This window comes from Phocaeicola sp. RTP21198st1_B8_RTP21198_201120, assembly GCF_040929485.1.
Taxonomy (GTDB): Bacteria; Bacteroidota; Bacteroidia; order Bacteroidales; family Bacteroidaceae; genus Phocaeicola; species Phocaeicola dorei.
In genome coordinates this window covers 1-44,551 of the sequence record NZ_JBCOCI010000040.1, presented here as the reverse complement: position 1 = coordinate 44,551, position 44,551 = coordinate 1, and the positions used below count along the sequence as shown (strand labels likewise).

The window sequence follows — 44,551 nt, the reverse complement described above, 5'->3', positions numbered from 1 at the left end:
GAGTAACGGATATAAAATTCTTTCTTTTCAGACTTACAAAGCTGTATGCTTAATCCCCCAGGTTTATCGGGTGAGCCGTAGTTTTATATAAAGATGCTGAGAAGGCTGGAAAGATTCGCGGATGGATCTATTCTGTACATGTTGGTAGTTGGGGCGGTATGCTTACTCGTTTACTGACGTTTATAGCAGCTTTGATAGGAGCCACCTTGCCATTAACAGGATACTATTTATGGATAAAACGTATTTGGAGAAAGAAATCAAGAGTAAATTGAATCTCTTTGTCATAAGATTAGGGGGCGAAAAGAGTTTTATCAGTTTTATCATATGACCTGTTGTCGTGAATGACAGGTCATATGATATTGTTACAGGATTTTTTAGAACCACTTTATCTTCCTGAAAATAACAAAGGCCAACGCAGACAATGTGATGGACGCCAAAATAATAAAACTAAAAGCATGTGGTAATGCATCTACATGTACATCTACGTTCATTCCATAGAAACTAGCTATTAATGTGGGTACCATCAGAATGATGGAAATACTGGTCATGCGTTTCATGATGGTGTTCACATTATTGGATATGATGGAAGCAAATGCGTCCATGGTTCCGGTTAAGATATCACTGTAGATATTTACCGTGTTATATGCTTGTTTTAATTCAATGACTACATCTTCTACCAAATCGCGGTTTTGATAATCTTTTTCCTGGAAGATACTTTGCAATTTACCTACCATCACCTCATTTCCACGAATGGACGTATTGAAATAAACCAATGTTTTTTGTAGTTTCATCAATCTTAGCAGGTCCTCATTACGTATGCTCCTTTCCAATTCTTTTTCTGCGGCAGCTACATCATTGTTTATTTGTTTCAGATATTTCAAGAACCATACGGCAGATGAGTAAATTAACCGTAAAATCAGTTCAAATTTATTAGGCACAATGATTCCTTTACGTCGGGTGTGGTCAATGAAATCAGGAATCATTTCAGTGGAGTGATAACACACGGTAACAATGATTTCATTATTTGTAATGATACCGATAGGGATAGTGATATAAGGGATGCTTCCCTGTTGTTGCAGGGGGATTCGGATAATGGTCAGTAGCCAGTTGTCTTCCGTATCCGTTCGTGGACGTTCATCCATATCGGCGATGTCCTCTAAAAAAGCTTCGGGGACTTTTAATTCTTTAGTCAGAAACTCAAAATCACTTTGGTCGGGGCATTCTACATTCACCCAGCAGTTTGGCATCCATTGTGGCTTTTCTACAAAGCCATTTTCACAATAAAGATATTTTCTCATCTTATTGCCTCCTTTCGTTCATTTATATCCGTTCAGAGGCATTCAGAGTAGTGATTGCCCTGTCGGATCAGTTAATACTATTGCACGTTCGTGGTATTGAATCGTCCATTTTTATTGATTGTTTTTTGTTTAAAGCGGTACAAAAGTACATAAAACCTTTAAAGGACAGACAGAAGACAGGAGGCTTTTATATTTTTTTTAAGAATGTCATCGGAAAGCAATATCCAAAAAAAATAGCGCCTTTTCTCAAAGACGCTATCCGATTACATAAATGTACAAAAGATCCAATTATTTGATTCGTTTGTAACCATATACGGCCAAATTACCCAGTTCCTCTTCAATACGGAGTAACTGGTTGTATTTTGCCATGCGGTCGCTCCGGCTCAATGAGCCTGTTTTGATTTGTCCACTATTGGTAGCTAAGGCAATGTCTGCAATGGTTGCGTCTTCCGTTTCTCCTGAGCGGTGGGAAGTAACAGTGGTATATCCATGACGATGAGCCATTTCAATAGCATCCAGTGTTTCACTTAAAGAACCTATTTGATTGACTTTGATCAGGATAGAGTTGGCGCATCCTTGTGCAATACCTTTTGAAAGGAATTCTACATTGGTTACGAACAAGTCATCACCTACCAGTTGGCAACGGTTGCCTATACGTTCGGTCAGCTTCTTCCACCCTTCCCAGTCATTTTCACTCATACCGTCCTCAATAGAATCGATAGGATACTTATTAATCAATTCTTCCAGATAATTAATTTGCTCGTCAGTCGTACGTTTTTTGCCTGTTTCTCCTTCAAAAATCGTATAGTCATAAACGCCATTCTTATAGAATTCAGAAGAAGCACAGTCCATACCAATCATGACATCTTTACCCGGTTCATAACCTGCATTCTTGATGGCTGCCAGAATAGACTCAATGGCATCCTCGGTTCCGTTCAAGGCAGGAGCAAAACCACCTTCATCGCCTACGGCAGTGCTCAGACCGCGGTCATGCAATACTTTTTTCAGCGCATGGAATACTTCGGCTCCCATGCGTAAACCTTCGTGGAAAGATGGAGCACCTACAGGACGAATCATAAATTCTTGAAAAGCAATGGGAGCATCACTATGTGAACCGCCATTGATGATATTCATCATTGGAATCGGCATTACGTATGTATTCGTCCCACCTATGTATCTATATAAAGGTATATCCAGATAGTTTGCGGCTGCTTTTGCTACTGCTAGCGATACGCCTAAAATGGCATTGGCCCCGAGTTTGGATTTAGTGGGAGTACCATCTAATGCTAACATTTTTTTATCAATGGCACGTTGTTCCAGTGCTGAGCAACCAATTAGCGCCGGGGCAATGATTGTGTTTACATTGGCTACAGCTTTTAAGGTTCCTTTTCCATTATAGCGAGTTTTGTCACCATCGCGTAGTTCTAATGCTTCGTGTTCTCCGGTTGATGCTCCTGACGGAACCGATGCACGACCTGTGATTCCTGATTCTAATGTAACATCGACTTCTACTGTGGGATTACCACGTGAGTCTAATATCTCGCGGGCTATAATTTTTTCTATTTTCATACTACATGTACTTTTAAATAATTATTCTAATATAAACTATTGTTGTTAAAATATTTAGCATCCTTTTAACTCCATGCAAAATTCGATTAAAAAAATCGTTTATCCAATACCTATTTATGGTGAATCTTGTTCTATACAATCCTAATAATTAGGTATTGTGGAAGGTGCTGAAGTCGGTTATCTTTGCAAATGTAATAATTACAATTTAAAAATCAGTTTTAATTTAAAAATAAAAAGAGTATGGAACCAATTATTAATTCACAAGTTCCTGAATTTAAAGTTCAGGCATTCCATAATGGAGAGTTTAAAACCGTAACTAATAAAGATATTGAAGGTAAATGGGCTATTTTCTTCTTCTATCCTGCTGACTTTACGTTTGTATGCCCTACCGAACTTGTAGATATTGCTGAAAAGTATAATCAGTTCAAAGCAATGGGAGTGGAAGTATATTCTGTAAGCACCGATTCACATTTCGTTCATAAAGCATGGCATGATGCGTCTGAAAGCATCCGCAAAATCACTTATCCGATGTTGGCAGATCCTACAGGTGCTTTGTCGCGTGCATTTGGTGTGATGATTGAAGAAGACGGTATGGCTTATCGTGGTACTTTTGTAGTGAATCCCGAAGGCAAGATCAAATTAGCTGAAATTCAGGACAACAGTATCGGGCGTAATGCTGATGAACTTCTTCGTAAGGTAGAAGCTGCCCAGTTTGTAGCCACTCATGATGGTGAGGTTTGTCCTGCTAAATGGAAGAAAGGTGCTGAGACCTTGAAACCGAGTATTGATTTGGTAGGTAAAATTTAAAGTATAGAACTCATGTTAGATAGTGCGATAAAAGATCAGTTAAAAGGTCTTTTTGCCCAATTGGAAGCGCACTATACTTTTGACATCTTTGTCCACCCTCAGCACGAAAGTCGTGCCGAGTTGGTGGACTTGTTGGAAGAAGTGGCTTCCTGTTCGGATAAACTTTCCTGTCGGTTGCAGGATAGTGAAGGGCTGAAGTTTATCCTTTTAAAAGAAGGAAAGGATACGGGAATCACATTTCGTGCCGTACCTGGTGGTCATGAATTTACTTCTTTGTTGATGGCTGTTCTGAATGCTGACGGCAAAGGAAAGAATTTTCCGGACGAGTTTATTACCAGACGTATCAAGGCATTGCGGGGGCCCATTAATCTGACCACCTATTTGTCTCTGACCTGTACCAATTGTCCCGATGTGGTCCAGACTCTGAATGTGATGGTGGTTCTGAATCATCAGATACGTCATGAGGCAGTGGATGGGGCTATCAATGAGGATGAAGTGAACCGTATGAAGGTGCAGGCCGTTCCTACTGTGTTTGCTGATGGTGAACAAATTCATGTAGGCCGTGGCAGCATCGGCGATTTATTGGAGAAGCTGGAAGCCCGTTACGGCTCTGTGGAATTGGAAGCTGCTGAGACAAAAGAATATGATGTTCTGGTGGCCGGTGGTGGTCCTTCCGGAACAACAGCTGCCATCTATTCGGCCCGAAAAGGATTGAAAGTAGCGGTGATAGCCGAACGTATCGGTGGACAGGTAAATGAGACCATGGGAATCGAGAACTTGATATCTATTCCTCAAACCACCGGTAAACAGCTGGCTCAAGACTTGAAAAAACATTTGGCGGAATATAATATTGATATTTTGGAAAACCGCCGGATAGAAAAGGTGGAAGTGGCCGAAGGGATGAAAGTACTTTCGGTAAAAGGTGGAGAAACCTATAAGGCTCCCGTACTGATTATTGCTACAGGGGCGAACTGGAGAAAATTGAATGTTCCCGGTGAAGAAAAATACATTGGTCATGGAGTGGCTTTCTGTCCTCATTGTGACGGGCCGTTCTATAAAGGCAAGGAAGTGGCAGTCATCGGTGGTGGGAACTCCGGAGTGGAAGCCGCTATTGATTTGGCGGGTATCTGTTCCAAAGTAACCGTCTTTGAGTTCATGGATGCCTTGAAAGCCGATACTGTTTTACAAGAGAAGGCCAGGAGCCTGCCTAATGTGGATATCTTCACTAATACCCAGACGGTAGAGGTATTAGGAGATGGTGACAAAGTGGTGGGACTCATAAAGAAAGATCGTTCATTGGAAAAAGAAGAGATTTTTGCTTTGGATGGTATTTTTGTCCAGATTGGTCTGACTGCCAATAGTGCTTTGTTCAAAGAACTGGTGGAAACGAACCGCATGGGTGAAATCCTGACCGACAAGAACGGACGAACCTCTGTGAAAGGTATCTATGCTGCTGGCGATGTGACCGATGTTTCCTATAAGCAGATCGTCATAGCCATGGGTGAGGGTGCCAAAGCTGCTTTAGCTGCATTCGAAGACCGGATGCGGGAAGCGATTTATTAGTGATAAGTGGCTAGTGGTGAATAAGCTGCGCAGTGTCGCTTGGCAGGTGATTCATCACTAACCACTAAAAAAAGCCGATCTTTGTATGGATATTGACGGGAATGTGCTTTCTTTGTAAAGTAAATCAATTACCGTTATAGTATTTATATGGCAGAATCGAGACGTACTTCATTGAAAGATTTGGCGCAGATATTAGGTGTATCTATTCCTACAGTGTCTCGTGCCTTGAAAAACAGTCCCGAAATCAGTCGGGAACTTTGTGCTAAAGTCCAGAAATTAGCGAAAGAGATGAATTATCATCCCAATCCCTTTGCCATGAGTCTTCGGAAAAATACCCCTCGTACCATTGGAGTGATTGTGCCCGATATTGTCACTCACTTCTTTGCATCTATCTTGAGTGGCATAGAAGATACAGCCATAGCAAACGGTTATTTTGTCATTATCACGACCTCCCATGAGTCATACGAGCACGAGAAAAGAAATATTGAGAATCTGGTCAATATGCATGTAGAAGGTGTGATAGGGTGTTTGTCTCAGGAAACAACGGATTATGACCATTGGCTGAGTTTGGATGATATGAATATGCCACTCGTGCTGTTTGACCGTGTCTGTATGCCGGAACGTTTCTCTACGGTGGTGGCAGATGGAGTACATTCTGCCCAAATGGCTACACAGCACTTGCTGGATCATGGAAGCAAGCGAATTGCTTTTATCGGTGGCGCCAACCACCTGGATATAGTGAAAAACAGAAAACACGGTTACCTTGAAGCGTTGAGGGAAAATAAAATATCTATTGAGAAGGACTTGGTAGTATGCCGGAAGATAGATTTCGAGGAAGGGAAAATAGCTACAGAGACTTTATTGTCACTTCCTGAGCCTCCTGATGCCATTCTCGCCATGAATGATACCTTGGCGTTTGCCGCTATGGAAGTAATCAGAAATCATGGACTTCGTATTCCCCAGGATATAGCACTGATCGGATATACGGACGAACAACATGCCAATTATGTAGTTCCCCGGCTTTCGGCTGTCTCGCATCAGACTTACAAGATGGGGGAAGCTGCATGTCAGATGCTGATTGATAAGATTAAAGGGGATAAAAAAATCAAGCAAATCATTATTCCTACTTGTTTGCAGGTGAGGGAAAGTAGTATGAAAAGATAGATTAAGAACCGGAATGTATTTTAAAGAGAAAATGAAGGTGTGTGTTGACACACCTTCTTTGGGCTTTAGACAGAAGCCATTTGATTTTTAAATATTAACAATAGCCTTATATTCAGGTATAACATCCACACTTCTGACCAAGCAATCGGCATCCTTTTGTGAGAAATCTGGAATAGCTTCCACAGGAAGATCACCAATGAAAGGGGCGTCTTTACGTAAAGGACGGAAATAGAAGCTCAAGTATTCATTCTTCAATTCATTTTTGAATCGTCTCAAACCGATTGTCCATGGTATCCCATAGTAATAATGATCAAGCACCAAATAACCACCAATGAAAGCCATTGCCACATCTGCTACATAGTTCACACGTAGGAAGTAATCGTTTACCTGTGGCACATCGGGCTGATCTATCTTTACGGTCATTCGGCGGGTACCCACTTTCTTCCAATCAGCTTTCACATCTACCGGTTGTACCTCTATGGTTTCCTCTTTCCATCCTTTATTAGCAGTATAAAGGGCATAGCTGATTTGGGTCTTCCCTAAACTTAGCAAAGTACATTGTTCTTTCTCAGGCAATACTGTGGCTTCAGTAATAAGGATATGATTATTCACTTTGGTAGTGTTCAATGCCTGTTGACGTGTTAAGGTTGTAATCTTCAACGTCTTTCCATTTTTAACTGTAATGGAGAAAGTACTTTTCAAACCAGGTTTCGGTGTATAGAACTCCTTACCCGAGCTCAACGTTGATTTGTCAAAACTATATTCTGTACGTAGTCCTTCCGGAGCAAAAAAGAAGTAGTGTACGGCATTCTTTTCCTCTACTTTAGCCAAGAGTTGAGTAGTAGAATACTTTAAGAGTGCCCCTTCCATAGAGAGATTAAAGGGTAAAATCACACTTTGGTCTTTTTTCAAAGTAAACGTTTTACTAGAAGGAATGATCAATGTCTGTTTTTTTAGCTTTAGTTTTAACTGCAAATCTGTCTGGTCAAAGCGTGCTGTATCATGATCCTGAAAGTTGGTCATGAAGATGAAACCGGCATCTTCTTTCATACGGGCAGCATAACGCAACGTTTCCCGATTATCCGGTGTTATTTTCTCATATCCTTCGGGCAGTACCGTTTCCATGGGTGCCAATATAGAACCGAAATCTTTTAAGAATGTATGAAGAATGCGCAAATTCTGATACGAATCACGTACCAAACCAAATTCACCAATCGGAGCCTGATAGTCGTAGGAAATCTTAGGCATACCCATACCGTCATCGCTAAAAAATCCTACGCCATTGTTTTGTTTCGGGGTAGAGCCACCGTGGTACATGTAGTAACCTATACCGTTTGCACCACTGCCCAATGTACGTACCATCAACGCTTCGGCTGCTTCAGCCTTCACAATAGGGCGACTGCGATACACCATCTGAATACCTACACCCATCTCCGCACAGAACGACGGATACTTGTCGGTATCATAGCGCACCGGCGAATAATCTGGTACCCGCTGAATGTCTTTAAACAGACAGAAAGGAGACATAGAGGGCTTTGCCCAAAACGGATAGGTGTAAGCAGCAGTTACAGGTAGTGCCTCATTACCTATCACAGCAGCCATTCCCCAACCGGTAGCGGTATACAAAGGAGTAATGATACCCGCTTTCTCTGCCATCTGTTTTAGTGTACGCATGTGTAGATCGCCCAATTCAGACATCGTAATATTCTGATGCTGTTCACTTACTCCAATCATTGTAATGGACGAATCGTAGGTGGCAGCCGTCATATCCCTTTGTTCACCGGGATATTGAATGGCCCATGGCGCAGCCGAATGTTGGTGTTCATTCTCTATCTGCACACCAATGATGGGACCTCCATCCTTATAATACAATTTCTTCAACTGAACTGCAATCTCATTATAGAGACGTTCTACATACTTCAAATAGTTTACATCATTGGAGCGTACCTCTACTGGACGCGCAAAAAGCCAATCCGGTAAACCTCCATTACGTATTTCTCCGTGACAGAAAGGACCAATACGTACAATCACGTCCATGTCATGTTTTTTACATAGCTCCACAAAGCGACGCAAATCTCTATTACCGTTCCAATCGAACACGCCCTCCTTTTCCTCGTGGATATTCCAGAACACATAAGTAGGAATGATGGTCAGTCCACCAGCCTTCATCTTCAAGATAGCCTGTTCCCACTGTTCTGCAGGATAGCGGCTGTAGTGGAACTCACCTGTAACGGGCAGCATGGGCTTTCCGTTCCGTAACATATAAAAACTATTCACTTCTATGCTTCCACCATCAGGAGCCGTTCCACCCAGTTTCAGATGTTTGGTATAAATTATCTTCTCCACCTTTGGTGCTGTCAGTTCATACACATTCTGCGCTTCCACAGGAAGTGCAACCATACCTAATCCGAGAAGTATGCCTAATCCAATATTTTTGTTCATATTACTTATCTATCAAATCATTAATTGTTTCAATTTTCACGATATGTCTCGGAGAGAAATCGCTGCTCTGCATATAGTTTAACAAGCTGGAAAGTAGTTGGCGAGCAGCAGGACGCATTTGCATGTCGCGGTGAAAATCAATGCCGGACACCAACAATTTACCTTTGCCTATCTTCACTTCAAACAACAATGCCAACGGATGATTGGAGAACCAGTCATCAATCACTCTCACAATGGGCTGGGCTTCTTTGGACACCTTATTTATACGTATGGGTGCAGAATGGGTCATCGCATCCCACCATTGGTAATTGCTGTGATACTCTGTTGGGAAAGCAGCCAATGCCGGATGTTTCGGATTACATAGAATACCTAATGTATGAGGTGCTTGTCCATTAGTCCACGATGTATTCCAAAAGATACTGGAAAAACCAATGGCTAGATTTCCACCGTACTCATCTTTCAACGTACCTTTCTTTAATGACAATAATACCTTACCACCGTTATTTAAACGTTTAATGGCAGTCTTGTCCAAATAATCAGTCAGTAAGATATCATTACTATTTACAATCTCCTTTTCTGTAGGATATACCCAAAAATTCCAATTGTTTGCATAATTGTCTATCAATACTTCCAAGGTCAACTGAGCGGGCTTTTCTATATCTTTCAAGTTGAATTCTATGGAGCCTAACGACTGTCTGTTGCCGATGGCAATTTGGCTTATAGAGAATTTTCCCTGTCTCACTATCTTATTGGTACCATCTCTCACTATCCAACAGACTTTTGGGTTTTGCATCTCTTCATTATAATTTGCAGCCTCTATCTGAGCAACAAACTTTTCATCATTCTCAAATACTAATCTGGGAATACGCGCTAACGGCACCACGCTGTTGCAGAATCGCCGATACTCCTCGGGAGTAACATATCCTTTCTCCTCCCAAAAAGCATCCAATGTACCTACCAATGCTGTACCTTGTCCGGTAAAGTCGCTCAATCCCAAAAGTTGGAATCCGCCGAAATTAGACGTACGCAAAGCAGCTTCGATATCTGCTTTATAGCAAATTGTCTGCAATTTACCTGAAGCCAACAGAAAGCTATCTGCCAACGCTTCCATTCCGCTTTCCCGCAAACTCTCTTGAAATATCTCAAAGTTTTTTGCCTTATATACACCTGTGTATTTTGCTATTTCCTTGAAATTGGGGTATACGCACCATTGCCCTATCTCATGGCTGATGAAAGGTTGATTGAATTTATCTGTATAATCGCTCCAATCGTATGCTGTAGAAGGTTCTTTAGAATTAATGATACTGCCCAATCCTTCCTCCCAATGTTGAATACGAGGTTGGGAATCACTCAGGAAATCACTTTCCTGAATATTAGGCCAACCTGCCGCTGTGGTGTACAACCGTCGGTTGTCACGTGCTTTCCAGTAGGAAACAAAGTTGGTGAGATACTGCTTATGATTTCCTCCGGGCTCATTGCCAAGAGCCAACATGCAGAACGAAGGATGATTACCGTATACTTTCACAATATACTCTGCTTCTGTCTGTAGGAAAGCGTCTATGGGTTTGCCATCCCCGATGCTACTCGACTGATTGGGCCAAGAAGAGCATTCCACCTGACAATATATGCCTAACTCATCTGCTGCCTCGAAAGCAGCTTCAGGCGGACACCAAGAGTGAAAACGAATATGATTGAGACCATGCTCCTTACAAATACGAAACTCACGCAACCATTCTTCCTTGTCAGTAGAGGGGTAACCGGTCAATGGGAAGGAAGCGCAATGCAGCGTACCTCGCATGAAGGCGGGATGCCCGTTCAAATAGAGCACCCCTTCTCTGACTTCCCATTCCCTACAACCAAAAGTGAGTTGACGGTCATCTGTAATAGTTCCGAATCCCTGTAGCCCACAATGCAGCGTATAGAGATTAGGATGGAATTCATCCCAATAAGTCATATTTCTCGACAAGGGGATTTTAAACTCCAACTTGTTATCACCCGGCTTCATCACCTGTTTATATTCTATTCTTTTCTTTTCTAACATGAAGAAAAAGTTCACTTCCTGCTGTTTGCCCGTAACATTGCGCACATTGGTTTTAACGGTTAACTCGCTTTTGCTCAAAGTGGGGAAAAGAGTAATATCCTCGTAATAGACGGGCGACTTAGCTTCGATAAACATTTCTCCTGTTACACCGTTCCAGTTTCCTTGCGTATGGTCAGAAATACTATGCGAATTTTCCCCCGGATCAATTTCTCGTATCATATTATCTACACGAACAGTAATCACATGTTTTCCGGGAGTAAGCAAACCTGTCAGATCGTATTCCTGAGGAGCACTCAATGTGTTTCTCATCCCCACTTCCACACTATCTATCCATACACGACTTTCCCAATGGCACCTTTCGAAAAACAGACGAATGGCTTTCTCTTGCCACCCGGCAGGGATGTCGATATCACGCTGATACCATGCCACCCCCGTATAATATTTTTCCGGCTGTAACCAGAAAGGTACCTTAAAGTTGTCCGATTGGCGATAACGATTAAACTTCTTTTCAGTAAAAAAGGATTTGTCGAACAGGCTTCCTGTCCAAGGAGTTCCCAAGTTGACAGCATCTCCCTTTCCATTACTCAGCATAGATCCTGGTAGTTGTACGTAGTCTGGCAATTTCTGCAAATACCATTGTTCCGATATCCCTACCTCCTGCCGGTCTATCGCAAATCGCCACGTACCTTCCAAATTAATTCGTTCATTGGATTGGTGAATGCTGCACCGGCAAAAGAGCATGATACAGAGCAGAAGCAAAAAATCTGTAGACGGATATTTTCTTGCTTGCCTTTTATTCTTCCTTACACTCATATTATTTTGTATCATTATTGACATTTTTATTTATTTCTTAAACAATAAAGGTAAGAACTCCTTCAAACAACGACGCCAGGTGAGCCACTCGTGGGCTGTACCCGGAGATTCGTAAAAGGTGTTTTTAATGCCAAGAGCGGTTAATGTATCACTCATCTTCTGTGCGCCGAAGTTTTCTTCGCTGCCAATGCCGATGAATAGTGTGCGGACCTTTTTGTTGAATGCCTTGCTGTCGGCAAACACACCGTTATAGGCTGTTTTATAATCCCCATCACGCAAAAATATGGCACCACTGAACGAGCCGATATAAGCAAACTTGTCGAGGTTGTACAATGTAGTCATAAAGGTCTGATGCCCACCCCATGAAAGACCAGCCATAGCCCGGTTCTCTCTATCAGTCAGCGTACGGAACTGCTTTTCTATATTCGGAATAATATCTTGCAACAGGATGGATGGAAAAATGGAGCCGAATGCATCTCTTGCCTTGTTTATATCTTCTCCTTTCTTGGGCTTGAAAGGAATGCTGCAATTGCCCTTATCCATTACGACCAGCATTGGTTCGCACTCTCCAGCAGCAATCAGGTTATCAAGAATAAAGTTCACCTTACCTTGCATCGGCCAGCTTGTCTCGTCTTCGCACATACCATGTTGCAGGTAAAGCACCGGATAACGTTTCTTTTTCGAAGTCTCGTATTCTGCTGGTGTATAGACATGACACCGACGATATTGTTTCTCCACGGTAGAATAATAGACCACCGAACGAATTTGTCCATGCGCCATCTCCTGTGGACGGTAGTAGTCCCCTTCCGTCCCTTCGGGTATTTCGATGGCACTGGAGCGTCCATAGCTGCCACCATACGTATAAGTCTCTATGTCTGTCACCGTCATGCCATCTACCATATAGTGATAAAAATGAAGCCCAACGACCAAAGGAGAAGTGGTGACATACCACCATCCGTCGTTATCCTTTGTCATGTCATATCGTTTTCCGCATACCAGGTATACCTCCTGCGCCTTGGGAGCATAGAGGCGGAAGTAACCTCGCTTCTGTTTGTCAACACGAGGATATTCTCTCTTAAAAAGGGCCGTTTCCGAAACCATTGTATTTTCAGGTATCGGCCTTTGTGCATACATGCTGGAAGCAATCAACAAAGTTGTCAAAAGCGTCCATAAAAATTTTATCTTCATATTATTTATAGGATTATTAATTATCAGCAAATGCCTTCAAAAACTCAGGATAAATACTTATATACTCAGTTGTCCTTCCATTCTTGTCAAACAGCTCGCCCCACATCGGTGAAGTAGCTTCCCAAATGAAAGTTCCTAAACCCAATCCGTGAGGGATACGTGAGACTATTTCATTCACTTCTTTTCGAAATTCCTGATATTCTACCACTACAATAGGTTTTCTGTAGCGGATGGCCAAATCGTTCAAGTTGCTTTCCAACTCTTTCAACGTACCATGATGCTTTGGATAGTAAGACTGCCCGATGATGTCAAACTTAACATCACGACTGATGATTTTATCGAAGAACTTCACCGATTTTTCATTTTGTCCGCCACAAGCAATGTGAATCATAATCTTAATATCAGGATTAGCGGCGCGTACACCGGCCGTAGCACATCGCAACAGAACGGCAAAGGGTTCATACGTCTCCGTTATCTTACCCTGTGGCCACATCATGCCATTATTTATTTCATTACCCACTTGCACCATGTCAGGACAGACGCCTTCGGCCATGAAACGTTTGATGACTTCGTTTGAATAGCTATAAACCTTTCCTTCCAGTGCAGAGCCATGGATGTTACTCCATGATGCGGGTGTTGCCTGTTGGCCAGGATCGGCCCATGTATCGCTGTAGTGGAAATCGAGCAGGAATTTCATGCCAACAGCCTTTATACGCTTGGCCATGGATAGAGTGGATTCCAACCCACAAAAACCATCTTTGGAATATCCCTTTTCTGTCGTAGGGTCCACAAAAAGACGCAGACGAATCCAGTTGAACCCGTTCTCTTTCAGGATTTTCAATGCATCCTTCTGCACACCGTTGTGAGAGAAGACAATGCCACGTTGTTCCTGATTGGGAAGCCAAGAGATATCCGCACCGATAATGGGTTTCTGAATGGTATCCGTATTTACATAAGGAGGTTCATAAACGGGTTGGACATCACTCTTTATGTATTGTTTGTACAAGGCATCATATATGCCGAACAGATCCTTATCAGCATTCCCTTCCTTATCGAACAAGACCCTCGTCGGTTCCCATGCCATAGTTCCATAACCCAATCCGTTGGGCAGGGAGCGTACAATATCATTGATCATCTTAATGTTTTTCTTATTGGCACCATACTCGCAAACACATATCGGCTTCCGATACCGTTCGGTCAGATCATAGAGATTGGACTTTAAATCATTGTAAGTCTCGTGCCATTGTTCGTAATAGGAGAGTCCGATAATATCAAATTCGGCTTCCATCTGAATCATACGATCCAGGAACTCACGGCAAAGCCGGTTCTGCCCGCCCAAGGCGAGATGTACTTGCAGTTTTGATTCCGGTAATACCTCACGAACCGCACGCTGGCCTGCTTTGTAAAGTTCCATCAACGACCGCCAGTTTTCTTCTGTAGCATTGTCATCCAACTTGCCCTCTGGCCATACCATGCCGTGATTTATCTCATTACCTATCTGCACTATCTCCGGAGCTACCTCTGCCTGCTTTAAAGCAATCATCACATCTTTGGTATAGGAGTAGAGTTTTTCTTCTAACTCCGCACCAGTTGTTCCTTCCCAAGCGGAAGGCTTGAACTGCTTGTCTGGATCGGCCCATGTATCGCTATAGTGTAGGTCGAGAGCAAACTTCATGCCTGCTTTCTTGATACGACGGGCCATGGCAAGAGTATGCTTCAAATCACAATATCCTTTTTCGGGAGCGTATCCTTCTTTGGCCTCCGGATTGACAAAGACGCGCAAACGAATGGTGTTGAAGTGATGGGCGGCCATGATCTGGCAAATATCCGTTTCTTTCCCATCTACATTTTTATATACAACTCCCCCCTTTTCACTTTGGGGAACGAACGAAATGTCTGCCCCGATGCAATAAGGCTGCTGTTTACTTGTGCAACCAGTCAGCAGAAGAATAGTATAGCAGAGCATACTAACCAAATAATGCGTAATTTTCTTCATGGTTCTATAATTTAAAAGATTAATAAATGCAAGGACATGTTTTCTAACTGACAAAATTAGATAGAACATACTCTTTTGTTCAGACCAGATAGAACATTCTATAACACAAAAAGGACAATGCTGAAGTTTACCCGTCGGACATTTTTCTCATCCGGGAAAAATGTGTTAATTTGCTCTTAGTAAACAAATAACCTTATGAAGATTTTAACTTTAATACTACTTACCTGCTCCATTACCTGCCATCTGTGGGCAGACAATCTGTCCAATTTGAATGGAGGTTTCAATAATCTGGGTTCAAAAACCAAGACACTATCAGTAAGATGTTTTACGCAAGACTCCACAGGCATGGTCTGGTTCGGTACTTCACGCGGGTTGTATAGTTACGATGGCTATGACATACGTCATTATGTTTCAGATACACTTCCCTCACATCAACTCGTCAAATGCAATTTTATCCATCACAAAGTTATGCTTTTAGGCGGAGAAAATGGCATTACTTTATTTAATTTACAAAACGGACAGTTCAGCAAGCCTAATATTCGGTTAAACGAGTCGATAAGTTCTTTCTGCGAATATAAGGGTGAAATCTGGATTGGAGCAGAATCGGGGCTCTATATTTATAATGTAGAACAAGATGAACTGCGGCCCGCCCTCATCCGCGGAAAGGATTTTCCACGCAACATCCAATCGCTTGCCACCGACCAAAAGAATCTGTACATCGGCATGAAGGACGAAGTGGGGTGTTACTCATTTGCCACCAGCGATTACCAAGTTATCTCCCACCCTGAGTTTTTCTACATTTCTACCTTGATGTTGGATAGCTCTGAAAGCACATTGTGGATAGGTAATGCCCATCATTTGCATCGCATGAACCTAAATACCAAGGAAATCGAACGCGTCAGAGATTTTTATGTTGTGAAGAGTATTGCTAAAGATGATAATAATCTGCTTATAGGAACAGACAACGGACTCTACGTATGCGACAGACAGGGCACTTGGCATCTGATTTCACACGATGCACGAAACAGTCAATCCCTGTCCAGCAACGTAGTCAATATGTTCTTCAAGGATGCTAATGGTAATATTTGGATAGGAACCGACAATGGCATCTCCTTAGCCGCACACAATCCTTCTATCCGATCCCGTTCGTTGTTCGACATCACTGGTTCCGATGAAGGTTGCCAGATATCCAGCATACAGCGCACGGTCGACAGTACTCTTTGGCTGGGTGGAAGCCGAGGGCTGATAAAATTAAAAACAGACATGCAGGGCAACAATATCCGTCGGTGGTACCAAATGAGTTCCAAAGAATCTTCCCTTCCGCACAACCGTATACGTGCACTCTATGAAGACAGCCGCCAATACCTATGGGTAGCCTCAGACGGAGGATTACTACGCTATAATCCGATGAACGAACAGTTCATCTCTTACTTCTTCGATGACCTCAAAAATTGGGTGTACGATATATTAGAAACGCCCAATGGTGACTTGTGGTTGGCTACTTTTTGCGGTGTTTATGGCATCTCTAGCGAACAATCCCCTGAAGGGGGCATTCTGAAGGTCAAATACCACTTTACCCATGATCAAGGGCTTTACAGCAACGATATCTACCAATTAGCATTGGACAGAGAAAACAATCTGTGGGTATTATCCAATAATCATCATATCGACCGCATCAACTTGACAACCGGTACTATACTCCCCATAGAGAAGATAACTGACATTCCCCACATTGACTCCTACGCTGTCATCAGCGATTCGGAAGGAAATATCTGGATAAGCACTTCAGACAATCTGCTGAAACTATCGGTAAACAAAGGAAACATCAGCACACAAAGTATCCCATTGAGCCGTGTGCTGTCTACCGAAGTATTCGCCATGGATGAGGGGGAGAATGAGATATGGCTCACTACCTCCGAAGGACTCTTTATAGTGGAGAAGGAAAGTTTGAAAGTACACCGTATCCGCATTTCGGAAAAATACATTGACATCTTCTACGACCGAATTGATCACAAGGTATGGTTGGGAACGAGCAATAAGATAACTCAGATAGATCCCATACTGCTGAGGCAAGAGATACAACAATCCCAGAAAGTAAAGATTACCGATATTGAAATTAATAGCAATGAGGAACTAAGCTATACCGACCGGCAAAGCAAGCACATCCGGCTTACTGCGAAACAGAACAACCTGAGAATTTCTTTCTCCGACTATCAGTATAAAGGTGAAAGTTTGACAAACTATGCTTTCAAACTCGATGGATATCATTCACAATGGATAGAACTGAATAGGAACGAAAACTCCATTACACTCCCTAATCTTTCACCTGGAGACTATACCTTATACATAGGTTCCTTGGAAAACATCTCAGATAATAAGCAGACAGAAGCTATTCTGTACATCACCATCACACCACCTTGGTATCTTTCTTGGTATGCCTATCTCTTTTACCTCTTGGTAGTTATTGGCCTTGTTTGGTGGATATTGCGTTTCATCATTATCAGACAGCAACTGCGCAAAGAACGGGAATTGAAAAATTATTTCATGGAACAAGCCAAGTCAAAAATAGATTTTTTCACGAACATTGCCCATGAATTCAAGTCTCCCCTAAGTCTCATCATTGCTCCTTCCAGCAAACTGCTGAGTGAAGAGACCGAACAAGAAAAGAAAGCATTGTTGGAATTAATATACGAAAATGCCAAAAAGCTGGGTTCGCTTATCCATTTCACTATTGAAGCTTATCAAGACAGAGAAAAGATAAAGCAAACCTTCATTCCGACCGAAATAGAGTTCGTAGAATTCGCGCGCTGCATTTTCAATTCTTATCGAGAGAATATAAAGAGCAAGCAGCTGGATTTTGTTTTCGATACTAATCGAGAGAACATTTATACTCGTATGGATATCTTTAAAATGGAATCCATCCTGAACAACCTGCTGGCCAATGCATGCAAGTTTACCCCAAAGCATGGCAGCATCATGTTCTCTCTGGAGTATAATGAACAGGCCAAACATCTCTATGTTAAGGTGGCAGATACGGGAGTGGGCATCCCAGAAGAGGAGATTCCCCTCGTGTTCCAACGTTACTACCAATCCTCGCGCACTATCAAAAATGACAAAGAGGGCACCGGCATAGGGCTTGCCATCGTAAAGGAATATGTAGAGATGCATAACGGCACCGTGCTTCTCACATCCGATTCCAACGGAACCACTGTCCAATTAACATTTCCCATCAACATAGACATTCAGGAGCAAGAGGAAATCATTGAAAAGCCTACCACAACAGAAAACAAAGAAGATACACGTCCGCTGATTGCCATCGTAGAGGACAACACCTCTATTTCCGGTTTTATAAGCAATCTGCTAAGTACGGATTATCGATGCGTTACAGCTCAAAATGGGAAAAATGGTCTGAAACTTTGCATTAATCTCTTGCCCGATCTTATTATTGCTGATGTGATGATGCCTGTAATGGATGGTATAGAAATGTGCCGCAACATCCGCAGACACATGCCGCTTGCCACTGTTCCCATCATTCTTCTGACAGCCAAGAATGACTCTGGTATTGAATATCAAAGTGCCCAATTAGGCATAGATGCTTTTATTGCAAAGCCATTCGATAGCTCGCTTCTTGTGGCACGCATCAAGCAATTGCTTGGAAACAAAAAAAAATTGGAGCAACAGATGCGCATTGAACATATCAAACAACCCGAACTAAAGGGCGAAATATCCATTGATGAAAGGCTGTTATTCCGAATTACCACAATCATCGAAGAGCATATAGACAATTCCGACCTCTCGGTAGAGATGCTAAGCCGACTCATGGGCATATCCCAGAAACAGCTTTACAGGAAGTTAAAGTCTCTCACCGGCATGTCTACAGTGGAATATATTCGTTCCATTCGTCTGAAAAAAGCCGCCTTACTGTTCCAAAATGGAAACTTTTCCGTGGCGGAAGTTATGTATATGGTAGGTTTTTCCAATGCTTCTTACTTCACCCGTTGCTTCGTGGCAGAATTTGGCAAGACACCGATGGAGTACTTAGGGATGAAACAAGAATAGGACTTTATTCCTATATTCATACCTGGAACATCATTAGTTGCTTGGCGTGTTTAGCGTACATGTTGAGATTGCCAGGTTTACATTGTCTTAGCATGTCTCGGGCTACACATAGTAATGTTTCAGCTTATGCATTAGTACGTGTTGGCTTACACTATCGTAGGCATTGAACTATACCAAAGCACGTGTGTGGCCCTGCCTGTGAAGCAGTATACATCTTACACGTGAAGCTGTATACTGCTTACAAAACACCCTCTATCTGTTAGAACCCACGCTCTCCTATCATCCTTTCATTTTATTTCAGACCCTTGGATTTAAAGTCACATTCCGGGAAATTTTTCTTGCGCCAGCCGGCATCAAGAAAGAATCTGGATGCTTCTTTCTTACCTTTCAGCTGCCAATCGAGCCACATCAATGCTACTTTGCCCAATACACCACCTTCGGGTTGTTTGTAGGTTCCGGCATGCCCCACAGGGAAGTTCACCGAAACCACTGGTACATGATTGATGGATTCGAAATCGATATTGGCATTGCTGTAAGCTATATCCTTAGGCCCTCCGATGAGGTAAATCACCGGCTTATGATACTGCTTCAGGCTATTGGCATTAGCATGTGCCATTTCAATATTGCCCATACCGGCATTAAGTACCATCGTAGTGGAAACACGCGGATCGTAAGAAACGGAAATGGCCTGTGCGCCCCCACAAGAGTGTCCGCCCACAGCAATCTTGAAACGGTCAATCATCTGATAGAAATCACTGCCGGAAGTGGAAGACTGCCTGCAAACCCAATCGACAGCATCCAGCAGGTTATCATCCATATCGCTGACTGTGATATCTCCGTCTACCGCACCTACCGAGATAACCACATAGCCGTTCTTCACCATCTCGACAAACATCGGTTGATAATCGCCTGAATAGTGCGTACAGGCACCATTGCCATGAATGTATACCGGCAACCGTCCCTGCTTGGCCACCATCTCCTTCAGATTGGTAGGATAGAAAACACTGAATCCAGGAAGAGTGCTGGCATCAATCATAATGCCGGGATACTTCTCACTCTCTTTCTTGTCTTTAAACAATTTCTTATAAGTTTCGGCCAGACAATAACGGGCATGCATCCAAGTGTGTGCTCCCTCACGGTCGTCTATCTCATAATGAATACCCTTTTCATTGAAATACTTCGTATTGCTGATAACTTCCTTGTAGAGAATATCATCTTTGCCTACACAAAACCACAGCATGTTCAGGCTATTGGCCTTTTCTTTTAGGTTGGGAAAATATTTTTCCATCACCTGTGGAGTGAGGTAAGCGCTATATGATCCCATCCAACCAATCCGGTCGGAATGCTTCAAAGCAGTAAACATGGATTGTCCGCCACCACGTGAAAAGCCGGCAATGGCACGATGGTCGCGGTCGTTTATCGTACGGAAGTTCTGTTCCACATAAGGTATGACGCACTCCGTCAATTCGCGGGCAAAGGTGTTGTACATCTCACCGGCCTCCATGGTGTGAGGACGGGGTGTACCGCCGTTCATATAACCATAAGGCATTACCACAATCATAGGCTCAGCTTGTCCGCGAGCAATGAGGTTGTCCAAAATCGTGTTGGCGCGTCCCGTCTTGTACCATGACTCTTCCGAATCGGTCGTTCCGCTCACTAAATAGAATACCGGATATTTTTTGCCGGCAGAAAGGTCATATTCGGCAGGAGTATAAATTACTACCGTGCGATACTGCTGCAACACGTGCGAACGATAAGTACAATAGTGCACTTTGCCGTGAGGCACCGGATTGATAGTATACAAAGCATCGGGATCGGGCATTTCCAGCAAGCTGGATTTGAAAGCATCGGTGGGCGAAAGCAGTTTATTACCCGGGTCGTTCAGACGCGTTCCGTCCACAATAAAGTTATAAGGATAAATATCCGCCTTTTCGGGTTTCACTGTCACACTCCATACACCTTTGTCATCCTTTATCAAGGGAATATCTCCCACCATAAACTGTCCGTTCACCAATACACTTTTGGCATAAGGAGCATAGTAGCGAAATGTTACAGAGTCGTCATTGCCCACAATGGGCGAAGTAAGCGTGCCATACTGGGCACTCAAAGTAGCGCAGCAGCACAAAATGCACAACCACATAATCAGTTTTTTCTTATTCATAGTAAATCAGTTTTGAAATTATCAATAAACTTGGAGACAAATGTAACAGTTCTCTAATCATAAGCGATGAAGATTTTGGACAGACGATGACACTAAACAGACTTCTGTTTATAATCCGTTGTTTTTGCTTGATTTTGTGTTATCTATATTGTATTTTCGCACCATAAAAGAACAGTTATTATGATGAAACGAATACTTCTTGGATTATTGTGCGCTTCAATGAGCCTATGTGCTGTTGCACAAAACAGAGTGACAAAAGTCTTGATACCCGGTGCGAGAGGTCTGCTTGCTGCAGAAGTTCAAATGCCCGAAAATAAGGGAACAGGAAAATGCCCTATAACCATTCTTGCCCACGGGTTCGGAGGAGACAAAAACTGGCAATTAATGAAATTGGTATCAGACTCTCTTCAGATGCACGGCATTGCCTCCATCCGGTTCGACTTTAACGGGCATGGGGAGAGTGAAGGCGACTTTAAGGATATGACAGTTCCCAACGAGATAGAAGATCTTAAACGTGTCGTACGTTATGCTCTGCAATTAGATGGGTGCAACGGCAAGATAGGACTGCTCGGCCATTCGCAAGGAGGCGTAGTCGTAAGTATGACAGCAGGTGAAATGAACGACACCATTTCGGCGGTCACTCTTTTGGCACCTGCAGCTGTGTTGCGTGAAGATGCCATACGAGGAAATACATTCGGGGTGTTATACAACCCCATTAATCCGCCCGAATATGTCGAGCTTCCCGGAGGCCGCAAATTAGGTAGGGAGTATATTCTGACAGCTTTCCGTCTGCCCATTTATGAAACAGCCATTCGCTACCAAGGAGCAGCCTTTCTAATTCACGGCACAGGAGACCGTGTGGCTCCCTATTCTTATAGTGAGCGTTACAAAAACATCTGGAAGAACAGCGAGTTGCATCTCATGGAAGAATACGACCATGGATTCTCCCGACATATCGAAGAAATTGCCGATTTAGCCTCGAATTTTCTTATAAAGCATTTGCTATGAAAGAGATATTGACACTGATCATTTTTATAAGTAATATCTTTCAGGTCGAGAATGATTCTGTTCTTGTCAATATGGTCAGTTTCTCTGGTTATGCAGAAGGTGAATATTTTAAAGGAAACATCCTGCCGGGAACTGTGGATACGCAGACTGTCCTGCCCGATGGAAGTACCCATCTCTCTGCACGCTACATGCTGAAAGGTATTGATCAAAATGAAGACAGCTGCCGCATTTATATAAACAATGAAGTGACAAGCGATACTCCCAAAGGATACACCAGACCTACCATTGTTACAGACAGTAGACTGTTATCTTCATTGATTACCGGCAAACTTGTCGGCAAGATAGATACAACAGGAGGCAGTTTTAAGATTCGGATTTTTGTATCAGAAAAATAGCCGTACATGTCCGGTATAGAACTATAAAAGGGGTTGTCCATTTGCCGGACAGCCCCTTTCCCATAAAACAATCTTTACCACTGACCTGTCGGACTTTATCCTGCTTTATCTTTGAGGCCCGTCGTAATCGGGTCTCGTGAAGTATTGCGTTAAAGTATATCCCATATCAGTAGCCTGATCTACTGCGTAGTTGGGAATAGGGAAGTACTGTGATGTCGGTGTGCAGCCAATCGCATCCATGATAGTATAGTACTTGTTGAATCGGATGAGGTCTATACGGCGATGGCCTTCGTAGTAGAACTCATGACCTCTTTCCTCCAACAGGGCATCTAAGAAATCATTGACTGATGCAGTTTTCTCTGCCGGAAGGTCTGCCAACCCTGCACGGTGGCGTACCTGATTGACACAATCGATAGCAGAAGTGGAAACCGTTTTATTCAGACGGACATCGGCCTCGGCATACATCAGCAACACGTCCGCCCAACGGGCCAACGGATAATCGGTACCCTGGAAAGCTGTTTCCGTTTCAATGGGATACTTGTTCAAAATGTAACCGTCCCATTTCACACCGATATCTTCCTTTGTCACCCAGCCATACCAAGCACTGTAATAAGAAGTAAGGATACCCTCTTTACGCATGTCGTTTTCTTCGAATGTTTCATAAAACTGAGGATCTACATTGTAATATTGTCCCCAGCCTCCACCTTGATTGACAAACGGGGTGGGATTCCCTTTATCGTCATACTTGGATACATCGTAGGGAAGCAAGTACCAAGATAAGGGGTTAAAGTTTCCTCGCTTACCGCTGCCGTCGGCATCCGAACCGCAAGACACGGCCATAATGGTTTCACAGTTAAACTCATTGGCTATCTTGAACTGGTCCAAGTAAGGATTCTTACCTGAGGTGAAAAGCGAGTAAGAGCCGGTAAACTGATGGTAAATGTTGTAGGCTTTCTGATAATATCCATCCATGTGTGCACCTTCGCACAGGTAATGGCGCATCAGACAGAAACGAGCATAATCGGCCGTGTAGCGTCCCACTTCCGATTGTGTCTCTACCATGTGCTCAGCAGCATACTCCAAATCGGCTGTGATATATTTGGTCATCTCGTCCAACGTAGGGCGTACCATATTCTTCTCTGCTTCAAGATTGCCTACCAGCGTTGGATCAAGGATAACCGGCACAGGACCGTAGAAGTGAAGCAGATAAAACATCGTCATGCCACGCAGAAGACGAGATTCAGCCATCAATTCCTGTTTTTTCTTATCAGAAAGAAGGGTACTTTCTTCCAAGGTGCCTATAATCTTTGTCATACGGGTAATATCACGTACCTTGTCAAAGTGAGAAGGCAAAATATTACTATAAGTACTGGCATACTTCATGTCCTCAAACTGTCCTTGTGCCATATAGATGCAAGGACCACCCCATGAACCGCCCAAGGTCCAAGGTGCACATATATCGGAGGGCGTGTCAAGCATACGGTTAATGCCGCCTTCGGCCACGTAGAAGTTGTGCTGGTTGCTGCTACCCCAATTATAAGCCCAAGTCAAGGTGAAAGGGATGTAGCAATCCATCATGTAGCTTTCATAGTCTGCTTCGGACTGAGGAAAATTTGTTGTAGAAAGTGAACCATATATCTTGGCATCAAAATCATTTTCACACCCGAACACTGTGAGTATGCAGGTAAGGATCGAGAGATAAATATATTTCTTCATAATAGTATGTTATTAAAGTTAGAATGATAATTTGGCACCCAAAGAGAATGTACGTGTCTGCGGATATTCAGCTTTACCGCCCTTGTAATTGCCACCCGTATTCACTTCGGGATCGAGACCAGTGTAGCCGGTGAAAGTAAACGGATTTTGAACATCTACATAAACTCTAATGCCGCTGAGAAGCTTACTCAATGCGCCCAATTGGTTCGGTTTAAAGTTATATCCCAGTGTGATGTTGCGCACACGAACAAATGAGGAATTTTCGTAACCGATATCTGTTCCGGCACCACCGGGCAAAGATACAGAAGCCATCTCATACGCAATACCCGGAATGGTACCGTTCGGATTCAGCTCAGAGTGCCATACATCCTTGATGTAGACGGACATGTTGTTCGTCTGATTGCCCAATCCTCTACCGCTTGTCCAGGAATAGACATCGTTGTACTTGTCAACACCCAGTTGCGAGTAAATGAAAACATCCAGATCCCAGTTTTTGTAAGTGAACGTGTTGCCGAATCCCCAGTAGAGAGAAGGAATCACGTTTTTCATATCCACGTCTTCCACGGTAATCAGTCCATCACCGTTCAAATCTACGATAATAGGACAACCTGGCTTCTGGTATGCTTCCGGTTGATAAGAAGGCATGTTGCTCTTGTCTAAGTTCACAAGACCGTTCGTACGATAGTAGTATCTGGCGTTTACAGGCTCGTCCTTACGTATTTGGTATTCGTTGTAGGTATGATTAGGCATACGTTCCTTCCAGATAGCGTTGGTATGGGACAAGGTTAGTACGGAAGTCCACTTGAAGTCCTTTGTTGTGACATTGACCGTATTCAAAGTGGCATCCCAACCATAGCGGCGGATGTGTGCACCGTTGATGGGATAAGAACCAAACATGGAAAGGCCGTTTGAATTGGCATACCCCAGCATATCCGTAATGTCGTTCCAGAAGTAGTCAAAGCTACCGTTTACCCTATCGTTCAGCAGAGAAAAGTCCAATCCGATGTTCTTCATTACTGTCTTTTCCCAAGTTACGTCAGGGTAATCCTGACTTTTCAGGTAATAGGGAATGTATTTTACAGAGTTTTCGTTAAACATAACATGAGTGCCAAAGGCATCGTACGAACCATGGAGCGAGGACCCCAGATTGTCATTACCTGTCACTCCATAAGAGGCTCTCAATTTTAGCAAGTTCACCCATTCTACCCTTTTCATGAACTCTTCGTTGAAAATCTTCCACGCTACAGATACAGAAGGGAACCAGCAATATTTCTTGCCTTTGAAAAATTTGTCAGTGCCGTCGCGACGCAGAGTTCCTGCTATCACATACCTGTCGAACAGGTCGAAGCTGGCGCGTGCAAATTGCGAACGTTTTTCGTCCTCTCTATGATAAGAGGTGGGCGTAAATGTTCCAGCTGCTGCACCAATGTTGTCATTAGCCAAAATGTCGTTATTGTCCGTATAGCTTACGGCCATACCTGTATATTTATTCAAGTAGCGGCCCATACCCACAACGGCATCCATACGGAAATTTTCGCCAAATGCCTTGTTAAAGCTGATGGTACCCTCTATGGTAGTGTTGTAACGTTCGTTACGGTTTACGGCACCTCTCGACTTATACATCTGGTCAAAGTATATATCCGAAGGAATGTAGACGTTGCGCTCTGAATTTTCGTTATTATAGCCGAACAGGAACTTGGCGGCCAACATATTTTTAATAATATTTATATCAACAGTGAAGTTCACGTTATATCCATTGTTCTTGGACTCGTTCTGTATATCTTCCATAGCCACGGGGTTAGGAATAACCTTGAAAAGCGTATAGTTGCCATTTTCATCACGTACCGGCATGTTGGGCAGGTAGGACATGGCAGCAGCCAAAGCACCGGAAGCCTGTTCGCCACGACTGTTGGAAGCGCCACCCACCGTACCGTTTTGATAGATGTTACGGTTAATATTGAAAGCCGTAGTCAACTTCAAGAAGCTGGTAAGTTGTGCGGAAACATTGGAGCGCAAAGTGAAACGTTCCATTTCAGAATTAGAGACAGACCCAATCTGCTGAATGTAGTTGCCGGAGAGGTAGTAGTTCAATGTTTTTGTTCCTCCTTGTACTGTGATATTGTGTCTGGATATACTGCCGTCTTTCAGTACAAGGTCACGCCAATTCGTGGTTTTCGCTGAAGCAATATTGCTGTCTGAGAAAACATCAGGAAAACCGTTGTCATAGGCAGCAGAGCCGTAAGCTCCCATGTTATGGTCGTGCATATACTGTTCACGACCGAAAGCGTTCACATATTTCATATAGGAAGGAGCATCGAGCATATCCAGGTATGGATAGTTCTTTACCAACGATATGTTACCGTCGTAAGTCACTTTCACTTTACCTTCTTTACCCTTTTTCGTTGTAATTAATACCACACCATTGGCCGCGCCGATACCATAGATAGAGGCAGAAGCATCTTTCAAAACTTCAATGGATTCAATGTCTTCGGGGTTCAGACCAGCCAAACCAGAACGGTTTACACTGGAGGGCATTACAGTGGTACTTCCGCCGCTGTCACCTTCCAACGCAGATCCTGGCATAACCATACCGTCTACCACGTAGATAGGCGCACCCGCACCACGAATGGAAATATTGATACCACCACCCGGCTGAGCACTGGCCACCGTTGCCTGCAAACCGGCTGCACGTCCCAACAACATTTGCGACATGTTGCTGGTAGCGGCCTTATTCACCTCATCGGCCTTTACTTTAGCAATAGAAGTCGTCAGATTTTTCTTAGATACGGCACCATAACCGGTTACAATCACTTCGTCGAGCAATTTCGCATCTTCTTTTAATATGATCGCATAAGCCTTGCTCTCTGTAACTTGTATCCGCTTGGGTGCATAGCCCACATAAGAGACCTCAATGGTGGCTCCCTTAGGCGTATCCAATACGAAGTTGCCATCATAATCGCTGATAGTCCCGATTGTGCTATCCACTACCTTGATAGCAGCTCCGATAATGGCTTCCTCTGCTTCATCGGTTACTCTACCGGTTACTTTTACATTCTGTGCGAATGCATTGATCACACAGAACAGGCAAAGGGCCATTAATGAATAGGTCCTTCTTAAAGAAGATTGTTTTGCATCATGCAAAAGCCGAAAATATTGAATTCTTCTTTTGCCAAGCATTCTTTGTTTGTTCATAGCTTAAATTAATTTGGTTAATAATTAATATTTGATGAATGCAAATGTAATTATCCAGAGAGTATTGCAAATGGAGATTTAGGACAGATGCTAACACAAAAAAGACAGCATTAAAGAAATCTAAAAGCCGAAAAAAGATGGAAATTATGTGCTATAAATTGTCTATTGGATATGATCCCAATGTAGAAAAAACAAGTATGTTTGTGAACGTATCAAAAACTTATCTGTTATGAAAAAAATATCTGTTTTAGTATTATTTGCATGGAGTCTACTTATTGTACTTCAAGCGCAAGAGTTGGTCTTTCAAGATAAAGACGGCATAGTTCGCTGGAAAAAAAATAATCAGGAAGTGGCATTGTTCGGTGCCAATTACTGTCTGCCCTCATCATGCGACTACCGTGCGGCAGGCTATGTAAACGCCGACCGCAAAGCGATGGTTCGCGAAGACATGGATCATTTTAAACGCATGGGATGGGATGCCTTGCGCATCTGCTTTTGGGGAGACTTTCAGAATTCTGATCCTGACGGGCATCTGATAGACAACGACCACTTGAATATGATGGATTATCTAATTGCCGAAGCCAGCAGACGAGGTATCTACATGCTTTTCTCGCCTATTGTGACGTACGATTCACAGTTTCCCGAAATGAATGACAACTCCAATACCGGCTATGCTAAACTTTTTGCCAAAAACACATTGATACACGATGAAAAGGCAATTAAGTGTCAGATAAACTATATGACGGACATCTTAAACCATGTCAACCGTTATACAGGACGCTGTATTAAGGACGAACCCAATATCATCTATGTAGAAATTATTAACGAACCCACACAGTTTCCTAATGATATTCCAGGCATGGTGAAATACATCAATTGCATGTGTAAAGCTATCAAAAGCACTGGATGTAAAAAGCTGATATACTACAATCTGAGTCAGAATTTCGATGTAGCGCCAGCCATTCAGAAATCTATGGTAGACGGAGCTACCTACGCCTGGTATCCACAAGCACTGAATAACGGACATCGTTTCATAGACAACGGATTGCACTTTGTAGACAGATATGAGCCTCTGGTAAAAGATGGGCTGAAAGGCAAGAGCCGCCTTGTGTACGAATTTGATGCAACGGACACGGAAAACGGCTACTTATTGCCTGCCATGACACGAGAGTATAGGCGCGGAGGCATACAGTTTGCAACCATGTTCTCCTACGATGAACATCAAACAGCTTCACGCAATTTAAGCTGGCAAACACATTTTCTAAATATGGTATATACCCCATCCAAAGCTATCGGCGGTATGATTTCGGCTCAAGTGATGAAACGCATACCCAGAGGGAAGCATTATGGATACTATCCACAAAATAACAATTTCGGAGACTTTAAGGTAGACTTTTACCAAGATTTGGGACAGCTGAATGCCGAGGACATGTTCTACTATTCTAACAATACCACCGACCAACCCAAAAATGTGAAAGCCCTGAAACATATTGCTGGTGTGGGGTCATCTCCCGTTGTACAATATGAAGGTACCGGAATCTATTTCATTGACAAGGTAGCCGATAACGAATGGAAATTAGAGGTTTATCCCGACATTATGAACGTTGACGATCCTTTCAAGGCAGGAAGCGTGAACCGGGTTGCCCGTCAGGCCGTTTGTCTCAATCGTAACATCCACATTCAATTGCCTGGTTTACAAACAGCACTTTGCATATATCCCGGTAAATATACATTCAAGAACAACCTGTTAGTAAACTACGAAGCACTTCCCAATCAGGAATACTATAATAAGGAAGCCATGAAAGATTGGAAAGTAAACAACTCCACGTTGACAGAAATGCCGCAAAGTCGCCCAGGCGTTTTCGCATGTGAGGTGTATGGTCCCACACTGCCCAAACAAGTCAATCTTTACATTCTGTCAGGTTGGAGAGGTGGAAAGCGCATCCCCATGGCGCACAAGAGTGGTTTCCGTTATGAGACAGAAGTAGACCTAAGCAAGTATCCATTAGGTGAAATTGGCTATCACTTCGGCATAGAATATACTGATGGCAAATTACTATTTCCCGCCAAGATCATCGGCGCAGCCGACGAGTTTGGCTACTATGAACAGGAGCAATACAATCTGCGCATCGTGAATAATAATACTACCCTCACCCTTTTGGACAAGAATGACAATATAAGAAAACTGAGGCGAAGCAGACCACACAATAGCCCCGACAACCAAGTTTCACAGGTCTATGTAGGCGATGAGATGGTCAAAGCCTTCCGGATCACCACTCCCGACCTAGAGCGTAAGGATACTTACAAATTACCTTGCGATGTCACCCTATCCAAATACATATCTCCCCTTATCGACAGTCGCGATTGGAAGACATCTACACCCAAGTACATCCGAATCGAAGCACAAGGACTGACTAATACAGACAAAGCTATCATCAATTTTATTGATACGGAAGGCCGTGGCTATGGAAATACCTTCTCTATCAAGCCCGACATGCAGCAGATTCTTATTCCCGTTTCAGCTCTAAGGCCAACCAAGGGAGTTATTCTACCTCAAGAATATCCTGGAGGTATTACTCCATATTATTATCCCGCATCTACCCGAGACAATGACAATGTGCCGCTGAAGTGGGAAAATATAGATTTTGTACAAATATCCTTGCGTGATGAAATCTATCCTGTGGAACAGCTGAAAGACAAAGGAATAATTATAAAGAAAATTCAATTGGTATTTTGATACTATTTAGAAACTCAGTTCTAATCTTATATAAGAACATGGGAAAGCATCCTATCGGGGAACTCTCCCATGCTTTTTTAATTTTTCCCGTTTTTATTCCAGATATACGTTATGTTTGACCGGAGTCAGGATGAAGGGGAACTCATAATCACCGCAAGGCAACATGTACTGTTCGAGTGGCGGTCTGTCCCAGCTGTTCACATACCTCAAGCCCATCTGTGCCTTATCTATGATTGGTGAGATCGGCCTTCTTTACTTTGGGTGAGTGGCTTTATCCTTTGACCTCTCGTCTAGTGAATAGATGATGTGTGCAGGGGGGAAGCTGAGAACGGAGCAACGGCTATCACTTCCAGCCTTTGCTTGTGGCATTCAACTGCTTCCATTAGCGGATATAGGTCTTGGTCTCTGTTTCCTGCGGACGGATGTAGGAATAGAACAGCTCGTCTACGCTCTGACAATAGATGACCAAATCGGTACTGTGGTTACGGCCGTTGTAATTCTCTATCAGACCGTAAGTATAATATTCGATAGTCTCGAATGTCTGAGTCATTTGCATACCGAAGTGGGACATGAGCGATAACAGTACAGTCTATTTCCGTCAGTGTTTTAAAGATGAATTTGGTATGGCTCCTTCTGATTATCTGAAAAAGATAAAACCGGAATAGGGCGGTTATGTAAGCCGTTTCTTCCATATAGTTAAGCCCTTTCTTACGGCTACCTACTACAGACTCCGCCAGTGGACTGTAAGGTCCGCTTGGGTGGACCATACAGTCTCCCTCAATGGACTCTATAGTCCATTGAGGGAGACTGTAGTAGGTAACCGTAAGAAAGGGCTTAATTGTAGGCAAGAAAAGCCTTAGCTAATAGGAAGATTGACTCTTTGAAGGAAAGTTGCTGTTTCTCAATTTGTATGTCTATAAATGATTGTAGAATGCTTTTACCGCTTCCCATTGATAGTAAGGGGCGATAGGGCTGTCAATAGGTAGCTTTACCTCATTCTCATTATGTAGCAATTTTACAATAACTTCTCCTTGTCCGTTCTTGAAAAAGATCAATTGAAGGTTGGCTCCCATGGGTGAGATGCGGAAATCCTGCCAGGCCAGGTAATACCGGTCGGGGTCTGTCTCTTGATTGGAGCATCCTTCTACTTGCATGAGTGCCAACAGACGAATCAGGTTGGTGTCGTGCCCGAAACGGAGGGTGGCGCACGGAGTTCCTTTGCGAATGGCGTGGTTGGCACTTTCTATAATGTTCTTCAATAAAGATTTTGCACTTTCGGGAGCTACACCTCCATTGAGCGGAGCATTGGCGTTACAGATATACATCCGGTAATTGATGGACTGCCAAATGTTGAACAGCTCTTCTTTTTCAAACAAATCGTAGAAGGAAAGCGGTAACTCTACATCTTGCATATCCGATGCAATCCAGTAGAGTCCCATCATAAGTCCGCGAGGGTCTTTCACTTCTTGGGGATTCGTAAAGAGCGTGGCGGTCAATCGTTCCGGACGAATATGGCTTTCTTCGTAGCATCGGAAGCCGGTCCTCCATGCAGCACTGTCCGAACTGAACTCTTCAAGTTCCGGTGAAGTGTAGGCTATGTAGTCCATGTATCTCCGGTTGGCTTCACGGGTAATCCGGAGGGAGGGGTTGAGCTCTTTCAGCTGTTCCGAGAATGCGGACATACTCATGATGCAACGCACGGAGGTGCTGGAACGTGCCGATATGCAGGCACTGTCCCGGAATATTTGGGGGTATTGTTGATACAGTCGTCTGGCTATGGCTTTATGTTGTCGTTCTCCTAATGAAGTTAAGTCTCCGCCACGTCCGCGGGCGTTTTCCCATACTTTCTGAAGTCTGAGCCGGACATCCTCACCTAAAGCGGTAAGTCCTGATTTCTCGTGAAACGTATCAAAGACACGAATGACTTCCAGATAGCGTTCGTCCGAAGTCATCCAGCGGGAACCGTGGCGTCCGTAATGGCTGACGTAGAAAGGGCTGTAACCTTCGGGTGCCGGAGTCCGTATGCCGTCTGGCGTGGGATAAGCATAATAGATACTGCCCATCTTTTCCGGGCTTTGCATGATCTCTTCTTTCAGATGGTGTGCAGGGAGAGTTACGGGGACTGCCTTCCAATTGATGCCGAGCGGATTGTTTTGTATCTCCCATATCAGAGGGAAATCCGGATTGTCCATAATCCACATTTCGCATCCGTCTACTGAGTCGTTTACATGCAGCAGGGGGTACCCCATGGCTTGTGACTTCGTATCAGCCAGCCGGTATTCTGTTTGATTATAGTGAAATTCCTTTTGACTTTTCAGTTCTTGATAGGCGGTTGCTGAAAGCAGGGCGAAGGTCTCTTGAGCGGGGAGACAGATATGCCGTCCGTCTTCCGGTTGTAAGAAGCTTAGTCCGGCAGCCGTTTTTAAAGCTTCTTGGGGCATGGCGTAACTGCCTGATTGCCATCGGGTGTTTCTTTCAATTCCCCAATGCAGATAAAGGGTGTCATTGGACTGGCTGAAAGTAAACTGGTACTTTCGGGTTTGTCCATGCAGTTTGAATACGAATAACAGAGGGTGGGTAATGATACCTTGTGCCATTACGCTTCCCATCAGGCTGCCGATAAGCAGAAAGCATATAAAAAGTTTTTTCTTCATCATACGTTACTCTTTAGATTCGGGAAATAGCTTGCTCCCCCCAGTTGCCGGGACGGGGACCCATTTTTAAAACCAACTTGCCTCCTCTGATGATATCATGATGGCGGATGGTGGAATATGGATAATTCTTTCCATTCAATAGCACCGACTGGATATACCTGTTCTTTTCGGAAAGCCCTTCGGCTTTGATCGTGAATGTTTTGCCTTCCTGTAAATGGAAACGACTCTCTGTCAGTAGAGGGGTATGGATTAAATAATAGTCTTGTCCGGCATTGGGGTACAACCCCATCATGTGGAATACCAACCACGATGACATGGCTCCGGAGTCATCATTTCCGGGAAGACCGGCAGAACCGTCATTATAGTTCTTCTGGATAATTTCATGGATGCGGTCGCCGCTTTTATCCGGACGCCCTACCCAGTGGTATAGGCAGGGAGTGAGGAAGGAGGGTTCATTATTCACATTGAAGAAACCCTTGTCAAAGAAAATATCCAGCCGTTCGTCAAACTTCTCTTTTCCGCCACATTGTTCAATGAGTCCGGGTACGTCATGCGGAATGCTGAGTGAATATTCCCAGGAGGAGGCTTCATAAAAGAACATGTTCCACCAAGGAGTATACCAAGGACCTTCAAAGGTAACGGGAGTATATGTGAAGGTGGGTTTCTGGATATGGGAGTTTCCGAAAGGTATTTTGTCTAACCAGTTTCCTTCTTTATCCCGGGGAAGTATGAATCCTTTGACTCCTGCATGTTCATAATCGGCCCGCCACAAGTTCTTCCAGTTGGAAGATTGTTTCAAGTATTGCTGGTACAAGTCTGTCTTGCCTAGTCCTTTTGCTACTAAGGCTATGGTATAATCACAATAGGAGTATTCTATTGTGCGGTTTCCGGCTCGGGGAATACCGTATGGAATATATCCCAATTCCAGATAAGGAATCAGTCCGCCTCTTCCCTCCGCTTCTTCGTTACCTCCGGGCGGTATGGTCGCATCTTTCAGCATAGCTTCCAAAGCCAGATGGTAATCTATGTTTGGTAGTCCTTTTACAAATGCATCGGCTATAACAATTTCGGCGTTGGAGCCGCCTTGTGTCCGTCCGTTACAATTTCCGCTTCGTGCATCAGGCATGTAGCCGTCCCGTTTATAGATATTGATCAGTGAACGTACAATGTCTGTTTCTCTTTGAGGGTCAATCAGTGTGATAAGTGGAGTTGAGGTGCGGTAGGTGTCCCAGATAGCATAAAAATCATCATAATAAGGTTCCGGATCACTCCATAATGGATTTTCACCGGTACGGTCTACAGGCATTAACATGGTATGATAGATACCGGTATAAAACATACGCTTATATTTTTCGGGTGTATTTGAGGCTATATCAATGCGTTGCAATAAGTTTTCCCATTGTGCCAATAAGGCTTGCCGGGTGTCCTCAAATGACCAATGAGGTATTTCGTTCCATACATTCTCTCTGGCTTTGAGAGAACTGATAAATGAAATTCCGACTTTCAGTTGAATGGTATTTGCAGAAGAAGGGAAACGCAACAAAGCTCCGGTTTTTTGTTGGGAGTCTGGCTGGTATCGTTCATTGCTGATCTGGCTTCCTTTCCATGTGGCCGTTTGTACAAAGGGATGGTCGGTTACTGCATAAAAATAAACGGTGTAGGCACGTCCGTTATTCCAACCTCCGCGAATACGGGTATATCCCATTACTTCGTGATCGGATATGATTTGAATTTCCGAACCTACAAATTGTTGTGCTTCGCGGGCATCGGGGGTCGGTTGTTCACCCAGGAAGAAGCCGGCGTCAACCAACAGGGATTTTAAGGAATCTTCGGGATAGGTGAATCGGTAGAATGAGGCGCGTGGAGCAGTTGTTATTTCAGTATATATGCCTGTTCTCTGGAATTCGGTAGCATAATAGCCCAAGCGGATTGTTTCATCTTTGCGATAGTCTATATGATTGAGCTGATCCATACCTTTGCCAAAAGGCATGACAAGTATGTTGCCATATTTAGGACCTCCTCCTGTCCCGCTGACGTGTACTTGGGAGAACCCGTTAACTTGTTCGGGCATAGGCAGCCAACCACTATTGGGATGGACAGTGCAATCGGGCGATGGTTTCACCATACCATAAGGGCAGGAGGGGCCGATAAATACCCGTCCCAGTCCTTCCGAACCGATTCTGGGATCTACGTAATCAGAAAGTCTGGCTTCCTGTGCCGCGACCGTCACGGGCAGCAGCAGGAAGACCAGTCTAAACAAAGAAACTTTGAATGGAATGTGGGTCATAATTATTTCTTGTTTATTTTTACACGTATTGTATTCTTCTTTTTGATTTCTCCTCCGGCTTGTGTCAATTGAGGGAAGGCCCAATAAATGTTATAGCCGGTAATCCGGATATCCGAAGCGGTGTCCAGATAGAAAGCATAAGTCTTGTCATATACAAAACCATCTCCGTTACAAGGACGTTTGTCATACACACCGCCTTCATAATCGGTACGTTTTAACAACTTGACATCTATTTCATCAAAGTAGATATGGTGCACCTTCTCCGGAGTGTCTCCCCCTACGAAAATGCCGTTTTCACTAGTGCATTTAATCTGATTGAAGAAAATGTTGCTGACTTCTCCCGAGTGTCCTTTCGTTGCACCTTTGGGGAAACGCCAGCCTGCATCTTTATGATTGCCTACGGCACGAGGGTATGAGGTGACATAGATAGGTTCCGCTTTACCCCACCATACATCAGAATAGAACATACAGTCTACTAATATATTGGAGAAAATGATATTGCTCACAGTACCTTCATCCCGGTTTTGTATGCCGATGCCCCGGTTGCTGTTTTTGATAATGCAATTATTGAATAATACATTCTCAATTTTATCCATATTTTCCGAGCCAATCTTGATGGCGCATGAGCGTGAAGTCATGACACAATTAGTCACTACAATATCTTCGCAAGAGCCATATTCTTCAAATTCCCGACGATTCTTCAGGCAAATGCAGTCATCGCCCGATTCAATGAAGCAGTTCGCTATACGTACTTTTTTGGAGTGATCCACATCAATACCGTCACCGTTGCGTATTTTTAGATTATTCAATAAAGAGATGCCGTCAATCAAGGCATCGTAACAGCCTATCAGGTGTATTGTCCAATAGGCGCTGTTCCGGATCGTGATGTCACGGATAACGGTCTTCTCTACATTGATAAGGGTAAGCACATGTGGGCGTGGGTCAAAATCAGTGACGGGCTTCAGCTCGTAGGAATCATCCAGCTCTTTGCCCATGAAGGCGATTCCGTTTCCGTCTATTTCTCCTGTACCGGTAATGGATATTTGTTTTAAGTCTTTTCCACTGATCCACATCATTCCTTCGCCACGGTTTTCGCGGAATGCGCTTTCTGTATAGATGCTTTCATCGGGGTTGGCCAGCAATCGGGAGTTGGGTTCCAGATGAAGGTTCACATAGGATTTCAAATATAGCGGGCCGCATAGAAAGGTGTGTCCGGCAGGAATGATTACGGTTCCGCCACCGGCAGCGGAACAGGCATTGATGGCGCGTTGTATAGCGGCGGCATCATCTGTTTGTCCGTCTCCTTTGGCTCCATAGGTCATGATGTCGTACGTGTTCCCTTGATGGGAAATACTGCATCCTGTCACAAACAACAGGAGGCAGCATAAGAGGCTGATGATAGTTTGATTCTTCATATGGATTGTTTTTTATTTTTTGTACTTATTTCATATTGTCGGGAGGCAGGCTGAGGGCGGGTGCTCCCCAGTTTGTATTAGGGTTCGGGCCCATCTGGAACTCTAATGTTCCTCCCTGTATTATATCTTGGTGTGTAAAGTAATTCTTGTCATATTCTTTTCCGTTTAGTTTTGCTGACTGGATATATATATTTTTTTTGTTGGCGTTGTGGGCTAATATGGTGAATGTCTTTCCGTTTTCCAAGCGGATACTCATCCGGGGAAAAGAAGGACTTCCTATTATATAATAAGGTGTACCGGGACATACCGGATAGAATCCCATAGCAGAAAATACATACCAGGCAGACATTTGCCCTGCATCATCATTACCTGACAGTCCACCGGGAGCATTCAGATATTCTGTTTCCATAATATGACGCACCTCGCGTTGGGTTTTCCAAGGCTGTCCGGCATAGTTGAAGAGGTAGGCTATCTGGTGGCAAGGTTCGTTGCCGTGCCAGTAGCGGTGTTCGCTGAACATGGAATCCAGTTTGGCGATGTATTTTTCTTTTCCACCCATACATTCCATCAGTCCGTATACATCATGGGGAGCATACCAAGTATAGTGGCAGGGAGCTCCTTCGGTGATGAAGCGAGTGAAGGAAAAAACGTTACCGGTATCGCTGAGGAAACTGCCGTCAGCGTATCTGCCTTGGGCATATCCGGTGCCAGGGTTTATTACGTTACGGTAATATCGTGCACGTATCATTAGTGTATCATAAAGTTCTGTTTTTTGTGGATCAGGAAAGTTATCATCTGATGTTTCCAACTTTTGCAGAACTTGGGCCAATACGAAATCATCGTATGCATATTCTAAAGTACGTGATACTTGTTCGCAGGTGTGAAAGGCTTCCGGTACGCTGTCTTCCAAAGGAATGTATCCATATTTCAGATAAGAATTCAAGGCGCGTCGTCCCATTCCGTTTTTGTATTCTTCATAGGTGGAGGGGGTCTTGAATGCGTTCTGGAGCATTCCTTCGCAAGCTTTGTTGATATCAAAATTACGGATTCCTTTGATATAGGCATCTCCCAGTGCGGAGATGCAATGATCGCCTATCATGGCTGCGGTATAACTGTTCCAACAAGGAAATATAGGCAGCCAGCCGCCTTGTTCATATTTGTCCACCAATGATTGCATCATGTCTCCGGCTTTCTTTGGGGTCAGGATATTGATTAACGGATGGAGAGCACGGTAAGTATCCCACATACTGTAATCTTCATAGTAATTTCTACCGTTGGCTGATTGTCTGAACGGGTGTCCTGTGGAGAAAGAAGGGTAGCGCCCGTCTACATCATTGAATGTACGTGGCAGGAATGAGGCACGGTAGAGTGCTCCGTAAAATTTCTCTTTATCGTTTCGGTTGTTTGTCTGTACTGTAACTTGTGAAAGCCTTTGTTCCCAGATGGAGTTCAGTTCCTGCCGGGTGCGGTCAAAATCCCAATGAGGTATCTCGGTGTCCAGATTCTTTTGAGCGCCTTCCATGTCAGTAAAAGAGGAAGCGGCTTTGATTAATACGGGTTCTTCTGGGTGTATTTTGAACCGGAGATATGCACCTATACCTGTTCCATCGGCTATCTGTCGTTGTCCGGCGAAGAGACTGTCATACCGGAATGTACCATATTCCTCTATTTCATTTTGATATTCAATGACAAAGTACCCGTTGTATCCGGCGGGGGCTCCCCAGCCTTGATAGATACGGTGTACGGGATTGTATCCGCGTATCTGTTTTTTTATAGTATCGATTTCAATATATCCTTCTCCTTCATCGCTGTTAGGATTGACTATGAGATAAGCATCTTCCGGTTGGTTATAAGTGAATCGGAAAATGGCTGAACGGGAACGTCCGGTCATTTCTGCAAAAATGGAATAATCTTTGAGAAGGACGGAGTAATAGGCAGGCGTTGCTGTTTCTTCTTGGTGAGAGAACAGGCTTCCTCGGTCTTGGGGGAGATATTTCAGTGTACCCGATACAGGCATCAAGGTCATGGAACCGTAATCTTGTGTACACCCTCCGACAATCCAATGTGAATTGCGGAACCCCTGTATCTTCTTATCTTTGTAATAATAGGGAGCCTTGCATTTTATTTCTGTATCTTGTGTCTGGGGAGTCCAAAAGTTCATTCCGTTGGGCTCTAGGACGGCAGGCAGCGTCTGTCCGTACTCTTCGGTATTTTTGCCGAAAAGTCCTGCGGTATGGGTTATGCTCGGTGCAGTTCCCGTACGGGTATCTACATAGGACAATAGGGATTCTTCCTGATGTCCGGTGCAAGACATGAACAGGCTACATAGAATCAGCAGATAAGATAGGGTACTTTTCATGGCTCTTCTTGGAAAAGGGTTATTTTTTAATCTCCTGACGGAGCATTTTTACAAAGAGTTCCGGCCGGTCCAGATTGACTAAATCGGGATGGGCTTCAATCGCTTTTTTATATTCTTTTTCACTCGCATTCTGAATAGCAGCCATTATCTTGATATGATTGCTTTTGCAGAATTCTTTGAATTGAGGGGTGATATTGAGGATATCTGTTTCTACATAGGCCGGGGTGCATATTTTCATCCATTTCTTCAGAGCTGCTATATTGGAGGCATTTACTTTAATCTTCATTTCCGGAGCGATTCTGATAAATTCTTTCAGCATTTCAGAGTCTGCAAACCAGAAGAAGCTTTTATTTTCATATCCTTTTTGGCGTACTAATATAACCAAATCTTTTATCGGAGTTCCTCGTTTTACATCAAAAAAAATGTGTGCCTTTCCTTGTAGGGTGTCTAGCATTTCGGCTATACGGGGTACGTGAATGCCGGTAAATTGAGAACTGAACCAACTGCCGGCGTCTAATTTTTCAATATCTTTGGATAGCATATCTTGAATGGGACCTTTACCGTTGGTAGTACGGTCCAAAGTTTCATCGTGCAGATTATAAAGTATATTGTCTTTACTTTTGCGCACATCCACTTCTATCCAGCCGGCTCCATGTTCCAATGCAGCTAGAGCTGATGGAATGGTGTTTTCCGGCGCTATATGGTTCGCTCCTCTGTGTACTACGATTTCGATAGAGTCCTGGTACATCATTTTTTGGGCATATATAGGAGATGGGAATAATGCCAAGATAGATGTCGCAATATGAAGCAATAAGATTTGATGAAGTTTCATGAATTATTTTTTGCTTTAAAGTTTTTTATAAGAGCTTGCTGTAACAAGCCCTTATAAAAACTTATTTAATTTATTAATAACCGTAATTTTGCTTCCAGTTGGTGTTTGAATTCATCAAGCCGACAGATACAGGAAAGATCCTACGCCATTTTTCGGTTTGAGCTTCCGGATGATATTGATTTTTATATCCCCAGTCGTCTTCGAACTTTCCAAAACGGATTAGATCATTACGTCGCCATGTCTCTGCATAAAATTCACGGCCACGCTCTTCAAGTAACTCGTTTAATGAAGGAGTATGCTCTAATAATGGAGCGTTACAATAGCTGCGTATTTGGTTGAATAGGGATTGTGGCGTGTCGCCGTTAGTGGCTGTTGCCCCTCGTAGAATAGCTTCTGCTTTCATCAGCAGAATATCTGCATAACGGAAGATAGGTACATCATTGCTTTGATTGCGGTTATAGAGGTTATAATCGTCTGCTTGAATAGCCCATTTGATGCATCGGTATCCCTGGCACCATGCGTTCAAGTCATTTCCAAGATCCATTTGGTCATTCAAGATGGTGATGTTCTTGGTGAGGACAACTTGTTGTCCGTTGTATATATAAGGTTCTGTTCCCATTGTATGTGTGCTGATGTCATAATAGTTGATCGCACCTTTCATGATGATCTCATTGCGTTCATCTCCTTCCAGGCAAAAACGGTCTGCCGCCTCGGGAGTAACGATGAAAATGCCTCCGGCATTTTGGGATAGTGTTATGCCGAACAGTCCTTTACCGTCCGCACCATCATTGTTGAATTTAGGCCAGAATTGGAAACGGGCGTAAGTATTGGCTCTGGTTGATGTTTCATTATTTTGGTATGGCATTGCATAGATGAAATCCTTAATCTGATAGCCGTTGTCTGGCATGAATTTCTTGCGATAACCATCACTGAGATCGAAATGACCGGAGGCGATGATATCATCGCAATATTTTATGACATCATTCAATTTGGAATTAGTCATGCTTGGATCATAAGTAGCTACATCATCACAGGTATAAACAGCCCAGTTTATATAGAGTTTGGCAAGGAGAGCCTCAGCCATCCATTTGGTTGGTTTGCCATAAGTGGAAGCATCAACATCTTCTTTTAAACCGCCAGAAGCCAAAGCACGGAGCAGGTCGCTTTCGATAAATTTTGTAATTTCGGAACGGGGAGAACGGTCGATAGCTTCAGAATCGCCGATCAAGTGGTCTAATTTGGGAGTTGCTCCGAATGTATCCATAAAAATAAAATGATAGAAAGCACGCATGGCAAGTGCCGGAGCAATCAAGGCTTCCTGTTCGGCATTGTTTTCATCTTCTCCACCCAAGTCAAAAATTGCTTGGTTGCATTTTGTGATTGCAGCCGGAATATCACCAGCCCAGTCCACGTGTGCGTCGCCTGGAAGGCTGGCGTGAAGAGAGGAATGGATATAGTTGCCGCCATCATACCAGTTACCACCAAATGTTACTGCCATGAACTCATCGGAAGACAGCAGGGCAGCTTCCATATAACGACGTCCTAATGCTCCGCCGAATCCATAATACAAACCTGCCATTTTAGCTTCCTTGGCAATTTCGGAATCCGGGTATTCGGTATAAGTGGACTTAAGATCCACATTTAGATCTGTGCAGGCGGAGAAGGTAAGCAGACTACCTACCAGCCAGGTTGTTAATTTTATGTTATTTTTCATATCAGTTTTCAATTATATGGTTAGAAGTTCACGTTTAGACCGATCATAAATGAACGGGTACGCGGATAGTAATTGGTACGTCTGTCCATGCCCGGTTCCAAGCCTCCAAGGTTGATTTCCGGATCACGGCCGGAGTAACCGGTAATGGTGAATACATTATTACAAGTGGCGTATAGCTTGAGCGAGTTTATCCAGTTACCAATTTTGCCGAAAGTATATCCCAATGAGACTGAGGACAGACGGAAATAACTACCGTTCTCTATCCAGCGATTGGATGGTGCTTGAGATTGTGTGTCAGTAGCACGGTGTTCGGTAGCTACGCTTTTTAATACATTGCGGCCTTCTTTCACAAAAGAAACATTAGAGTATTGTTCTGCAGTGGCGTTGTAGATATCTTGTCCAAAAACACCAGTAAAGAATAAGTCGAGATTCCAGTTCTTGTATTGGAAGTTATTGCTCCAGCCTAAATTTAAATCAGGTTGTGCGCAGCCGGTAATAGTACGGTCTCTATCAGTTTCAGGATCTGTGGTCGTTTCGCCTGTACGTTCACCCGTTTCAGGATCGTGTACATAAAAGATGGATACTCCTTGGTTATTGTAGCCGGCCCATTCGTAGGTGTAGAAGGTGCCGATAGGATGTCCTTCCATGATGCGCTGTACGTCTGCATTTGAAGAATAACCTGCGATTTCAGGATCGGCTGCACGGATATAATCTACGGAATATTCACTGTTGGATATACTTTCTACGTTATTTTTATTATGAGATAAGTTCAAACTGGTTTGCCAAGAGAAATTTTTTGTTTGTATAGGAGTGGCATTTATGGTAAATTCAATACCTTTATTGCTGATATCTCCCACATTGGCCGGCATGGTTCCGAAAGGATAGCGGTTTGTGGAAACCTCGTAAGTGTATATCAGGTCGCTGGTACGCTTGTCATAGTATTCGATGGTTCCTCCTAATCTGCCCCCAAAGAAGCTGAAGTCCAGCCCGATGTTCAACATGGCTGTACGTTCCCATTTTAGGTCTGGATTGGCATTTGAGGCGGCTGCTAGGGTATGGTAACTGTTCTGTGTGCCATTGGCGTTTGTATAGTTGAACCAACCTGAAGTACTGTAAGTCTGAATAGCCGAATAAGCTCCGAATCCGAGTGAGTTACCACTAACACCATAACCAACACGGAACTTCAAGTCATCGAAAACATTTAAATCTTTGATGAACTTTTCTTCGCTCATGCGCCATGCCAACGATGCGGATGGGAAAGTTCCCCAACGGTTGTTCTTTCCAAAGGCAGAGGAGCCGTCACGGCGAATTGTTGCTTGAAGCAGGTATTTGCTGTTGAAGGAGTAGTTGATACGTCCATAAAATGAGATCATACGTAAAGTTTCCAAATGACCGTTATTATTGCTGGTGATACCGCCATTCTGCCAATCCATTTTATTGGCAAGGTTCAGATTATAAAAAGTGGTGTTATCATTGTAAAAGTCGTAGACATCCAGACCGAAACTGTCATTGTCATCATTCTGTTCCCATGAATAACCGGCCATCAGGCCCAGTTTGTGGATATTGGCGAATGTATGATCATAGTTTATGTATGTTTCAAGAATTTTTTTCTTGTTTTCTGTTGCAATACGTTTAGCTTCGCCATTTCGGGTGTTATATTGGGATTTGCTGGTATGGTATTCGTTCCATATATATTGTTCGTCTTGATAGGAAAGACTTAAGTTCCATTTTAAGTCCTTAGTGATATCTAAAGTACCTTTGGCTGTTCCTTGAAGGAGTTTCTTGTTGTTTTCAAAAGTATCTTCATTGATCATGGATACAGGATTGAAGTTTTGGGAGATAGTTTTGTCGCTATACCAAGAACCGTCTGCGTTGGTGACAGGAACTAGTGGAGAATAATAATTCATGGCGTCGAATACGGATTGGCCATCTTTGGCGGAATCAACGGTGGTACCTTTTGATTGTGCGGCATTCACGTTAAAGGCTAAGGTGAGCCGATCATTCAGTGCTTTGGTTTGCAAAAATGCGCGGCCGCCGAAACGCTCGAAATCTGTACCACGTACGATACCTTGTTTGTTTTGATAACTCATGCTGGCACTGTATTGAGTCTTTTCTGAACCGCCATTGATAGAAACGTTATGGTTATGACTGATTGCTGTGCGCAGTACTTCATCGTTCCAATTGGTGTTTGCTCCTTTGTCATTCGGAAGAGTGATGTTATTTTCCTTGGCATAGGTGCGGAGTTCGTCGGCAGTCATCATATCTAAACGCTTGGCAATGTTGTCAAATGCAAGATATGCGCTGTAGTTTACAGAAGTGTGCTCACTTTTACTACCTTTTTTGGTGGTAATCAAGATTACACCGTTAGCAGCCTTGGAGCCATAAATAGCCGTTGCAGAAGCGTCACGAAGTACGTCAATGCTTTCAATATCTTCGGGAGCAATCAGACTTAATGACATACCGGGAATACCGTCAATAACATAATAAGGTTCCATTGCCGCACCGGTACGCAGAGAAGAAGCCCCACGTAAAGAGATAGAAGCAGTACCAGAAGTCGGATCGCTGCTTTGTACTACCGTCAAACCAGGGACTTTACCTTGCAGCAACTGTCCAGGGTCAGAATAAACTCCTACATTCAGTTTGTCTGCTTTCACAGTGGTAATGGAGCTGGTTACATCCTTACGACTCATGCTGCCATAACCTACTACCACAACTTCATCTAATGTTTTAGAATCTTCTTCCATAATAATCTTCAAAGAAGATCCTTTTACTGTAATTTCCTGGGTAGTGTAACCCACGTAAGAGAATACGAGTGTCTTTCCTTGTGCTACATTCAGTGTAAACTGTCCGTTAAAGTCAGTGATAACACCGTTGGTAGTACCTTTTTCGACTACATTCACTCCGATAAGGGGTTCTCCGGTTTTGTCTGTGACAATACCGTTAACTTGATTTTGAGCAAATGCCAGTGTACTGTTTAATAGGAGTAATGCAAAGACTACTATCTGTGCAAATGTCCTTTGGGTTAGAGATTGTACGTTTAGCATAGAATTTAATTTTGGTTTTGATTAACCTCAAATCCGCAACTAAGCCCTTGAACGTCCTTATTGCGTTTACACGTCCTCTCATTACTGAATTTGCAGA

Annotated in this window: 23 protein-coding genes and 2 pseudogenes; 8 read left to right on the top strand and 17 right to left on the bottom strand. The window is 43.4% G+C overall.

Features of this window, described 5'->3' with window-relative positions:
* Window positions 1-77: 77 nt before the first annotated feature.
* A pseudogene (locus tag AB5935_RS14605) lies at window positions 78-272 on the top strand (PepSY domain-containing protein); the annotation flags it as partial.
* Between the two features lie 102 nt (window positions 273-374).
* On the opposite strand, the gene AB5935_RS14600 reads toward AB5935_RS14605, so the two are convergent.
* Window positions 375-1,298, bottom strand: a complete 924-nt coding sequence (locus AB5935_RS14600; protein WP_005850609.1) for a magnesium transporter CorA family protein — start codon at window positions 1,296-1,298, stop codon at window positions 375-377.
* Window positions 1,299-1,586: 288 nt separating this feature from the next.
* A complete protein-coding gene (eno, locus tag AB5935_RS14595) occupies window positions 1,587-2,867 on the bottom strand; it encodes a phosphopyruvate hydratase (protein ID WP_038611897.1) in 1,281 nt (426 codons plus the stop codon).
* A gap of 240 nt (window positions 2,868-3,107) precedes the next feature.
* On the opposite strand from eno, the gene ahpC reads away from it, so the two are divergent.
* The 3 genes from ahpC (at window position 3,108) to AB5935_RS14580 (ending at window position 6,401) form a co-directional block, all read left to right on the top strand.
* Entirely contained in the window at window positions 3,108-3,674 is a 567-nt protein-coding gene (gene ahpC, locus AB5935_RS14590; protein WP_007839044.1) for an alkyl hydroperoxide reductase subunit C, read from the top strand.
* Window positions 3,675-3,686: 12 nt separating this feature from the next.
* Window positions 3,687-5,237, top strand: a complete 1,551-nt coding sequence (gene ahpF / locus AB5935_RS14585; RefSeq protein WP_038611894.1) for an alkyl hydroperoxide reductase subunit F — start codon at window positions 3,687-3,689, stop codon at window positions 5,235-5,237.
* A gap of 147 nt (window positions 5,238-5,384) precedes the next feature.
* A complete protein-coding gene (locus AB5935_RS14580; RefSeq protein ID WP_038611891.1) occupies window positions 5,385-6,401 on the top strand; it encodes a LacI family DNA-binding transcriptional regulator in 1,017 nt (338 codons plus the stop codon).
* Window positions 6,402-6,488: 87 nt separating this feature from the next.
* Here AB5935_RS14580 and AB5935_RS14575 read toward each other — a convergent pair whose 3' ends face one another.
* From AB5935_RS14575 to AB5935_RS14560, 4 genes are all read right to left on the bottom strand, one after another.
* On the bottom strand, window positions 6,489-8,843 hold the full coding sequence (locus tag AB5935_RS14575; RefSeq protein ID WP_038611888.1) for a beta-galactosidase: 2,355 nt from the start codon (window positions 8,841-8,843) through the stop codon (window positions 6,489-6,491).
* A gap of 1 nt (window position 8,844) precedes the next feature.
* Window positions 8,845-11,625, bottom strand: coding sequence for a sugar-binding domain-containing protein (locus AB5935_RS14570; RefSeq protein ID WP_038612673.1), 2,781 nt, complete (start codon window positions 11,623-11,625; stop codon window positions 8,845-8,847).
* 102 nt (window positions 11,626-11,727) lie between these two features.
* A complete protein-coding gene (locus AB5935_RS14565) occupies window positions 11,728-12,885 on the bottom strand; it encodes an alpha/beta hydrolase-fold protein (protein WP_038611885.1) in 1,158 nt (385 codons plus the stop codon).
* A 16-nt stretch (window positions 12,886-12,901) separates the two neighbouring features.
* The gene (locus AB5935_RS14560; protein WP_165861702.1) at window positions 12,902-14,881 is read right to left on the bottom strand and encodes an arabinogalactan endo-beta-1,4-galactanase; all 1,980 of its coding nucleotides are present in this window, start codon (window positions 14,879-14,881) and stop codon (window positions 12,902-12,904) included.
* 195 nt (window positions 14,882-15,076) lie between these two features.
* On the opposite strand from AB5935_RS14560, the gene AB5935_RS14555 reads away from it, so the two are divergent.
* A complete protein-coding gene (locus tag AB5935_RS14555) occupies window positions 15,077-18,940 on the top strand; it encodes a hybrid sensor histidine kinase/response regulator transcription factor (RefSeq protein ID WP_038611882.1) in 3,864 nt (1,287 codons plus the stop codon).
* A gap of 292 nt (window positions 18,941-19,232) precedes the next feature.
* On the opposite strand, the gene AB5935_RS14550 is transcribed toward AB5935_RS14555, so the two are convergent.
* The gene (locus AB5935_RS14550; RefSeq protein WP_120053155.1) at window positions 19,233-21,101 is read right to left on the bottom strand and encodes an alpha/beta hydrolase-fold protein; all 1,869 of its coding nucleotides are present in this window, start codon (window positions 21,099-21,101) and stop codon (window positions 19,233-19,235) included.
* A gap of 180 nt (window positions 21,102-21,281) precedes the next feature.
* Between AB5935_RS14550 and AB5935_RS14545 the strand changes: the two genes are divergently transcribed.
* Both AB5935_RS14545 and AB5935_RS14540 read left to right on the top strand, forming a co-directional pair.
* Window positions 21,282-22,109, top strand: coding sequence for an alpha/beta hydrolase (locus tag AB5935_RS14545; RefSeq protein WP_038611879.1), 828 nt, complete (start codon window positions 21,282-21,284; stop codon window positions 22,107-22,109).
* Window positions 22,106-22,504, top strand: coding sequence for a DUF3237 family protein (locus tag AB5935_RS14540; RefSeq protein WP_051926319.1), 399 nt, complete (start codon window positions 22,106-22,108; stop codon window positions 22,502-22,504). The genes AB5935_RS14545 and AB5935_RS14540 overlap by 4 nt, the downstream gene beginning before the upstream one ends.
* A gap of 105 nt (window positions 22,505-22,609) precedes the next feature.
* Here AB5935_RS14540 and AB5935_RS14535 read toward each other — a convergent pair whose 3' ends face one another.
* Both AB5935_RS14535 and AB5935_RS14530 read right to left on the bottom strand, forming a co-directional pair.
* Window positions 22,610-24,220: a RagB/SusD family nutrient uptake outer membrane protein gene (locus AB5935_RS14535; RefSeq protein WP_038611876.1), complete on the bottom strand. Its 1,611-nt coding sequence runs from the start codon at window positions 24,218-24,220 to the stop codon at window positions 22,610-22,612.
* Between the two features lie 18 nt (window positions 24,221-24,238).
* Window positions 24,239-27,412 carry a SusC/RagA family TonB-linked outer membrane protein gene (locus tag AB5935_RS14530; protein WP_038611873.1) on the bottom strand — a complete coding sequence of 1,058 codons (3,174 nt, stop codon included), beginning with the start codon at window positions 27,410-27,412 and terminating at the stop codon, window positions 24,239-24,241.
* 229 nt (window positions 27,413-27,641) lie between these two features.
* Here AB5935_RS14530 and AB5935_RS14525 point away from each other — a divergent pair, with 229 nt between their 5' ends.
* Entirely contained in the window at window positions 27,642-30,149 is a 2,508-nt protein-coding gene (locus AB5935_RS14525) for a membrane protein (protein WP_038611870.1), read from the top strand.
* Between the two features lie 93 nt (window positions 30,150-30,242).
* On the opposite strand, the pseudogene AB5935_RS28445 reads toward AB5935_RS14525, so the two are convergent.
* The 8 genes and pseudogenes from AB5935_RS28445 to AB5935_RS14485 form a co-directional block, all read right to left on the bottom strand.
* Window positions 30,243-30,729: pseudogene (locus tag AB5935_RS28445) on the bottom strand (beta-galactosidase); the annotation flags it as partial.
* A gap of 334 nt (window positions 30,730-31,063) precedes the next feature.
* The gene (locus AB5935_RS14515; protein WP_368327459.1) at window positions 31,064-32,803 is read right to left on the bottom strand and encodes a histidine-type phosphatase; all 1,740 of its coding nucleotides are present in this window, start codon (window positions 32,801-32,803) and stop codon (window positions 31,064-31,066) included.
* Window positions 32,804-32,816: 13 nt separating this feature from the next.
* Window positions 32,817-35,090: a GH92 family glycosyl hydrolase gene (locus tag AB5935_RS14510; RefSeq protein ID WP_051926318.1), complete on the bottom strand. Its 2,274-nt coding sequence runs from the start codon at window positions 35,088-35,090 to the stop codon at window positions 32,817-32,819.
* A gap of 2 nt (window positions 35,091-35,092) precedes the next feature.
* Window positions 35,093-36,505, bottom strand: a complete 1,413-nt coding sequence (locus tag AB5935_RS14505; RefSeq protein ID WP_038611861.1) for a glycoside hydrolase family 28 protein — start codon at window positions 36,503-36,505, stop codon at window positions 35,093-35,095.
* Between the two features lie 25 nt (window positions 36,506-36,530).
* Window positions 36,531-38,864, bottom strand: coding sequence for a GH92 family glycosyl hydrolase (locus tag AB5935_RS14500; RefSeq protein WP_038611858.1), 2,334 nt, complete (start codon window positions 38,862-38,864; stop codon window positions 36,531-36,533).
* Between the two features lie 19 nt (window positions 38,865-38,883).
* Window positions 38,884-39,696, bottom strand: coding sequence for a glycerophosphodiester phosphodiesterase family protein (locus AB5935_RS14495; RefSeq protein ID WP_038611855.1), 813 nt, complete (start codon window positions 39,694-39,696; stop codon window positions 38,884-38,886).
* Between the two features lie 73 nt (window positions 39,697-39,769).
* Complete coding sequence (locus tag AB5935_RS14490) at window positions 39,770-41,410, bottom strand: RagB/SusD family nutrient uptake outer membrane protein (protein ID WP_007848296.1); 1,641 nt, start codon at window positions 41,408-41,410, stop codon at window positions 39,770-39,772.
* Window positions 41,411-41,430: 20 nt separating this feature from the next.
* A complete protein-coding gene (locus AB5935_RS14485) occupies window positions 41,431-44,454 on the bottom strand; it encodes a SusC/RagA family TonB-linked outer membrane protein (RefSeq protein WP_038611851.1) in 3,024 nt (1,007 codons plus the stop codon).
* Between the last annotated feature and the right edge of the window lie 97 nt (window positions 44,455-44,551).

Bases quoted from the DNA above. Each gene is read 5' to 3' on its own strand.
- AB5935_RS14600 (WP_005850609.1), bottom strand. From the start codon at position 1,298: ATGAGAAAATATCTTTATTGTGAAAATGGCTTTGTAGAAAAGCCACAA.
- eno (WP_038611897.1), bottom strand. From the start codon at position 2,867: ATGAAAATAGAAAAAATTATAGCCCGCGAGATATTAGACTCACGTGGT.
- ahpC (WP_007839044.1), top strand. From the start codon at position 3,108: ATGGAACCAATTATTAATTCACAAGTTCCTGAATTTAAAGTTCAGGCA.
- ahpF (WP_038611894.1), top strand. From the start codon at position 3,687: ATGTTAGATAGTGCGATAAAAGATCAGTTAAAAGGTCTTTTTGCCCAA.
- AB5935_RS14580 (WP_038611891.1), top strand. From the start codon at position 5,385: ATGGCAGAATCGAGACGTACTTCATTGAAAGATTTGGCGCAGATATTA.
- AB5935_RS14575 (WP_038611888.1), bottom strand. From the start codon at position 8,843: ATGAACAAAAATATTGGATTAGGCATACTTCTCGGATTAGGTATGGTT.
- AB5935_RS14570 (WP_038612673.1), bottom strand. From the start codon at position 11,625: ATGCTCTTTTGCCGGTGCAGCATTCACCAATCCAATGAACGAATTAAT.
- AB5935_RS14565 (WP_038611885.1), bottom strand. From the start codon at position 12,885: ATGAAGATAAAATTTTTATGGACGCTTTTGACAACTTTGTTGATTGCT.
- AB5935_RS14560 (WP_165861702.1), bottom strand. From the start codon at position 14,881: ATGAAGAAAATTACGCATTATTTGGTTAGTATGCTCTGCTATACTATT.
- AB5935_RS14555 (WP_038611882.1), top strand. From the start codon at position 15,077: ATGAAGATTTTAACTTTAATACTACTTACCTGCTCCATTACCTGCCAT.
- AB5935_RS14550 (WP_120053155.1), bottom strand. From the start codon at position 21,101: ATGAATAAGAAAAAACTGATTATGTGGTTGTGCATTTTGTGCTGCTGC.
- AB5935_RS14545 (WP_038611879.1), top strand. From the start codon at position 21,282: ATGATGAAACGAATACTTCTTGGATTATTGTGCGCTTCAATGAGCCTA.
- AB5935_RS14540 (WP_051926319.1), top strand. From the start codon at position 22,106: ATGAAAGAGATATTGACACTGATCATTTTTATAAGTAATATCTTTCAG.
- AB5935_RS14535 (WP_038611876.1), bottom strand. From the start codon at position 24,220: ATGAAGAAATATATTTATCTCTCGATCCTTACCTGCATACTCACAGTG.
- AB5935_RS14530 (WP_038611873.1), bottom strand. From the start codon at position 27,412: ATGAACAAACAAAGAATGCTTGGCAAAAGAAGAATTCAATATTTTCGG.
- AB5935_RS14525 (WP_038611870.1), top strand. From the start codon at position 27,642: ATGAAAAAAATATCTGTTTTAGTATTATTTGCATGGAGTCTACTTATT.
- AB5935_RS14515 (WP_368327459.1), bottom strand. From the start codon at position 32,803: ATGAAGAAAAAACTTTTTATATGCTTTCTGCTTATCGGCAGCCTGATG.
- AB5935_RS14510 (WP_051926318.1), bottom strand. From the start codon at position 35,090: ATGACCCACATTCCATTCAAAGTTTCTTTGTTTAGACTGGTCTTCCTG.
- AB5935_RS14505 (WP_038611861.1), bottom strand. From the start codon at position 36,505: ATGAAGAATCAAACTATCATCAGCCTCTTATGCTGCCTCCTGTTGTTT.
- AB5935_RS14500 (WP_038611858.1), bottom strand. From the start codon at position 38,864: ATGAAAAGTACCCTATCTTATCTGCTGATTCTATGTAGCCTGTTCATG.
- AB5935_RS14495 (WP_038611855.1), bottom strand. From the start codon at position 39,696: ATGAAACTTCATCAAATCTTATTGCTTCATATTGCGACATCTATCTTG.
- AB5935_RS14490 (WP_007848296.1), bottom strand. From the start codon at position 41,410: ATGAAAAATAACATAAAATTAACAACCTGGCTGGTAGGTAGTCTGCTT.
- AB5935_RS14485 (WP_038611851.1), bottom strand. From the start codon at position 44,454: ATGCTAAACGTACAATCTCTAACCCAAAGGACATTTGCACAGATAGTA.